The organism is Pseudomonas guariconensis (assembly GCF_024127895.1).
GTDB classification, from domain to species: domain Bacteria; phylum Pseudomonadota; class Gammaproteobacteria; order Pseudomonadales; family Pseudomonadaceae; genus Aquipseudomonas; species Aquipseudomonas guariconensis_B.
The window spans coordinates 1-49,211 of sequence record NZ_JAMYBK010000033.1 but is presented as its reverse complement, the minus strand read 5'-3'; the positions used below and the strand labels follow the sequence as shown (position 1 = coordinate 49,211).

At 65.2% G+C, this 49,211-nt stretch carries 43 protein-coding genes, 1 tRNA gene and 1 pseudogene; 18 read left to right on the top strand and 27 right to left on the bottom strand.

Going from position 1 to position 49,211, the window contains the following annotated elements; all coding sequences use genetic code 11:
* From NJF35_RS22630 to NJF35_RS22615, 4 genes are all read right to left on the bottom strand, one after another.
* Window positions 1-714, bottom strand: a 714-nt coding sequence (locus tag NJF35_RS22630; protein WP_253091500.1) for a PAAR domain-containing protein, incomplete at its 3' end; no start/stop codon positions are given.
* 339 nt (window positions 715-1,053) lie between these two features.
* Window positions 1,054-3,435: a DUF3772 domain-containing protein gene (locus NJF35_RS22625; RefSeq protein WP_225790554.1), complete on the bottom strand. Its 2,382-nt coding sequence runs from the start codon at window positions 3,433-3,435 to the stop codon at window positions 1,054-1,056.
* Between the two features lie 57 nt (window positions 3,436-3,492).
* Entirely contained in the window at window positions 3,493-4,560 is a 1,068-nt protein-coding gene (gene ada / locus NJF35_RS22620) for a bifunctional DNA-binding transcriptional regulator/O6-methylguanine-DNA methyltransferase Ada (protein WP_225790555.1), read from the bottom strand.
* Window positions 4,561-4,875: 315 nt separating this feature from the next.
* Window positions 4,876-5,502, bottom strand: a complete 627-nt coding sequence (locus tag NJF35_RS22615) for a DNA-3-methyladenine glycosylase family protein (protein ID WP_225790556.1) — start codon at window positions 5,500-5,502, stop codon at window positions 4,876-4,878.
* A gap of 176 nt (window positions 5,503-5,678) precedes the next feature.
* Between NJF35_RS22615 and NJF35_RS22610 the strand changes: the two genes are divergently transcribed.
* The 3 genes from NJF35_RS22610 to NJF35_RS22600 all read left to right on the top strand — a co-directional run bounded on the left by NJF35_RS22610 (window position 5,679) and on the right by NJF35_RS22600 (window position 9,723).
* Window positions 5,679-6,194 carry a sigma-70 family RNA polymerase sigma factor gene (locus NJF35_RS22610; RefSeq protein WP_225790557.1) on the top strand — a complete coding sequence of 172 codons (516 nt, stop codon included), beginning with the start codon at window positions 5,679-5,681 and terminating at the stop codon, window positions 6,192-6,194.
* Window positions 6,181-7,137 (top strand): FecR domain-containing protein, encoded by a 957-nt coding sequence (locus tag NJF35_RS22605; protein ID WP_253081606.1) that lies wholly within the window; start codon window positions 6,181-6,183, stop codon window positions 7,135-7,137. The genes NJF35_RS22610 and NJF35_RS22605 overlap by 14 nt, the downstream gene beginning before the upstream one ends.
* Before the next feature lie 96 nt (window positions 7,138-7,233).
* Complete coding sequence (locus tag NJF35_RS22600) at window positions 7,234-9,723, top strand: TonB-dependent siderophore receptor (protein ID WP_253081607.1); 2,490 nt, start codon at window positions 7,234-7,236, stop codon at window positions 9,721-9,723.
* A 101-nt stretch (window positions 9,724-9,824) separates the two neighbouring features.
* Here NJF35_RS22600 and NJF35_RS22595 read toward each other — a convergent pair whose 3' ends face one another.
* Both NJF35_RS22595 and NJF35_RS22590 read right to left on the bottom strand, forming a co-directional pair.
* Window positions 9,825-10,985, bottom strand: coding sequence for an MFS transporter (locus NJF35_RS22595; protein ID WP_253091499.1), 1,161 nt, complete (start codon window positions 10,983-10,985; stop codon window positions 9,825-9,827).
* 410 nt (window positions 10,986-11,395) lie between these two features.
* Window positions 11,396-12,613 carry an MFS transporter gene (locus tag NJF35_RS22590; protein ID WP_225790561.1) on the bottom strand — a complete coding sequence of 406 codons (1,218 nt, stop codon included), beginning with the start codon at window positions 12,611-12,613 and terminating at the stop codon, window positions 11,396-11,398.
* A gap of 183 nt (window positions 12,614-12,796) precedes the next feature.
* Between NJF35_RS22590 and NJF35_RS22585 the strand changes: the two genes are divergently transcribed.
* Both NJF35_RS22585 and NJF35_RS22580 read left to right on the top strand, forming a co-directional pair.
* The gene (locus NJF35_RS22585; RefSeq protein ID WP_225790562.1) at window positions 12,797-13,729 is read left to right on the top strand and encodes a FecR family protein; all 933 of its coding nucleotides are present in this window, start codon (window positions 12,797-12,799) and stop codon (window positions 13,727-13,729) included.
* A 97-nt stretch (window positions 13,730-13,826) separates the two neighbouring features.
* A tRNA-Met gene (locus NJF35_RS22580) sits at window positions 13,827-13,903 on the top strand.
* 130 nt (window positions 13,904-14,033) lie between these two features.
* Here NJF35_RS22580 and NJF35_RS22575 read toward each other — a convergent pair.
* Window positions 14,034-14,648: a LysE family translocator gene (locus tag NJF35_RS22575; protein ID WP_253091498.1), complete on the bottom strand. Its 615-nt coding sequence runs from the start codon at window positions 14,646-14,648 to the stop codon at window positions 14,034-14,036.
* Between the two features lie 141 nt (window positions 14,649-14,789).
* Between NJF35_RS22575 and NJF35_RS22570 the strand changes: the two genes are divergently transcribed.
* Window positions 14,790-15,707, top strand: a complete 918-nt coding sequence (locus NJF35_RS22570; protein ID WP_225790564.1) for a LysR substrate-binding domain-containing protein — start codon at window positions 14,790-14,792, stop codon at window positions 15,705-15,707.
* On the opposite strand, the gene NJF35_RS22565 is transcribed toward NJF35_RS22570, so the two are convergent.
* From NJF35_RS22565 to NJF35_RS22550, 4 genes are all read right to left on the bottom strand, one after another.
* Window positions 15,647-16,150: a D-Ala-D-Ala carboxypeptidase family metallohydrolase gene (locus NJF35_RS22565; RefSeq protein ID WP_253091497.1), complete on the bottom strand. Its 504-nt coding sequence runs from the start codon at window positions 16,148-16,150 to the stop codon at window positions 15,647-15,649. The two genes, NJF35_RS22570 and NJF35_RS22565, sit on opposite strands and share 61 nt — an antisense overlap.
* A 207-nt stretch (window positions 16,151-16,357) precedes the next feature.
* Window positions 16,358-17,002 carry a carbonate dehydratase gene (gene can, locus NJF35_RS22560; RefSeq protein ID WP_225790566.1) on the bottom strand — a complete coding sequence of 215 codons (645 nt, stop codon included), beginning with the start codon at window positions 17,000-17,002 and terminating at the stop codon, window positions 16,358-16,360.
* Window positions 17,003-17,054: 52 nt separating this feature from the next.
* On the bottom strand, window positions 17,055-17,510 hold the full coding sequence (gene rimI / locus NJF35_RS22555) for a ribosomal protein S18-alanine N-acetyltransferase (RefSeq protein WP_225790567.1): 456 nt from the start codon (window positions 17,508-17,510) through the stop codon (window positions 17,055-17,057).
* Window positions 17,507-18,295 (bottom strand): energy transducer TonB, encoded by a 789-nt coding sequence (locus NJF35_RS22550; RefSeq protein WP_225790568.1) that lies wholly within the window; start codon window positions 18,293-18,295, stop codon window positions 17,507-17,509. Before NJF35_RS22550 ends, rimI begins: the two co-directional genes overlap by 4 nt.
* Window positions 18,296-18,499: 204 nt before the next feature.
* Here NJF35_RS22550 and mksB point away from each other — a divergent pair, with 204 nt between their 5' ends.
* Genes mksB through mksF form a run of 3 tightly spaced genes read left to right on the top strand, consistent with a single transcriptional unit; the run spans window position 18,500 to window position 23,314 of the window.
* Entirely contained in the window at window positions 18,500-19,789 is a 1,290-nt protein-coding gene (gene mksB / locus NJF35_RS22545) for an Mks condensin complex protein MksB (RefSeq protein WP_225790569.1), read from the top strand.
* Window positions 19,779-20,486, top strand: a complete 708-nt coding sequence (gene mksE / locus NJF35_RS22540) for an Mks condensin complex protein MksE (protein WP_225790570.1) — start codon at window positions 19,779-19,781, stop codon at window positions 20,484-20,486. Before mksB ends, mksE begins: the two co-directional genes overlap by 11 nt.
* Window positions 20,483-23,314, top strand: a complete 2,832-nt coding sequence (gene mksF, locus NJF35_RS22535) for an Mks condensin complex protein MksF (protein ID WP_225790571.1) — start codon at window positions 20,483-20,485, stop codon at window positions 23,312-23,314. The genes mksE and mksF overlap by 4 nt, the downstream gene beginning before the upstream one ends.
* A gap of 116 nt (window positions 23,315-23,430) precedes the next feature.
* Here the strand turns inward: mksF and NJF35_RS22530 are convergent, their stop codons facing one another.
* From NJF35_RS22530 to rplU, 5 genes are all read right to left on the bottom strand, one after another.
* Window positions 23,431-23,874: a CreA family protein gene (locus NJF35_RS22530; RefSeq protein ID WP_225790592.1), complete on the bottom strand. Its 444-nt coding sequence runs from the start codon at window positions 23,872-23,874 to the stop codon at window positions 23,431-23,433.
* Window positions 23,875-23,896: 22 nt separating this feature from the next.
* Window positions 23,897-25,015 carry a glutamate 5-kinase gene (gene proB / locus NJF35_RS22525; protein ID WP_225790572.1) on the bottom strand — a complete coding sequence of 373 codons (1,119 nt, stop codon included), beginning with the start codon at window positions 25,013-25,015 and terminating at the stop codon, window positions 23,897-23,899.
* 87 nt (window positions 25,016-25,102) lie between these two features.
* Window positions 25,103-26,326 (bottom strand): Obg family GTPase CgtA, encoded by a 1,224-nt coding sequence (gene cgtA / locus NJF35_RS22520; RefSeq protein ID WP_225790573.1) that lies wholly within the window; start codon window positions 26,324-26,326, stop codon window positions 25,103-25,105.
* Window positions 26,327-26,515: 189 nt separating this feature from the next.
* On the bottom strand, window positions 26,516-26,773 hold the full coding sequence (gene rpmA / locus NJF35_RS22515; RefSeq protein WP_225790574.1) for a 50S ribosomal protein L27: 258 nt from the start codon (window positions 26,771-26,773) through the stop codon (window positions 26,516-26,518).
* A gap of 38 nt (window positions 26,774-26,811) precedes the next feature.
* A complete protein-coding gene (gene rplU / locus NJF35_RS22510; RefSeq protein WP_225790593.1) occupies window positions 26,812-27,126 on the bottom strand; it encodes a 50S ribosomal protein L21 in 315 nt (104 codons plus the stop codon).
* Between the two features lie 246 nt (window positions 27,127-27,372).
* On the opposite strand from rplU, the gene NJF35_RS22505 reads away from it, so the two are divergent.
* The 3 genes from NJF35_RS22505 to NJF35_RS22495 all read left to right on the top strand — a co-directional run bounded on the left by NJF35_RS22505 (window position 27,373) and on the right by NJF35_RS22495 (window position 29,247).
* On the top strand, window positions 27,373-28,341 hold the full coding sequence (locus NJF35_RS22505; protein ID WP_225790575.1) for a polyprenyl synthetase family protein: 969 nt from the start codon (window positions 27,373-27,375) through the stop codon (window positions 28,339-28,341).
* 167 nt (window positions 28,342-28,508) lie between these two features.
* Window positions 28,509-28,850, top strand: coding sequence for a zinc ribbon domain-containing protein YjdM (locus NJF35_RS22500; protein ID WP_225790576.1), 342 nt, complete (start codon window positions 28,509-28,511; stop codon window positions 28,848-28,850).
* Between the two features lie 151 nt (window positions 28,851-29,001).
* The gene (locus tag NJF35_RS22495; protein ID WP_225790577.1) at window positions 29,002-29,247 is read left to right on the top strand and encodes a hypothetical protein; all 246 of its coding nucleotides are present in this window, start codon (window positions 29,002-29,004) and stop codon (window positions 29,245-29,247) included.
* A gap of 149 nt (window positions 29,248-29,396) precedes the next feature.
* Here the strand turns inward: NJF35_RS22495 and NJF35_RS22490 are convergent, their stop codons facing one another.
* The 5 genes from NJF35_RS22490 to NJF35_RS22470 form a co-directional block, all read right to left on the bottom strand.
* Window positions 29,397-30,014 (bottom strand): FKBP-type peptidyl-prolyl cis-trans isomerase, encoded by a 618-nt coding sequence (locus NJF35_RS22490; protein ID WP_225790578.1) that lies wholly within the window; start codon window positions 30,012-30,014, stop codon window positions 29,397-29,399.
* An 87-nt stretch (window positions 30,015-30,101) separates the two neighbouring features.
* The gene (locus NJF35_RS22485) at window positions 30,102-30,407 is read right to left on the bottom strand and encodes a DUF6482 family protein (RefSeq protein ID WP_225790579.1); all 306 of its coding nucleotides are present in this window, start codon (window positions 30,405-30,407) and stop codon (window positions 30,102-30,104) included.
* A gap of 138 nt (window positions 30,408-30,545) precedes the next feature.
* A complete protein-coding gene (locus NJF35_RS22480) occupies window positions 30,546-31,034 on the bottom strand; it encodes a TIGR00645 family protein (protein ID WP_225790580.1) in 489 nt (162 codons plus the stop codon).
* 239 nt (window positions 31,035-31,273) lie between these two features.
* Complete coding sequence (locus tag NJF35_RS22475) at window positions 31,274-31,612, bottom strand: hypothetical protein (RefSeq protein ID WP_225790581.1); 339 nt, start codon at window positions 31,610-31,612, stop codon at window positions 31,274-31,276.
* A 160-nt stretch (window positions 31,613-31,772) separates the two neighbouring features.
* Window positions 31,773-34,211 carry a Lon protease family protein gene (locus NJF35_RS22470; protein WP_225790582.1) on the bottom strand — a complete coding sequence of 813 codons (2,439 nt, stop codon included), beginning with the start codon at window positions 34,209-34,211 and terminating at the stop codon, window positions 31,773-31,775.
* A gap of 257 nt (window positions 34,212-34,468) precedes the next feature.
* Here NJF35_RS22470 and NJF35_RS22465 point away from each other — a divergent pair, with 257 nt between their 5' ends.
* The 3 genes from NJF35_RS22465 (at window position 34,469) to NJF35_RS22455 (ending at window position 37,502) form a co-directional block, all read left to right on the top strand.
* Window positions 34,469-34,957 carry a DUF3015 domain-containing protein gene (locus tag NJF35_RS22465; protein WP_225790583.1) on the top strand — a complete coding sequence of 163 codons (489 nt, stop codon included), beginning with the start codon at window positions 34,469-34,471 and terminating at the stop codon, window positions 34,955-34,957.
* A 78-nt stretch (window positions 34,958-35,035) separates the two neighbouring features.
* Complete coding sequence (locus NJF35_RS22460) at window positions 35,036-36,889, top strand: DUF4105 domain-containing protein (protein WP_253091496.1); 1,854 nt, start codon at window positions 35,036-35,038, stop codon at window positions 36,887-36,889.
* A 112-nt stretch (window positions 36,890-37,001) separates the two neighbouring features.
* Window positions 37,002-37,502 carry a GreA/GreB family elongation factor gene (locus tag NJF35_RS22455; protein ID WP_253091495.1) on the top strand — a complete coding sequence of 167 codons (501 nt, stop codon included), beginning with the start codon at window positions 37,002-37,004 and terminating at the stop codon, window positions 37,500-37,502.
* 11 nt (window positions 37,503-37,513) lie between these two features.
* Here NJF35_RS22455 and gdhA read toward each other — a convergent pair whose 3' ends face one another.
* The 3 genes from gdhA to NJF35_RS22440 all read right to left on the bottom strand — a co-directional run bounded on the left by gdhA (window position 37,514) and on the right by NJF35_RS22440 (window position 41,362).
* The gene (gene gdhA / locus NJF35_RS22450; protein WP_225790586.1) at window positions 37,514-38,854 is read right to left on the bottom strand and encodes an NADP-specific glutamate dehydrogenase; all 1,341 of its coding nucleotides are present in this window, start codon (window positions 38,852-38,854) and stop codon (window positions 37,514-37,516) included.
* Between the two features lie 260 nt (window positions 38,855-39,114).
* Window positions 39,115-40,782, bottom strand: coding sequence for an energy-dependent translational throttle protein EttA (gene ettA, locus NJF35_RS22445; protein ID WP_225790587.1), 1,668 nt, complete (start codon window positions 40,780-40,782; stop codon window positions 39,115-39,117).
* A gap of 208 nt (window positions 40,783-40,990) precedes the next feature.
* Window positions 40,991-41,362: a hypothetical protein gene (locus NJF35_RS22440; protein ID WP_225790594.1), complete on the bottom strand. Its 372-nt coding sequence runs from the start codon at window positions 41,360-41,362 to the stop codon at window positions 40,991-40,993.
* 265 nt (window positions 41,363-41,627) lie between these two features.
* Between NJF35_RS22440 and NJF35_RS22435 the strand changes: the two genes are divergently transcribed.
* The 3 genes from NJF35_RS22435 (at window position 41,628) to NJF35_RS22425 (ending at window position 47,659) form a co-directional block, all read left to right on the top strand.
* Window positions 41,628-45,458, top strand: a complete 3,831-nt coding sequence (locus NJF35_RS22435) for a bifunctional diguanylate cyclase/phosphodiesterase (RefSeq protein WP_225790588.1) — start codon at window positions 41,628-41,630, stop codon at window positions 45,456-45,458.
* Window positions 45,459-45,656: 198 nt separating this feature from the next.
* Window positions 45,657-46,910: a serine hydroxymethyltransferase gene (gene glyA / locus NJF35_RS22430; RefSeq protein ID WP_225790589.1), complete on the top strand. Its 1,254-nt coding sequence runs from the start codon at window positions 45,657-45,659 to the stop codon at window positions 46,908-46,910.
* A gap of 194 nt (window positions 46,911-47,104) precedes the next feature.
* Window positions 47,105-47,659 carry a hypothetical protein gene (locus NJF35_RS22425; protein ID WP_225790590.1) on the top strand — a complete coding sequence of 185 codons (555 nt, stop codon included), beginning with the start codon at window positions 47,105-47,107 and terminating at the stop codon, window positions 47,657-47,659.
* 42 nt (window positions 47,660-47,701) lie between these two features.
* On the opposite strand, the gene yjiA is transcribed toward NJF35_RS22425, so the two are convergent.
* The 3 genes and pseudogenes from yjiA to NJF35_RS22410 form a co-directional block, all read right to left on the bottom strand.
* Complete coding sequence (gene yjiA, locus NJF35_RS22420; RefSeq protein ID WP_225790591.1) at window positions 47,702-48,673, bottom strand: GTPase; 972 nt, start codon at window positions 48,671-48,673, stop codon at window positions 47,702-47,704.
* Between the two features lie 79 nt (window positions 48,674-48,752).
* Complete coding sequence (locus tag NJF35_RS22415; protein ID WP_027918412.1) at window positions 48,753-48,950, bottom strand: YbdD/YjiX family protein; 198 nt, start codon at window positions 48,948-48,950, stop codon at window positions 48,753-48,755.
* Window positions 48,951-48,967: 17 nt separating this feature from the next.
* A pseudogene (locus NJF35_RS22410) lies at window positions 48,968-49,211 on the bottom strand (carbon starvation protein A); the annotation flags it as partial.

The window sequence follows — 49,211 nt, the reverse complement described above, 5'->3', positions numbered from 1 at the left end:
CAGCACCCCGGCAATCTCCCCGATATGCGCCATCATGAAATTGGCCTCCTCCTCGCTGAGGATCGCCAACGACTCCCGTGCATGCTCGGCCGCGCGCATCAGGTCGGCTTCCTCGCGGGTACAGGCATGGTGGTTGTCGGGGTCGCCGATGACGAAGATCTCGCCGGCCTTGAAGCCCTGCTCGAAGGTGGGATTAAGCCGTTGGATACGGGCGATGGGCAGCGTCTGGTCCTGCTCCAGCAACCGGCTCAGCAGTTGTGGGCCAGACATGCTGCGGGGGACGATGTAGAAGCCGGGCTCGAGCGCGACCGGCGATGAGGTGATGCCCGCCGGTGCCTGCACGGCGGACACTGCCTGCGTGCTGGCGGCAGCGTGCGCCGAACGGGCAGTGGGCGTGACACCGCCCAGCGAACGGCTGGACGGTACCTCGCCATGCAAGGGCGCCACCACCCTGTTGCGGCCACTGGGGCATCCACACGCGACCAGCGAGCCATCCATCGCCAATGGCTGGCCATTGGAAATCCACCCGAGATAGCCCTCCACGACGATCCCAGGTTCGCCACACAGTGGGCATTCAGTGGTTGCATCCCCAACCCGCAGGACCTTGCGCCCCTCGCAGAGATAGCCCTCGCCACTGGCGATGCAGATCGCCCCCGTCGTGGTGATGTCACCGTCTACTGCCTGGCCTCTGCCCTCGAGACTGACGCGGTACATAGGCAGGTTCCTTTGCCTGGAAAAGCTCCGAAACCTAACAGGTGCAAGCGGGCCTGTTGCCTGGGCGCTGACAAAAGAGACCTTTCCTACGCCACGCAGAAAGTATTCTCGCAGGATCGGCTCCCATGGCGTCTGAGTCGATCACACATGATGTGATTTGCCGAGCCTGGTGGGGCCCTGCCCCACGAATGGGCTCCCTCGCGTCCTGTCTCGGAAATACGTTCGCTTTTGGCGAGTGGCTTGGGTGTTCGGCCAAGGCGCCGCCAAAAGCGAACAACTTATCTCCGAGACAGGGCACTAGGATGACAACCTTGAGCTGACTGGCATTAGCCCCCTACTTCACGCCGACTGCCCAGGCTCCTGCAACAACACCATGCTCTGCGGCGACGACAAGGCGATGCCCTCGTCACGCAAGCGCCCGAGCACGGTGAACAGCAGGTCGCTGCGTGTGCCCGACACCTGCCGTGGGCTGGCCACGTAGCCACTGACGCTGAGCACCATGCCGCTGGCGGTGATGTCCTTGAACGACACCGACGTCGCGGGCGCATCGAGGATCGACTCGTGCTCGTGATAAGCCGCCAGCAGCAGTTCGCGCACCTTGTTGGCGTCGGTATCCAGCGGCAGGGTCAGGGTGATACCGACCACGCCCAGGGCATTGCCCATGGTCACGTTGCGCACGTTCTGCGAGATGAACTGGGAGTTGGGCACGATCACCGTGGAGCGGTCGGACATCTGGATCTCGGTGGCACGCACGTTGATCCGGCGGATATCCCCCTCGACCCCGGCCAGGCTCACCCAGTCGCCCACCTTGACCGGGCGCTCGGTGAGCAGGATCAGGCCAGAGATGAAGTTCTGCACGATCTGCTGCAGGCCGAAACCGATACCCACCGACAGGGCACTGACCACCCAGGTCAGGCTCGTCAGGTTGATGTGCAGGGTCGACATCACCAGCATGGCCAGGAACAAAAAGCCCAGGTAGCCGACCAGCGTCACCAGGGAGGCGCGCATGCCAGCGTCCATGTCGGTCTCCGGCAGCAGGCGCTCGCTCAGCCAGCGCTTGAGCACACGAAGACCGAACATGCCGCCGATGAACATGGCCACGGCCAGGAAGATGTCCTGGGGCACGATGTTCAGGTTGCCGAGGACCTTGCCACCGCTCCCGTCCCATTCCCCCAGGCTCAACAGCAGCTCGCCGGGGCTGGTGCCCGACGGCATGAAGGCGAACAGCGCGGCGACGAACAGCAACAAAGTGCGGCCGATACCCGCCAGGATGGTGCTGGCCTGGGCCTGGTGGCGCTGCTGCAGGCCCAGGGCCGAAGCCAGGGCCAGGCCGCCAGGCTGGCGCGGCGAGAGCAGGTTTTCGCAGAGATCGCCGAACAACGTGATGAGCAGGTAGGCGCAAGTAGCTACCACGCTGATCCACAGGAGCTTGGCAGTGAGGAAGTAGGCCAGGGTCAGGTAGCCGGTGAGCAGCGCCAGCAGGATCAGGCCGACCCACACCAGGCTCACGAACGGGATCAACCCAGCCAGCCCAGGCGGGCGCGCCAGGCCATGCTGGCGCCGGGTGCGGCTGTAGCGCACCAGGGCCGCGACGAAGATCAGCGACACCACCAGGGCGGTCAGGCCGTTGGTGGCCACGGTGAGCGCCAGGCTGGTGCCGATCACACTGTTGATGCGCTCCTGGGTCAGCAGCACCATCAGGGCCAATGCCAGCAGCGGTGGGAACCAGCCCAGGGCACGGGCGATCTCGTCGGGGATCGGCGGCAAGCGCCAGGTGGGGCGTTGCAGCATCAGCATGGCGCGGCCAAGGCCGGAGATGAAGGCGCTGAACACCACCAGGGTGAGGATGTGGTTGGTCAGGCTGGCGATGTCGGCGCCCAGCTCGGCGCTGCTCTCCAGGCCCCAGCGCACCAAGGACACCGCGCCGCCGATGGTGGCCAGGGTGGCCAGGCTGACACCCACGGCCAGGGCGCTGCGGCGCAGTCGGCCCTCGGGTAGCCAGCGGATCGTGGCGTCGGCCAGCAGGCGTTCGACCATCCGCCGGAGCAAGGTCCAGACCAGCACCGCGATCACCAGGCTGGCGACGAACAGCCAGCGCTGCCCGGCACTGAAAGCGCTGGCCACGGCATCCGCCGCCTCGCCGCGCAGGCTGCGCAGGCGCGCCAGGTCCTCGTCGGTGGGGCGGATCAGGCTCGACCAGAACGCCGGGCTCAGGGGGCTGGCGGCACGGCTGGTGACCTGCGAGTTGAACAGGCTGCGGCGCAGGTTGACGATCTGTGTCGACAGGTCGCGGGCCGACTGGGTCAGCTGGGTGGCCTGCGTCTGCTGGGCGAGCAGGGATTTCTTCTCGTCCTCCAGCTGCTTGCGCTGGCGGGTGATGCTCTCGGCCTCGTCCGGCAACACCGGGCCGAGGACCTTGAGCTGGTCGTCCAGGCGCTCCACGTCGGTGGTCCGCAACGTGCCCAGGGCGTCAGCCTGGCGCTGGACCTGCAAGGCGGCCTGGCGCAACTGCGACAGCAGGTCGTCGTTGGCATTGCTGGTAACGCCCTGGCGGATCTGGTCGAGCCGGTCGCCCAGTTGCTCCAGGCTGGCGTTTTCATCCAGCACCGACAGCTCCGCCGGCGCCAAAGGTGCTGCCGACGCCGACCAGGCCGGTGTCGCCACGCACAGGAGCAAGGCCAGCAGGCCGATGCATAAATGGTCAAGGCTCAAGCGCCTCATCCGAATTCCCCTATTGATAAGCTCTGTTGCGCGGGAATTCTACGCTGCTCGTGATGATCAGGTGAGTGCCGTTTCTCGCTCCAGCAACTGCCGTTTGCGCTCCACGCCCCAGCGATAGCCGCTGATGTCGCCATCACGGCGCACCACCCGGTGGCAGGGGATGGCCACGGCGATGTGGTTGGCCGCGCAAGCCTGGGCCACGGCGCGCACTGCCTTGGGCGCACCGATGCGTTCGGCGATCTCGGTGTAGCTGACCCGGCTGCCGGCCGGCACTTCGCGCAGGGCCTGCCAGACCCGCTCCTGGAATGCCGTGCCCTGCACATCCAGCGGCAGGTCCAGGCCCAGGGCGGGCGCCTCGACGAAGCCCACCACTTCGGCGACCAGGCGCTCGAAACCGGTGTCCGCGCCAATCAGCCGTGCCTTGGCGAACTGGTCTTGCAGGTCTTGCAACAACTGTTCAGGGTCATCGCCCAGCAGGATGGCACAGATGCCTCGCTCGCTCTGCGCCACGAGGATCGCGCCCAGCGAGCACTGGCCGATGGCGAAGCGGATGGTCGCGCCTTCGCCACCGGCGCGGTATTGCCGTGGGCGCATGCCCAGACGCTGGTCGGCGTTTTCGTAGAAGCGGCTGTTGGAGTTGTAGCCAGCGTCGTAGATGGCCTCGGTGACCGTGCTGCCTTCAGCGTCGAGCCGCTGGCGCAGGCGCCGGGCGCGGAAGGCCGAGGCATAGGCCTTGGGCGTCAGGCCGGTCTCGGCCTTGAACAGGCGGTGCAGGTGAAAGGGGCTGACGGCGAGCGCGGTGCCGAGCTGGTCGAGGCTTGGGGGCGTCTCGCTGGCCTCGATCAGGCGGCAGGCGCGGGTCACCAGTTCGGTACGGCGTCCATTCGGGTCGGCCATGGCGTTCATGCAACGCTTGCAGGCACGGTAGCCGGCAGCCTCGGCGCTGGCGGCATCGGCGAAGAACTCGACGTTTTCGCGCTTGGCCAGGCGCGAGCTACAGCCGGGGCGGCAGTACACGCCGGTGGTGCGCACGGCGTAGACGAAGTGGCCAACGGCCTCGGTATCACGGGCCTGCACGGCGAGCCAGCGTTCGTGGTCGGAGGCATAGGTGGGGGCAGGCTTCATGGGGAGGTCTCCTTGCGGTTGATGGCACTAGCCTGGCAGGCCTGGCTTGGGCCATCACTCCGATTCTTGCCGGTGAATCTTCGGTGTCTGCATCTGGAAAGCAATGGGGCTGCCGTGCAGCCCATCGCCGGCAAGCCGGCTCCCACCGGATGGAGTCGATCCTCAAAGACCATGTGGGAACCGACTCCATAGCGTCCTCTGCATGGCACATGATGCGTGAACACCGCCGAACCCTGTGGGAGCCGGCTTGCCGGCGATGGGGCGCGAAGCGGCCCCAACTCTCCAGCCTGAAATCCGCCACTCCCCTGGCCCGCACTAGGCCCGCCACAGGTACCAGGCCGCCACTGTCCGGTACGGGCTCCAGCCACCACCCAGCGAGCGCAACTGCGCCGGTGTCGGCGCCTTGTCCAGGCCTTTCATCCGACGATACCCCTCACGCACGCCAAAGTCGTCCACCGGTAGGATGTCGGAGCGCTCCAGGCAATAGATCAACAGCATCTCGACCGTCCAACGCCCGACGCCACGCAGGGGTACCAGGCGCTCGATCAACGCATCGTCATGCAGGGTCAACGCCTCCTCGCGGCTCGGCACGATGCCCTCCAGGCTCGCCTGGGCGATGCCTTGGAGGGTCGCAAGCTTGCTGGCAGAAAAGCCGCAGGCCCGCAGCGTCTCGGGCGCGGTCGCCAGCAGTTGCCCAGGACTGGGGAACGCCACGTCGGGAAACAGCGCCAGCAGCCGCCCGAGGATCGCCTCGGCCGCCCGCGCATGCAGTTGCTGGTAAGCGATGGCCCGCACCAAGGCCTCGTATGGCTCGCGCCCTGGCATCGCCGCATGCTGGCAAGGACCGATCGCGGCGATGTGCCGCGCCCAGTCAGGGTCCAGGGAGGCAAGAAAGTCCGTAGCCTCGCGGTAGGCCTCGGGCGACAGATCGGCCAGGATCATGGCGTGGTACCTGTGGGTGTTGGGGAACAACCAGCTTAGCCCAACCGCTCATCGGGCAAACGCCGGATCTTGCGCGGCAAATTCCCGGCACGCCATTGCTCTGCGACCGATGGCCCGCATAGAATTGAGAACTATTAGCAAACGCACCTCCATCCGGAACCAGGGTTTTCGACACGATGCAGATGAACGACACGCTCAAGCCGTCCGAGGTCGATCTGCTCTATCAAACCCACCACGCCTGGTTGCGCGGCTGGCTGCGGGCACGGGTCGGCTGCCGGGAGAATGCCGCCGACCTGGCCCAGGACACCTTCGTGCGCCTGCTGCGTGCACGCCAGCCTTCACCCCTGAAGGAACCCCGCGCCTACCTGAGTAGCATCGCCCGGGGCCTGATGATCGACCAGTTCCGCCGCCGCGCCCTGGAGCGCGCCTACCAGGAAAGCCTGGCCAGCTTGCCCGAGGGCGAAGCGCCCAGCGAGGAACACCGGCTGGTCATCCTCGACACCCTCGAACGCCTCGACCAAGCCCTGCACCAGCTCAAGCCACGGGCACGCCAGGCGTTCCTGCTCGCCCAGCTCGACGGCCTGAGCCTGGTGCAGGTCGCCCAGCGCCTGGGCGTGTCGCGGGCCACCGTCGAACGCGACCTGGCCAAGGCCCTGGGTGTCTGCTACCGGTTGCGCTATGCCGACGCCTGATCGCCACCCGGCCCAGTCCCACGTCGACCAGGCCATCGACTGGCTGGTGCGACTGCGCTTCGACACGCCCAGTGCGAAGACAGAGCAGCAGTTCCAGCAATGGCTGGCCAGCCATCCGCAGAACGCCGTGGCCTGGCAGCGGGTCAGCCACCTCAGCGACGAGCTGGCGGGCTTGCCCAGCGAGCTGAGCCGACGCACCCTCGAAGGCAGCCGTCGCCAACGCATCGGCCGCCGTGACCACCTCAAGCTACTGGCCGTGCTGGCCGTAGGCGGCAGCCTCGGCTGGACCGCGCGCGAGCCGCTGGGTCTACCAGCGCTGCTGGCCGACTCCAGCACCGGTACCGGCGAGCGACGCAGCCTGCAAGGCAGCGATGGCAGCCGCATCCAGCTCAACACGGCCAGTGCCGTCGACCTGCGCTACAGCGCCGATCAGCGCCTGCTGACACTGGTCAGGGGCGAGGTCAGCCTGGACAGCAACGCCAACGACAACCGGCCGTTCCGCATCGACACCCGCGTCGGCCCCCTGGGAACCCAGGGCGGCCAGTTGCTGCTCCGGGAGAACGACCAGGGCCTGCTGCTGGCGGTGCGCCGCGGCGAAGTCACGCTGTTCCCCTCCTCTGCTTCGCCGCGCCTGGTGCGCAGCGGCGAGGTCCTGCAAGTGTCGCCGTCGGGTACGTACCAGGCCGCCGCCCTGCATGGCGACCCCTGGGGCTGGACCGAGGGAGTGCTCAGCGTGCAACGGATGCCGCTGGGCGAGTTCGTCGCGGAGCTCTCGCGCTACCGGCCCGGGCTGCTACGTTGTGCCCCTGGAGTGGCCGACCTCAGGGTGTCCGGCACCTACCAGTTGGCCGATACCGAGCAGATCCTGTTGCTGCTCGCCCGTAGCCTGCCGGTGCGCGTCGACTACCGCACACGCTATTGGGTGAGCATCGAGGCGGCCTGAAAAAATTTTGAAAATAAATGAGGTGGAATCTCATTCTCGTTCGGCCTGAAGGAACAAAGCCCGAAAAGTGGTCTTCACAACCTTCAGGAGCGCTTCATGAGTCACCCCTGTTCCCCCCACAACGACCGGCTGCGCCATGCCGTGCGCGCCGCCGTGCTCGGCTTCGGCCTGGCCGGCGCCTGCTGCCTGCCGGCCCAGGCCCTGGCGGCCCCGGTCAGCCAAGGCCAGCAGATCGACTGGAACATCCCGGCAGGCCCACTGGCCGTCGCGCTGGACCAGATGGCCCGCCAGGGCGGCCTGAACCTGTCGTTCGATGCGAACAGCCTGCAAGGCAAGACCACCGGCGGCGTCCGGGGGCATTACGACAGTGCCCAGGCCTTGTCGATCCTGCTCCAGGGCAGCGACGTGCAAGTGCAGCAGCAAAATGACAAGAGCTTCCTGCTGATCCCCGCAATGGATGTCGGCAGCGCCCTGGAGCTGGGCGCCACCAGCATTTCCAGCAACCGTCTGGGCGAGACCACCGAGCACAGCGGCTCCTACACCACCGGTGCGGTGACCATCGGCAAGGCCCCCCAGAGCCTGCGCCGCACGCCGCAGTCGGTGACCGTGGTGACCCGCCAGCGGATCGACGACCAGAACATCACCAACCTGACCAACCTGCTCGAACAGACCCCAGGCGTGGTGGTCAACCTCACCGACAGCGAGCGGGTGCAGTACTACTCACGTGGCTATGCGATCGATGCCATCCAGTACGACGGCGCCACCGTGGTGCAGAGCAGCGGTGGCGGCTCGTTCATCCAAAGCGATTCGGCGATCATCGACCGCGCCGAAATCCTGCGGGGGGCCACCGGCATGTTGCGCGGCGCCGGCAACCCGTCGGGCACGGTGAACCTGGTACGCAAGCGGCCAACCTACGAGTTCCAGGGCGAAGGCAGCGTGACCCTCGGCTCCTGGGATGCCCAGCGCTACGTCGCCGACCTCTCCGGCCCGCTGACCGAGACGGGCAACGTGCGTGGCCGGGTGATCGCTGTGCATGACGACAAGGATCACTTCCAGGACTCACGCATGGAGCGCAAGGAAGTGTTCTACGGCGTGCTGGCCTTCGACCTGAACGACAGCACCACCCTCACCACCGGCCTCGAATGGACCAAGCTGGACGCCACCGGCGCCTGGGGCAACCTGCCGGCCGACTATGACGGCTCGCCCCTGCCCCTGGGCCGCAGCACCTACCTAGGCGCCGACTGGAACCGCTGGGACCGCAGCAACCTGCAGACCTTCGCCGAGCTGGAGCACCGCTTCGACAACGACTGGAAGCTCAAGCTGATGGCCCAGCGCACCCACTTCGAGCTCGATGACCACGGCTTCAAGCAGACCTACTTCACCCGCGCCAGCGGTGCCGACAACCCGACCAACAACCCGTACCTGATGAACTACCAGGTCACCGAGGGCGATGGCGGCGAAAGCCTGCAGAACAACCTCAGCGCCACCCTCAACGGCCCGTTCGAGCTGTTCGGGCGAACCCACGAACTGATGCTCGGGGTCGAACGCATCCGCAACGACTCCTATGCCTCGGCCACCCATTTCACCCCCTCGGGCCTCTTCGACATCCGCGACTGGGATCCGAAGACCAGCCTGCCGGAGCCGGACATCGACATCACCGCCCACCCGGTGCGCACCCGTACCACCCAGGAAGGTGCCTACGCCACCTGGCGCATCTCCCTGGCCGACCCGCTCACCGCGATCATTGGTGCACGGAACAACTGGTACGACTACGAGCAGGAGAACAACACCAGCGGCAACGGCACGTTCAGCGTCGACAACAAGCTCGTGCCCTACGCCGCGCTGATCTACGACCTGAACGAAAACTTCAGCGCCTACGCCAGCTATACCGAGATCTTCAACCCGCAGACCGTGACCGACGTCAGCGGCTCGGTACTCAAGCCAGTCGAAGGCGAGGCCTACGAGACGGGGATCAAGGGCGAGTTCTATGATGGGCGCCTGAATGCGTCGCTGGCGTTCTTCCGTATCTACCAGGTCGGCAACGCCATCGATGACATCGCCTCCGGCATGCCATGTGGCGGCAACACCGGCTACTGCAAGATCGCGGCGGGCAAGAACCGCAGCCAGGGCTTCGAGCTGGAGATCTCCGGCGAAGTGCTGCCGGGCTGGAACGTCACCGGTGGCTACACCTACAACACCACCGAGTACCTGAACGACCCCAACAACCAGGGCAACGCGATCCGCACCACCGACCCCAAGCGCATGCTCAAGCTGTTCACCAGCTATCGCCTGCCGGGTGAGCTCGACGCCTGGACCATCGGTGGCGGCGTGCAGGCGCAGAGCGACATCTATTCACGCGCCACGGCCAGCTCGCGCGGCGTCAACCCCGACGCCGTGGCCAGCCAGTCGGGCTATGCGGTGTACAACGCCATGGTCAACTACCGCTTCAACGAGCACTACTCGCTGCAGCTCAACGCCAACAACATCTTCGACAAGAAGTACTACCGCCAGGTGGCACCGACCCCGACCGGTTACTACTGGGGCGATCCACGCAATGTGTCGGTGACCTTGCGCGGGAGCTTCTGAGCCTGGCCCATCCAGGGCCAGTGCTTGCAAGGTCTTCTAGTGATGAGTCAGGGCAAAACTGGGGGCGCGAAGCGGCCCCAGTGGCTGTCTTGGAGGGCACCTCACTCCGCCACCGCCCGCAGCCTCCCCGCCCGCCGATACGACTGCCGGGCAAAGCACACGAACAACCCCGCCATCAGCGCCAGGGCCATGGGCAGCCCGTGGGGCGCCACGTCCATGGCCGCGCCACTGAGCAACGGCCCGACCAGGCTGCCGACACCCCACAGCAAGCCCACGCTGGCATTGGCGGTGACCAGGTCCTGGCCCTTGAAGCGCTGGCCGATCAACACCAGCGCCAGGGTGTAGATGCCCCCGGCCACCGCCCCCAGCAACACCAGCAGCGGCCACAGCAGCCAGGTCATCTGCAGCAGCCACGGCAGGCCGATGCCGATCGCCATGGCCACCAGCCCGCACACCAGGTGCAGCCCGGTACGCTCCACCCGGTCGGCCAGCCAACCCAGGGGCAGTTGGAAGAGCATGTCGCCAGCGAACACCACGGTGACCATCAGCGCCGCCACACCCACCGCGAAACCATGACTGGTGGCGTACACCGGCAGCAGCGACAACACCACCGCATCGAAGAACGAGAAGAACAGCACCGCCACGCACAACGCCGGCGCCACGCGGAAGAATCCTGCCAGGGTGAAACTCTTCTCGCCCTCGTCGCCATGCTCTACATGATCGTCGGGCACGGTCAGCAGGATGCACAGCAGCGCCAGGGCGTAGCAGGCGGTGACCACACCGGTCACCCAGGGGCTGTTGGCACCGAGCACCGCCAGCATCGCCGGGCCGAGCACCTGGAAGCCAGTGAAGCTGGTGGCGTACAGGGCCATGATCTTGCCGCGGTTGTGCTCCGGGCACAGCTCGTTGACCCAGGACTCGCCGAGGATGATCGCGATGCCCATGCCGATCCCCAGGCCCAGGCGCAGCAGCGCCAGCAGCCAGATCGAGGAGAACGCCCACTCCAGCAGTGCGATGCTCAGGGTGCACAGGCTGAAGCACAGCAGGTAGATGGTGCGCCGGGTCAGGTGGCGGCAGCAGGTGTCGACCATGAACGCCGAGAGCATCATTCCCGCGGCGGGAATGGCCGAGAGAATGCCGATCTCCAGGGTCCCCGCACCGGCCTCGTGCAGGCGCAACGACACCAGCGGCAGGCTCGCCCCCAGGCTGAAGCCCACCACCGACACGGCGAACAACAGGCCCGCCAGCAAACGCATGTTCATGTACCACTCCTTGCACGCCGACGCACTGGCCCCCTGGGCACCGGTCGGCGGGAAATCACTGAAAAGATGTTCGAACGCAGGCGCCCGCAGCCACGCCATGGCGGCGGGTCATGCAGGGACGCGGATCAATTCAGGCAAGGTGTGGCGAAAAGGTGAAAGCGAACAGCACGCTACGCCGACGCTTGAGCACCGTGTCGCTCGGCCACGCACGACGTACCACCTGGACGACAGGCTGGCGGACGGGGCGAAGGCTCGGGGTACGGCGCATTGCATCGACTACATGGATTGAAAGGAGGCGGCACTCTAGGCCAAGGGCAGTCGGCTCGTCAATTGCCGGGGCCGCTTCGCGCGGTCTGGCAAGCCCATCACCGGCTTGCCGGCGATGGGCTGCAAAGCAGCCCCAACCGCGCTCAACGCTTGCCGGTAGAAGGCAGGAACACCGCCAGCAACCCGAACAACGGCAGGAACGAGCACAACCCATAGACATACTCGATGCCACGCAGGTCGGCCACGTACCCCAGCAACGCCGCGCCAATGCCGCCGAAGCCGAACATCAGGCCGAAGAAGATCCCGGCGATCATGCCGACGCTCCCCGGTACCAGCTCCTGGGCATAGACCACGATGGCAGAGAACGCCGAGGCCAGAATGAAGCCAATCACCACGCTGAGCACGGTGGTCCAGAACAGGTCGGCATAGGGCAGCGCCAGGGTGAACGGTGCCACGCCCAGGATCGAGAACCAGATCACCGCCTTGCGCCCGATGCGGTCGCCGATCGGCCCGCCGAAGAAGGTGCCGGCCGCCACCGCGCCGAGGAACAGGAACAGGTGCAACTGGGAACTGGCCACCGACACGCCGAACTTCTCGATCAGGTAGAAGGTGAAATAGCTGGTGAAGCTGGCCATGTAGAAGTACTTGGAAAACACCAGCAGCCCCAGGACCACCAGCGCCAGGATCACTCGCTGGCGGGAGATGCCGTGGCTCGCCGGGGCGGCCTTGCGTGCCTTGAACTGGTTGAGGTGGCCCTGGTACCAGCGGCGCAGCAGCAAGGTCACGGCGAAGAAGAACAGCCCGGCCAGACCGAACCAGGCCACGTGAGTCTGGCCGAAGGGGATGACGATGGCGGCCGCCAGCAATGGGCCAAGGGCCGAACCTGCGTTGCCACCGACCTGGAAGGTCGACTGCGCCAGGCCGAAGCGCCCACCCGAGGCCAGGCGGGCGATACGCGAGGTCTCCGGGTGGAAGGTCGAGGAGCCGATGCCCACCAGCGCCGAGGCCAACAGGATCATCGGGAAACTACCGACGAAGGCCAGCATGACGATCCCCACCAGGGTACACAGGGTGCCCAACGGCAGCAGGTTCGGCGTCGGCCGGCGATCGGTGAAGAAACCGACCCAGGGCTGCAGCAACGACGCGGTGATCTGGAAAGTCAGGGTGATCATGCCGATCTGGGCGAAACTCAGGTCGTAGTTGGCCTTGAGCATCGGGTAGATGGCTGGCAGCACTGCCTGGATCAGGTCGTTGATCAGGTGCGCCAGCGCGCAGAAGGCGATGATGCGCATCACCAGTGGGTTGGCTTGCGCTGCCGTCTGCGGGGCGGCGCTGGTGGTCTGGGCACTGCTCATGGCCATGGGCTGGGTATCCGTGCGTGCGCGAGTTGGGATCCGATTATCCGGAAACAAGTAGATACATAGCTAGCTTTTTATGGCGCTCATCAAACACGTACTTGTAAATGGTTCTCAATATATTTAGCATCTTCAATTCTATACCCCTGTAAACATTGAGCGAAACCGCCCTTTCCGCGAGCAGATCCCATGAGCCCGATGCCCGCCTTGCAGATCCAGGCCGATCCCCAACGGGAGGCGCTGGAATGGTTTTCCCGCCTGCGCCAGCCCGGTGGCGACGAACGGCTGCACCAGGCGTTCAGCGCCTGGTGCCAGGAGCCCGACAACGCACGGGCCTATGCCGAGCTGGAAGCCTACTGGCAACGGCTGCAGCCACCTCCGGCACGGCCACGCCCCCGACAAGTCAAGGCGCGTCGCAGTCGGGCCGGCACGTGGCTGGCGGTGCTGTTCCTGCTGGTGCTGGCGGGCCTGACCTACCTCTACTGGCCACTGGCGCAGCGCCTGGGCAGCGAGCTGCACACCGCCAGCGGCGAGCGCCGCAGCCTGCGCCTGGCCGACGGCTCCACCCTGCACCTGGACAGCGCCAGTGCCATGAACGTCGACTTGCGTGGCCGCACGCGCCTGTTGCAGCTGGTACAGGGCCAGGTCTACCTGGAAGTGATGCTCGACGGGCGCGCCATGGAGGTGCAGGTCGACGCAGCACGCATCCAGGTGTTCGGCACGCGCCTGATGATCGCCCGTCATGCCGGCCATGACGAACTGGTGGTGCTCAAGGGCAAGGCCATGGTCATCCAGGGCGGCGAGCAGCGCATGGTCTCGGCCGGCGAGCGGGTCACCTTCACCGATACACGCATCGACCCGGTGCAGAAGATCGACGCCAAGGCAGCCGACGCCTGGCGCAGCGGCCATCTGCTGGCCAAGGACACGCCCCTGGGCGAAGTCCTGGAGCGCCTGACCGGCTACCTGGGCCGACGGGTCTGGCTGATGGACGAGCAGACCGCCTATCGACGCGTCAGCGGCGACTTCAACCTCGACCGCCCCGCCGAAAGCCTCGAGCGCCTGGCCAACGACCAGCGCCTGCAACTGCACGACGTGCTCGGTCATTGGCTGATCGTCCGCTGAAGATCGGGCTTTCTGGCTAAGCGTTTGAAAGCGCGTAAATTTTTTTTGAAAGGGGTGTTGACAGGATCGGGATTCAAGCGAATAATGCGCGCCACTTGGCTACATAGCTCAGTCGGTTAGAGCACGGCATTCATAATGCCGGTGTCCGGGGTTCAAGTCCCTGTGTAGCCACCATCTTCGAAAAGGGTTTACCGCAAGGTAAGCCCTTTTTCTTTTGCCCTGCGAAAACCATTCGCGTAATGCCGGTCGATTAAGGCTTCCATTTAGTAGGGCCGCTTCGCAGCCCAACGTGATGGACAATCTCTCAACGCACACCCGCAACCACCACCGTCACCCCCAACCCGATCAAGGCCACGCCGATCACCCGGTCGACCACCCGCTGCCGTTCGATCATCGCCCTGCGCAGCGCCACACTGGAAAAGAACACCGCCACCAGGCTGAACCACAGCCAGTGAGCGAAGGACATGAATGCGCCGTAGGCGAAGTCCAGTGCCAATGGGCTGCCCGGCTGGACCACCTGGGTAAAGGCACTGACCACGAACAACAGGGTCTTGGGGTTCAGGGCATTGGTCAGGAACCCCGTGCATAACGCCGCCCGAGCGCTCGTGCGGGCTTGCTCGACGCCCTCGTGGCTGATGCGCGTGGTGTTGGTCAGCGACTGGTAGCCCAGGTAGATGAGGTACCCCGCCCCCACCACCTTCATGACCATGAATAGAGCCGGGCTCTGGCTGACGATCACGGCGATGCCGAGCACCGTGTAGCACACATGCACCTGCACCCCCAGAGCGATGCCCACTGCGGCCGCCAGGCCGGCCTTGCGGCCCTGTGCATAACTGCTGCGGGTGACCATGGCGAAGTCAGCCCCCGGGCTGATGACAGCCAGCACGGTGAACAGGGCCACGGCAATCAGTTCGTTCACGCAAAAGCTCCTCGATAGACGATGAAAAGGCACAGAGGCACTGATTATCGAAGGCTTATCCACAAGGAAAAATCGATTTATAGTGCGCTTGATCCACTAGTTTTTCTCACACAAAAATATTGCGCATTCGACGGCAACCCCATGAAACGGCCCCCATTGACCGCCTTGCACTACTTCGACATCGCTGCCGAAACCGAGAGCTTCGTACGGGCCGCCGAGCGCCTGCACGTCACCCATGGCGCAGTCAGCCGCCAGGTACGACTGCTGGAGGAAAGCCTCGGCGTGGAACTGTTCGAACGGCGCAATCGGGCGATCTTCCTCACCCCCGCCGGCCGCGCGCTGCACGGCACCACCCAGGCGATCTTCGAGCAACTGGACGGTACGGTGCAGCGCCTGCAGGCCCAGGCGCGCGACAATGTGCTGGTACTGTCGTGCGAACCCACCATCGCCATGCGCTGGCTGATCCCACGGCTGCCCCGTTTCCATGCCGCCCATCCAAGCTTGCAACTGCACCTGGTGGCTGCCGGTGGCCCGCTGGACTTCACCCGCACCGGCGTCGACCTGGCGCTACGGCGCGATGACTTCCATTGGGACCGCCAGTTGTACAGCCTGAAGATCTGCGACGAGTGGATCGGCCCAGTCGGCCGCCCAGGCATGGGCGATGGCCTCGACGGGCAACGCCTGTTGCACAGCACCACCCGCCCCGACGCGTGGAACACCTGGCTGCGCCTGAGCGCTCGTCAGGCCCGCCCTGACGCGCACAGTGACTATGAACATTTCTACCTGTCGGTCCAGGCCGCCAGCGCCGGGCTGGGCCTGGCCATCGCCTCGGCACTGATGGTCCGCGACGAACTCGACAGCGGGCAGCTACAGGCGCCGTTCGGCTTCCTGCGCGACGGTTCGGCCTATCATCTGCTCAGCCCTCGCCCACTGGATGATGGTGGCAAGCGCCAGTGCTTTGTCGAATGGGTGATGGCCGAGTGCCAGGCCTGTCTCGCTCACCTGGGCTTGGCGCAGAACGACGAACCCGAGCGGCCGTCTCCACCCCAGGTCCGATAGCCCGCCGTATCGAGGTGGATACGCCCGGACGGGTAGCGCCCCAGGCCCATGTTCCAGGCTCGGCCGTGTTGCTGCCAGAAGCGGCACAACGGGTTCGGGTCGGCCCAGGCCGGCAGCAGCAGGTCGACGGCGAAGGCGCGGGTATGGGCGCTGCCCACCGCACCACCGGCGCAGGCGTTCAGGCGGGGATCGCGGTAGGCCGAGACCACTTCGAACTGGCGCAGGATGCCCTGGTCGCCGAGGGTCTTGAGCAGCATCAGGGTGGAACGCACCTGGGGCCAGTGGGTAGCCGGTGGCACGGCGAAAGGCGAGGCACGGCACAGGCGCCAGTCCGAGGCCGAGCGCAGCAGTTGATGGATCGGCACCACGCCATACAGCCGGGCATCCACCAGCATCTGGCGGAAGGGGCGGGTCTGGTGATCCCCCGCCCACTGGGCGAACATCCACAGGTCGCGCTCGTCGGCCTAGGCGATACCTGCCATTAGCAAGCACCCAGCCAACGCCAGCAGCCTCGTGCTTTTCATTCCTTTCCCCCTTGCTCCAACTATGGCAGCCCCTGGCAAGGAGTTAAGCATGGCGTGTCGCGCACGGAGGTTTCGGGCTGGCCTCACGAGGGGCCGCTACGCGCCCCAATGCCGCATGCCTGGCCCTCAGCCCTGCTCCACCGGCCGCAACCGATACTGCGCCGGCAACTGGGCGAAGCCGCTGATGGTGGTGTCCAGGCTCTTCCAGCGACCATCCTTGATGCCATAGATGCACCCGTGGATCGACAGTTCCTGCCCGCGATGCCAGGCGTTCTGCACGATGCTGGTATGGGCCACGTTGGCCACCTGCTGGATCACGTTCAATTCGCACAGGCGGTCGACCTTGGCCTCCTCGCCGTCCAGCTTGGCCAGCTCGGCGCGCTTCTCGTAGTACAGGTCGCGGATCGAGCGCAGCCAACCGTCGATCAAACCCAGCTGGCGGTCCTGCATGGCCGCACGCACACCGCCGCAGCCGTAGTGACCGGTGACCAGGATATGCTTGACCTTGAGCACCTCCACCGCGTACTGGATCACCGACAGGCAGTTCAGGTCGGTGTGCAGCACCACGTTGGCGACGTTGCGGTGGACGAACAGGTCGCCCGGCAGCATGCCGACGATCTCGTTGGCCGGCACCCGGGCATCGGAGCAGCCGATCCAGAGGAATTCAGGCGCCTGCTGGCGGGCCAGCTTGGCGAAGAAGTCCGGGTCGCGCTGCTTGATCGCATCGGCCCAACGCTCATTGTTGTCGATCAGTTCCTGCAGGTCATGCATGGTCGTTGCCTCATCAGGGTATGCCTGTGTGACTTGGCCAGCCCCCGCCAGGTCACTCTTCGAGCAGGGTGCAGGCCATCACCAGGGCGTCTTCGCGCCCACCGGCAACCGGGTAGTAGTCCCGGCGCCGGCCGATTTCGTTGAATCCGTAGCGTTCGTAGAGACGATAGGCCGACTGGTTGCTGGCCCGTACCTCCAGGAAGCATTCGCGGCCATTGAGCTGGTAGGCCCGTGCCATCAGGTGCTGGAGCAGGCGCAGGCCGAGGCCACGGCCCTGGCTTTCCGGTTTGACGGTGATGTTGAGCAAGTGCGCCTCGTCGATGATCACGTTGATCACGCCATGACCGACCTGCTGCTGCCCCTCGAACATCAGCCAGACTTCATAAGACTTGAGCGCATCCTGGAAGATGCCACGGGTCCAGGGATGACTGAACGCGGCATATTCGATCTTAAGCACGGCATCCAGATCCGCCTCGGTCATCGGGCGGAAACTGATCGAGTCACTCATTCAACGCTCTTCCAGCGCGCCATCAGCCGGCGCATCGCTTGCCAGACGTCCGCCTTGCGCCGCGGCTCGTCCATCAACAGTTCAAGGCCTGGCAGGGCCCAGGCATCGCCCAGGCCCTCGACCTTGAGTTCTTGGTAGTAGGCCTCGGCGTCGGCCTGGCCGGCGAAGCGCACCGCAGGCAGGCCGACCAGCCACAGGCAGGTGCACGGGGCTTCTTCCAGGCGGGCCTGGATGAAGGCCTGGACGAAGTCCCGTGCCGCCTCCGGGCCCTGGTCCATGTTGCCGCGTACCAGCAGGGGCCAACGCACCGGTTCGCCGACGATCTGCGGGGCATCCGGCAGGCCGGCGGCGCGCAGCATGTCCTTGAGCAGCAGGTACGACGGGTCGCGGCTCTGGAACGGCTGGCCGGTGGCCAATTCCACCAACAGCAGGCAGTGACCGGCGCGCAGCAGCTGCAGGGCGAAGCGCGGCGGCGGCACCGGGGTCGGACGAGGCGCTGGCGCCTGCTCCTCGGCTTCGACCGGCTTGCTGGTTGGCTTGGGCGCGCTGCCTGGGCGGGGAATTTCGATCTTCGGCCGCTCGCTGGGGCGGGCCTGGGGCGCGACAGGCGCCTCGCGGGCCGCCGGCGCCGAGGGCTTGACCTCGAACTCGAGCACCTCGACCGGCGCCTGCGGCAACAGCAGCTCGGGCCGTGACGGCGCGGCGAACGGCAGTTCGGCACGCGGCAGCCAATGCACCACTTGCATGGCGGAAAGGTAGGCGCGGCGGCGAGGCTCGGTCAGCAAGGCACGGTCATCCGGGGGGAGAAGTCAGTCGGCCATTCTACCGCTGTTGTCCATCGAGCGCCGCAACTGGGCGACGGAAATTTGTTGTCCGCGAAAGGGCCGGCACTGGCAACGGATACCCACCATTACAGACCAAGGGGTGAAATCCTCCCCCCGGGATGCAGTACAATCGCCCCTTTTATTTGGCAACGAGTCGACCCGCCAATGATCGAACCCAAGCGCGTCCTGCGCGCCCTAGCCGAACACTGGGCCCTGATCGAGCCGCTGTGCGAGCGCTTCGACCAGGGCACCCTGAGCCTGGTCGAACTACGCCAGCAACTGGCCCGCCAGCAGGTGGAGAGTACCCCGCAGGACATCACCCAGCTGCTCGATGTGTGGATCCGCCTGGATATCCTGGTGCCGGTGGCCAAGAGCCCGAACCGCTTCGAGCTCAACGCCCAGATCCACGACTTCCTCGCTTACCTGCGCCGCGAACACCGCCTGGGCCTGTGCCTGGAGATCGAGGCCTACCTGCGTCACCTGGAGCGCCTGGCCGGGCATATCCAGGACGCCTTCGACAACCGCGACAGCGACGACCTGGCGCGCCAGTTGCGCCTGCTCGACATGCGCGTGCGCGACGTGCTCAAGAAGCTCGACAACGACGAGCAGGCGCTGGTCGCCGTGGCCGAACGGGCCAAGACCAGCAACCGCCAGATCCCCCTGCGCCAACGCTACGCCGAGGTCCTGGCGACCTGGGACGAGTATGTCGAGCCGATGATCCAACTGGTCAACGCCGACGGTGCCTTCGAGCAGGGCGTGCGCAAGGTCGAGACCGTGCTGCTGCGCCTGCTCGGCGAGCAGGCGCGCCTGGGCCACCTGGTCGACGACGACATGCTGCTGCGCACCCACGCGCGCATCCTCGAGATGCAGACCAGCGCCCAGTTGACCCTGCGCCATGCCCGCGAGCTCTTGCTGCCGCTGCGCGAAGAAGCGCGCCGGCACAATGCCGTGACCCGCGGCGCCGCCCTGGCCCTGTCGGTGATCCGCCGCAAGGGCATCGACGCCGTGCCCCACGCGGCCATGCCACTGTTCACCCGGCCGCAGAGCACCTTCCTCGGCAGTGCCAGCCAGGTCGAGGCCTACGTCTATGCCCTGGCCCGCTTCGAACCGAAACCGGCGCGCTTCCCCAAGGCGCACAAGACCCAGAAGGGCCCGTTGCCGCGCGCACCGCGCACGGTCAAGGAAATGCTCGAGCGCTGCGAGGACGCCCTGCCCCTGCCGGACCTGATGGTCTGGTTGCTGGAGCAGGAACCCGAAGGCGCCACCGACGAGCTGCTGTACTGGTTCTCACGCCTGTCGCGGGAGAAGCGCTTCAACCGCGAGCGCCTCGACCGGCGCGAGTACACCACCCGCGAACACCTGGTCAGCCTGCGCTCCTTCGCCCTGACCTCCAGCCGCGAAACCACGCCCGCGGCCACGCCCGAATCCAACGCGAGCCCAGCCCATGCATCTTGATCTTTCCGAACTGTCCCAGCTCGCGCCGATCTTCCGCGAGCTGTTCAAGGGCTTCCATATCAGCCGCCGCGACCCTGAGCTGTACGCCCAGCTGTCGAACTTCCAGGACCAGTACCGCACCCTGTTCAAGGCCCTGGGCTTCGAGCTGGTGTGCGACACCCGCGGTTTCTACTACTTCGTCCCCGAACAGGCTGCCGCCCAGGTCAACAAGACCGCCCAGCGGCTGTCGCTGTTCACCTTCATCCTGGTCGAGCACCTGGCCGACCAGGGCCGCGACCCGATGGCCGTGCTCGATGGCGGCAGCATTGGCCGCGACGAGCTGCCATCGCTGCTGGAAAAATACCGCGACCTGTTCATCCAGGCCGAGGTGCAGACGGTCGACGAGCTGGAGGAGAAGATCCTGCGGCGCATGACCCAGCTGGGCTTCGCCCACGAGGAAGGCGGCATCTACCGTTTCCTGCCACCGATGCACCGCTTCCTCGACGTCTGCCTGTCGGTCCAGCAGGACCGCGACCTGGCCGCCAGCCTGCACAGCGACCTGCCGCTGCCGACGCCGGTACTGGTCGAGGAAGAAAGCCCGGAAGAACTCAACCGCACCGACGACCCGCTCGACCTGACCCCCTTCGAGGCCGAGGAAAGCGAGGAAGAAGCCCTGGCCCGGGCCATCCGCGAAGAGCAACAGGAGATTGACGCATGAGCCAGGAACGCTACGGCATCCGCCGCTTCGCACTGCTCAACACCGCCGGCTACAGCCTGGGCCTGTTCCCCCTGGAACACCCGCTGTCGGTCTACGGCGCCAACAACCTGGGCAAGTCCGCCTCGATCAACGCCCTGCAGTTCCCGATCCTGGCGCGCATGTCCGACATGAGCTTCGGCAAGTACAGCCTGGAGCAGTCGCGCCGCTTCTACTTCGCCAGCGACACCAGCTACATCCTCTGCGAACTGAACCTGCCCCACGGTCCGCACGTGATCGGTGTGGTCGGTCGTGGCCCGGGCGGCGGCTTCGGCCACCAGTTCTTCGCCTACCAGGGCCAACTGGACCTGGCGCACTACCAGAAAGACGACACCTGCCTGCGCCAGAAAGAACTGTTCACCAACCTCGAGCGCCACGGCCTGAAGGCCTACGAGCTCAAGCCGGACGAACTGCGCCGGTTGCTGGTCGGCGGCCACACCTCGGTGCCGCTGGACCTGACCCTGATCCCGCTGCGCTCGACCAGCGAGCAGAGCCTGAAGACCTTCCGTGCCCTGTTCATCAACCTGCTGCACATGCGCGAGATCACCGCAGCCAAGCTCAAGCAGCTGTTCCTCGATGCCTTCGAGCACAGCCTGCGCTCGGGCAGCGTCGACTACATCGCCGCCTGCGAGGAAGCCTTCCGCGACGTGCGCCGCATGGAGCAGGACTACAACGCCCTGGTCGCCGCAGGCCCGCTGGTCGAGGCACTGGCCGGCGGCGTGGCCCAGCGCGACATCCTGCGCGGCAAGCTGCACCGCCTCTCGCCGCTGCTCGACAACCTGCTGGGCACCTGGCAGGACTACGCCATGGCGCGCAAGGAAGAGCTGGTCATCCAGGCCGAGCACTACCGCAACGAGCAGGACAGCCTGCAGAACGACCAGCGCAGCGGCACCCAGGAGCTGATGCGCCTGGAGCGCGAGATCACCGGCATCCAGCGCTGGCTCGGCGAACTGTCGGTACTCAAGCACCGCTTCGCCCTGGTCGACGACGTCAAGGTCCTGGAGCAGCAGTTGCTGGCGGCCAAGGACGCCCATGACGAACTGGCCGGCGCCCTGGCCCAGTCGCGGCAGTTCTCCGCCGAGGACCTGGACGAGCGCGTGCGCGACCTGGAAAAACGCCTCAAGCAGGTCAGGCAGCAGCTCGACCACGCCGACAACAACAGCTACGCCCGCCTGCGCGAGGAGTTCTCCCAGCAGGATGTGGACCGCCTGATGCGCCTGTTCAACGGCGCGCTGTTCAGCCTGCCGCTGGGCGAGCGCGGCATCGAGCTGGACGACAGCGACCTGTGGGTGAAAACCCTGGAGGCCGTGCTCGACGGCTTCAAGGGCGAGCGTTTCGAGGCCCCGGGCCTGGCCATCGACCTGTCGCACATCGATCCGCCGGCCCTGCAGGCCCTGGCCGACCGCGCCGCCCTGCGCGACCAGAAAGAACGCCTGGAAAAAGAGCTCAAGCAGCTCAAGACCCAACAGGCCGTGGCCCTCGACCGTGCCGCCAGCAAGGCGCAGACCGAGGCCCTGTACCAGCAGGTGCTGGATGCGCAGAAGGCCCTGGAGGACTTCCGCCGCACCGAGACCCTGAGCGCCGAAGAGCCGGAAAAGCTCGAGCAACTGGCGCAACTGGAAGCTGCCCAGGACGAGCTCAAGCGCTCCAGCGACGCCTTCACCGAGCGCGTCCAGCAGCTGTCGGCCAAGCTGCAACTGGTGGGCCGGCAGATCGCCGACCTGGAAGCCAAGCAGCGCACCCTCGACGACGCCCTGCGCCGTCGCCAGTTGCTGCCGGCCGACCTGCCCTTCGGCACGCCCTTCATGGAGGCGGTCGACGACTCCATGGACAACCTGCTGCCACTGCTCAACGACTACCAGGACAGTTGGCAGGCCCTGCAGCGGGTGGACAACCAGATCGAGGCGCTGTACGCCCAGGTACGCCTCAAGGGCGTGGCCAAGTTCGACAGCGAAGACGACATGGAGCGCCGCCTGCAACTGCTGATCAACGCCTACTCGCACCGCACCGAAGAGGCCCTGACCCTGGCCAAGGCACGCCGCGCCGCAGTCACCGACATCGCCCGGACACTGCGCAACATCCGCAGCGACTACGACAGCCTGGAGCACCAGCTGGCCCTGTTCAACCGCGAGATCAACAAGCGCCAGGTGTCCAACCTAGAGAGCTTCCGCGTGGTCCTGGCGCCGAACAAGGAAGCGCTCAAGCACATCGACCAGATCATCCACAGCGCCGGCCAGTACGAGGAAGGCGAGACCCTGTCAGTGTTCGACCTGACCCAGAGCGCCGAGCAGGATCACAAGAACGAAGAGGCCAAGGAGTACCTGGCGCGGCTGGTGGCGGCCAACCACAACCAGCTGGGCCTGAAGGACTTGTTCGAGCTGGCCTTCGAGATCACCAAGATCAACAGCCAGCCGGTGATCCACGCCGACATCGATGGCGCGGCGTCCAACGGCACCACCATGACCATCAAGGCGCTGACCAACATGTACCTGTTGCTGCACCTGATGGACCGCGACCTGGCCGGCCGCATCCGCCTGCCCTACTACCTCGACGAGGCGGCGGACATCGACGAGCGCAACCAGGCCGCGCTGCTGGAGACCAGCCAGCAACTAGGCTTCGTGCCGATCCTGGCGAGCGTGAAGCCGCAGGTGTCGGCGCGGGTGGCGATCGACCTGGAAGGCGGCAGCGGGCCGAACGGTATCTACATCGACGAGGCGGACTGGAAGTTCATCAGCCGCCGGGATGAGGTGAAGGCGATCGTTCGTGAGGATCAGGCCGAGGAACTGGCCTGAGATGGGGGTAACCGGGGCCGCTTCGCGGCCCCACTACCAGATGGCCAACGCCGAACTTGTGGGAGCGGGCTTGCCCGCGAATGGAGGCCGAAGGCCTCCCCGCCCTCGACCCGGTATCACTGGGCCCACGGCACGATCGGAATCGCCGTCACCGCATTCTGCGGGCTGCCTTCGATCAGCCGGTCGCTGTACACCAGGTACACCAGCGTATTGCGCTTCTTGTCGAGAAAGCGCACCACCTGCATGGTCTTGAACACCAGCGAGGTGCGTTCCTTGAACACCTCCTCGCCCTCCTTGAGCTCACCCTTGAAGTTGATCGGCCCCACCTGGCGGCAGGCGATCGACGCCTCCGCACGGTCCTCGGCCAACCCCAGGCCACCCTTCAGGCCGCCGGTCTTGGCCCGCGACAGGTAGCAGGTCACGCCCTCGACCTTGGGATCGTCGAACGCCTCGACCACGATACGGTCGTTGGGCCCGACGAACTTGAACACCGTGGAGACCTGGCCGATCTCCTCGGCCCCAGCCAGCATCGGCAGCGCCAGGGCGGCCACGGCAAACATCCTTTTCAGCACGGTGCGCTCCTCAGACCAGAACCAGGTTGTCGCGGTGCACCAGCTCCGGCTCGGCGATGTAGCCGAGCAACCCTTCGATGGCGTCAGAAGGCTGGCCGATGATCTTCTGTGCCTCCAGGGCACTGTAGTTGGCCAGGCCACGGGCCACTTCCTGGCCGTCCGGGCCGACGCAGACCACCATCTCGCCACGGCGGAAGCTGCCCTGCACGGTCTTCACGCCGACCGGCAACAGGCTCTTGTTATCCTCGCGCAGGGCCCGCACGGCACCGGCATCGAGCACCAGGGTGCCGCGTGTCTGCAGGTGACCGGCCAGCCATTGCTTGCGCGCGGCGAGCATGCCGCGCTCGGGCGACAGCAGGGTACCCAGGCGCTCGCCGGCCTTGAGCCGGTCCAGCACACGCTCGATACGCCCACCGACGATGATGGTGTGGGCGCCGGAACGCGCAGCCAGGCGTGCGGCGCGCAGCTTGGTCTGCATGCCGCCACGGCCCAGCGCGCCGCCGGAGCTGCCTGCCACGGCATCGAGGCTCGGGTCGTCGGCGCGGGCCTCGAAGATCAGCTGGGCGTCGGGGTTGTTGCGTGGGTCGGCGTCGAACATGCCGTCGCGGTCGGTGAGGATCACCAGCAGGTCGGCCTCTACCAGGTTGGCCACCAGGGCCGCCAGGGTGTCGTTGTCGCCGAAGCGAATCTCGTCGGTGACCACGGTGTCGTTCTCGTTGATCACCGGCACCACGCCCAGGTCCACCAGGGTGCGCAGGGTGCTGCGGGCGTTGAGGTAGCGCTTGCGGTCGGACAGGTCGTCATGGGTCAGGAGAATCTGCGCGGTGTGCTTGCCATGCTGGCCGAAGCTCGACTCCCAGGCCTGCACCAGGCGCATCTGGCCGAGCGAGGCAGCAGCCTGCAACTCGTTCATCGCACTCGGTCGCTTGGCCCAGCCCAGCTGGCTCATGCCAGCGGCCACGGCCCCGGAGGAAACCAGCACCAACTCCACGCCTGCCTCCCGCAGCGCGACCATCTGCTCGACCCAGACGGCCATGGCGCCGCTGTCCAGCCCCTTGCCATCCGCCGTCAGCAGGGCGCTGCCGATCTTCACGACCCAGCGCTTGGCGCCTGTCACCTTGCTTCGCATCTTCTCTTCCAACCTATGTCGAATCTGTAGATACCGTAGATACCAAAACGCCGCTCCAGAGAGCGGCGTTTAGTGTACTGCAACCGGTCAGTCGCGCACGTAAATGATTTCCGGGCCGTCCCCGTCGTCCTCGTCATCATCCCAGTCGTCATCGTCGCCGATGTCGTGCACGCTCTTGACGCCGCTGCGGCGCAGGGCGCGGGCGTCGTCCAGGGCTTGCAACTGGGCGCGGGCCTCGTCCTCGATGCGCTGGTCGAGCTCGGCCAGTTCCTCGGCATAGGCCGGGTCGTTGGCCAGGCGGTCGGCGCGGTCTTCGAGGTAGCGCATGATGTCGTGGCTGAGCTGCTCGGTGCCCTGCTTGGAGATGGCCGAGATCACGTAGACCGGGCCTTCCCACTGCAGGCGCTCGACCACTTCCTTGACTCGCTCGTCGCGCTCGTCGTCCATGACCATGTCCGACTTGTTCAGCACCAGCCAGCGTTCACGCTCGGTCAGCGAGGGGCTGAAGCGGGTGAGCTCGTTGACGATCACCTCGGCGGCATCGGCCGGGCTGCTGCCGTCCAGTGGCGCCAGGTCGACCAGGTGCAGGAGGATGCGGGTACGCGCCAGGTGCTTGAGGAAGCGGATCCCCAGGCCGGCACCGTCGGAGGCACCTTCGATCAGGCCAGGGATGTCGGCGATGACGAAGCTCTTCCAGCGGTCGACACTGACCACGCCCAGGTTCGGTACCAGGGTGGTGAAGGGATAGTCGGCGACCTTCGGCTTGGCCGCCGAGACCGAGCGAATGAAAGTGCTCTTGCCCGCGTTGGGCAGGCCCAGCAGGCCAACGTCGGCCAGGACCTTGAGCTCGAGCTTCAGGTCGCGCTGATCGCCCGGCTTGCCTGGCGTGGTCTGGCGCGGCGCACGGTTGGTACTGGACTTGAAGCGGGTGTTGCCCAGGCCATGCCAGCCACCCTGGGCGACCAGCAGCTTCTGGCCGGGGGTGACCAGGTCGCCGATGATCTCCTGGGTACCAGCGTCGATCACCGTGGTGCCGACCGGCACGCGCAGGACCAGGTCATCGCCCTTCTTGCCAGTGCAGTCGGTGCTGCCGCCGTTGGCGCCACGCTGGGCCTCGAAGTGGCGGGTGTAGCGGTAATCGACCAGGGTGTTGAGGTTCTCGTCGGCGACCATGAACACCGAACCGCCATCGCCACCGTCACCACCGTTGGGGCCACCGTTCTCGATGAACTTCTCGCGGCGGAAGCTCATGCAACCATTGCCGCCGTCACCGGCCTTGACCCGGATCGATACTTCGTCAACAAACTTCATAGAAACCGCCTCTCGTCGGCAGACGAGCTGAATGACTCAAAAACATGAGGCTCTTGCAAAAATGAGCGCGGCGGCCCCGTAACGACCGTAAACACCAGCGCCAGCAGCCCATACAAACAGCTTTGCAAGAGGCTCACCACAAACGAAAAAGCCCCGTCGCATGACGGGGCTTCTCCAGCGACTTCGCGATCAGGCCGCGACGACGCTTACATAGCGACGGCCGAACTCGCCCTTCTTCTCGAACTTGATCACGCCTTCGATCTTGGCGAACAGGGTGTGATCCTTGCCCATGCCAACGCCGTAGCCGGCGTGGAACTGGGTGCCGCGCTGGCGGACGATGATGTTGCCGGCCTTGATGACCTGGCCGCCATACATCTTCACGCCAAGGCGTTTCGATTCTGAGTCGCGACCGTTACGAGTACTACCACCAGCCTTCTTGTGAGCCATGGTTCAATTCTCCAAATAAATTCAGGGGATCTAGGGGATTAAGCCTGGATACCGGTGATTTTGATCTCGGTGAACCACTGGCGGTGGCCCATACGCTTCATGTGGTGCTTACGACGACGGAACTTGATGATGCGGACCTTGTCGTGACGGCCTTGCGAAACGACTTCAGCCACAACCTTGGCACCTTCGACGACTGGCGCGCCGATGGTGACGTCGTCGCCATTGGCGACCAGCAGAACGCGATCGAAAGTCACGGATTCGCCGGTGGCGACTTCCAGCTTCTCGACCTTCAGGAATTCACCTTCAGCGACTTTGTACTGCTTGCCGCCGGTAACGATTACTGCGTAAGACATGGTATTTCTCCGATAATCCTGCTCACCCAGCGCTTTATAGGAAAGAGTATTGGCTGGCATGGCTGCACTGGGCTGGAACGGCCCGGTGCAATTGCGTAAGGCAGGTGCTGCCCAGGAAAGTTAGGGTGCGCGATTGTACGCAACCGCTGATTACCTTGCAAGTCCCGCCCCCGGCCCGCGGGCAGCGCGCCTTGACACACCGGGACCCGCGACCTAGCATGCCGCGCAACCTCAATGGAGCAGCCGATGCAACCCCAATCCTTCTACCGCGCGGTGGCTGACGATTTCAGCGCCGTCGACGAGATCATCAAGAAGCAGCTGACCTCGCGCGTGCCGCTGGTATCGAAGATCGGCGACTATATCACCTCCGCCGGCGGCAAGCGCCTGCGCCCACTGCTGGTGCTGCTGTGCGGCAAGGCCCTGGGCCGCGAAGGCGACGACCTGCGCCTGCTGGCGGCGACCATCGAGTTCCTGCACACCGCCACCCTGCTGCACGACGACGTGGTCGACATGTCCGGCATGCGCCGCGGCCGCTCCACCGCCAACGCCCTGTGGGGCAACGCGCCGAGCGTGCTGGTGGGCGACTTCCTCTATTCGCGCTCGTTCGAGATGATGGTCGAGCTCGGCTCGATGCCGGTCATGCAGATCCTCTCCAAGGCCACCCGGGTCATCGCCGAGGGCGAAGTGCTGCAACTGTCGCGGGTACGCGATGCCAGCACCAGCGAAGCGGTATACATGGAGGTCATCCGCGGCAAGACCGCGATGCTGTTCGAGGCCTCGACCCACAGCGCCGCCGCGCTGGCAGAAGGCACCGACGAACAGCGCGAGGCGCTGCGCACCTTCGGCGACCACCTTGGGGTCGCCTTCCAGCTGGTCGACGACCTGCTGGACTACAAGGGCGACTCGCAGACCCTGGGCAAGAACGTCGGCGACGACCTGGCCGAGGGCAAGCCGACCCTGCCGCTGATCTACACCATGCGCGAAGGCACGCCCGAACAGGCTGCGCTGGTACGCCAGGCGATCCAGAAGGGCGGCCTGGAAGACCTGGAGCAGATCCGCATTGCGGTCGAAACCTCCGGCGCCCTGGACTACACCGCGCAGCTGGCACGTGACTACGTCGCCCGCGCCATCGCCTGCCTGGAAGTGCTGCCGGCCAGCGAGTATCGCGATGCCCTGGTCGAGCTGAGCGAGTTCGCGGTCGCCCGTACCCACTGACCACACCGAAAAACTCCATTCGCGGGCAAGCCCGCTTCTACAAGGCCAATGCGGCCCCTGTGGAAGCGGGCTTGCCCGCGAATGCATTTGCACAGGCGGCACACACCTGGCAGACAAAACCTTATACAATATGCGTCTTTAACCGCCCGTCTGTTTAAGGAACCCCCGTGAGCACTCTGCCACCCTGCCCCAAATGCAACTCCGAATACACCTATGAGGATGGCACCCAACTGATCTGTCCCGAATGCGCCCACGAATGGTCGGCCAGCGGCGAAGCCGAAGCCGTCAGCGACGAGGTGGTGAAGAAGGACTCGGTAGGCAACATCCTCCAGGACGGCGATACCGTTACCGTGATCAAGGACCTCAAGGTCAAGGGCTCGTCCCTGGTGGTCAAGGTCGGTACCAAGGTCAAGAACATCCGCCTGTGCGATGGCGACCACGACATCGACTGCAAGATCGACGGCATCGGCGCCATGAAGCTGAAGTCGGAGTTCGTGCGCAAGGTCTGATGCACTGCCACTCGGGGCTGCCGGCGCGGCGGCCCTGACAGGTCCTGCAACAGGGCCCCTGCCCCATTCGGAAGAATTCCGCCAATAGGGGCTTGCTATTCTGATAATAAGAATTATTCTCATTGGAGTCGCTATCCAATGGAGAATAGCCATGACCTATCTGATCGACGCCTGGCTGGACCGGCCACACCCCTACCTACGTATCCTGCACCGCGAGACCGGCGAGGTCTGTGCCGTGCTCGAGGAAGACGCGCTCGACGAACTGCGCGACCAGGGCGACCTGGACCTCAATGGGCTGAATTCAAGCGAGCCGGTGGTGCTCAAGGAACTGGTGCGCAACCTGTTCCTGTTCTGCTATGCGCGGGCATTGCGCCCTGGAGGGACGGATTGGAACTGAGGGTGTGTCGGCCGATGGGGCTTTGCAGCCCATTATTCGCGGACAAGCCCGCTCCCACAGGGGCCGCGTCGATCGCACATGATGCGATTTGCAGGGCCTTGTGGGAGCGAGCTTGCCCACGATAAGGCCGCGAAGCGGCCCCAGAGGTATTACAGAACGTCGAGCAGCTCGACGTCGAACACCAGCACGCTGTGCGGCGGGATGCTGCCAACGCCCTGGGCGCCATAGGCCAGCTCGCTCGGCACGTACAGGCGCCACTTGCTACCGGCGTTCATCAGTTGCAGGGCTTCGGTCCAGCCCGCGATCACGCCGCCGACCGGGAACTCGGCCGGCTGGCCGCGCTCGTAGGAGCTGTCGAACACGGTGCCATCGATCAGGGTGCCGTGGTAGTGGGTGCGCACGTTGTCCTCGCGGGACGGCTTGGCGCCCTCGCCGGTGTTCAGCACTTCGTACTGCAGGCCCGACGCCAGGGTAGTGATGCCTTCGCGCTTGGCATTCTCGGCCAGGAAGGCCTTGCCGGCGGCAGCAGCGGCTTCGGCCTTGGCTGCGGCCTCGGCCTGCATCAGGTCACGGATGACCTTGAAGCTGGCCGACAGGTCGGCTTCGCTGACACGGCTGTCGGCACCGTTGAAGGCATCGCTCAGACCGGCCAGGATGGCCTCCAGGCTGACGCCCGGCGGCGGGTTGTCACGCAGCTGGCCGCCCAGCTGACGGCCGATGCCGTAGCTGACGCGGGTTTCGTCGGTGGACAGGTTGAGTTCGGACATTGGCTTGCTCCGCTGCAGGGCGCAATGAAGCCGCGCCCTTGATGAAAAGGGCGAGCAGCCTAGCACACTGGGGCTGCGCCAGGCAGCTTACCAAGCCGAACGCTGGGAAATCGGCACCTTGAGGTCGTCGTCCGACTGCACGCTCATGCCACACATTTCGTCCTGCACCGACCAGTGCACCAGGTTCATCGACAGCATCGGCAGCGATTGCAGGAGGTTGCGCGCATCTTCCACGCAGTGCACCCGCAGTCGCTGTCCACGGTTGTCGGCCAGGGGATGGGCACGGCCCTTGACCCGCGCCTCGAGGAGGTAGTCGCCACCTTCGATGGCGATAAGGTTGAGTTCATCGACATGGCCGGCCCTGGCCTCGACGTTGAGCTGATGCAGGTTCATGGGCGCACCTCGCTACGGGAACCACGCATGTCCGATCATTTTTCGTACAGCTGCCGGGAAAGCACAAGCCATGAACGCGACCGCCCGTCCGTTTCGCAACGGACGGGCGGTGGAGGGCTCGCCGGGGTCGGCCAGCGGTCAGTGCTTGGTGACCTTGTCCAGGTAACCCATGACGAACGCCGAGATGACGAAAGTCATGTGGATGATCACGTACCACATCAGGTAGTCGGTGGAGATGTTCTGGGCATCCATGAACACCCGCAGCAGGTGGATCGAGGAAATCGCCACGATGGAGGCGGCGACCTTCATCTTCAGCGAGGAGGAGTCCATCTTGCCCAGCCAGTTGAGCTTCTCCTTGTTGTCGTCGATGTCCAGCTGCGAGACGAAGTTCTCGTAGCCGGAGATCATCACCATCACCAGCAGGCCGCCGACCAGCGACATGTCGATCAGCGACAGGATGACCAGGATCAGGTCGGCCTCGCTCAGGGAAAAGACATTGGGCAGGACGTGGATGACTTCCTGGAAGAATTTCAGTGCCAGCGCCAGCAGGCCCAGGGACAGGCCGAAATAGATCGGGGCGAGCAGCCAGCGCGAGGCATACATCGCATTTTCGAGGATACGTTCCATGGAGGATAGGGACTCGTCAGAAGGCTAGAAAAGCGAGCGCGAGTATAAGCAAAAGACCGACATCTTGCATTGCGCGGACTTGCCCCGATGCCGGTCGGTCAAGCGGTAACGGGGCTGCCTTGCAGCCCATCGCCGGCAAGCCGGCTCCCACAGGGGCCCGCGCCGTTCACGAATCTGTGCATGCCGGCTTGCCGGCGATGGGGCATGAAGCGGCCCCCTTGGCAGCGGACAGCGCCTGCTCAGGTCTCCGGATGAAACTGGTAATCCCCCAGGTTGCGACAGCGCTCGCCATTGATCCGGCGCAACTGCGCCTGCAGGTGCAGGCACCAGATCTGCGGATCATCGGCGACCTGGTAGCCATGCAAGGTGAGGCTGTCGACGATGGCATTGAGCACCGACTCGGCCACCAGCGGGCCATGGAACGGGCCCTGGGCCTTGATCGCAGAGGGTTGTTCACCGGCCATGCCGGCGGCGAAGAGCAGCGTCCACATGCCGTTGTCACCGGCCAATGGACGAATGCTGCATTCGATGCGGGTCACCAGGCCCAGGCACTGGCGGGTGAGGCTGAGGTTGCGCATGGCGGCGTCCCCTCTGTGAAGCCTTGTTCAGCCTGAACCTCAGGCTGTCTCCATCCTGAACGCTGATACCGTCCTTAAAAACCAGCATAGAAGACCCGCGCCCAGGCTGGAAAACCGGCGCTGAACGGTAGCACATGGCCGCCAGCGCCGTTTTATTGACTCAGGCAGGCTTGGCCTGGGCCAGCGCCTCCTCCAGCCGCTCTTTCTCCGCCTCCTTGATGTCTTCCTCGCTGACCATCTCGGCGATCTCGCGCAGGCGCTCCACCACCCGCGCATTGACGCTGCCCTCGGGGAACTGGCCCTGCGCGTCCGGCGCGCCGGCCTCCTCGCCCACCAGCAGGCTCAAGGCCTCGTCGGCCTGGCTGACGGCATAGACATGGAAACGCCCGGCCTCGACCGCCCGCAGCACCCGCTCGTCGAGCATCAAGGTGGCGACGTTGGCGCGCGGAATGATCACGCCCTGCTCGCCGGTCAGCCCGCGTGCCTCGCACAGCCGGAAGAAGCCTTCGATCTTCTCGTTGACGCCCCCCACTGCCTGCACCTCGCCGAACTGGTTGATCGAGCCGGTGATAGCGAAACACTGCTTGAGCGGCGTGCGGGACAACGCCGAGATCAAGGTGCAGACCTCGCCGAGCGAGGCGCTGTCGCCGTCGACGTAACCATAGGATTGCTCCAGGGCGATGCTCGCCGAGATCGCCAGGGGGAACTCCTGGGCGTAGCGGCTGCCCAGGTAGCCGGTGAGGATCATCACCCCCTTGGAGTGGATCGGCTGGCCGAGGTTGACCTCACGCTCGATGTCGACGATCCCGCTGCCGCCCGGGTAGACCGTGGCGGAGATTCGCGCCGGCATACCGAACGCCGAGTCGCCGACCTCGAGCACGGTCAGGCCGTTGCACTTGCCGATGGCCGCCCCTTCGGTGTCGATCAGGATGATCCCGGCGAGCATGTCGTCGAGCACCCGCTGGGACACCCGCCCGGTGCGCGTGGCCTTGGCCTTGAGCGCCCGCTCGATGTGCCCGGCATCGGTCATTTCGTCGCTGGCCAGTTGGCGGATGAAGTCGGCTTCGCTGACCAACTGGAACAGGTCGCCGATGCGTGCCGACAGGCGCGACTGGTTTTCCGCCAGGCGAGCGCTGTAGGTGGCCAGCCGCGCCACCGCGTCGCTGGTCAGTGGGGCCATGCCCTCTTCGTTGGTGCGTGTGCGAAGCAACTGGGCGAACTGCTCCAGGTTCTCTTCGACCAGGGGCATGTCCTCGTCGAAGTCCACCAGGACCCGGAACATCTCCTGGAAGTCCGAGTCGTGGTCCTGCAGGGCGTAGTACAGCTGGCGCGAACCGATGATCACCAGCTTGACGTTGAGCGGGATCATCTGCGGCGTCAGGGTCACGGTGGCGACCCGGCCCAGTTCGCCCAGCGGCGACTCCATCTTCAGCTTGCGCGACTGCAAGGCGCGCTTGAGGGCGTCCCAGACGAAGGGCTCGCCGAGCATCTTCTCCGCCTCGAGAATCAGGAAGCCACCATTGGCCCGGTGCAACGCGCCTGGGCGCAGCTGGCGGTAGGAGGTGTACAGCGCGCCCTGGTCGGTGCTGTATTCGATACGGCCGAACAGGTTGTCGTAGGTCGGGTGCGGCTCGAACACCACCGGCGCGCCGCCGTTGGCGTGGTGGCCGACCACCAGGCTCGGCGCGTACTGCTCCTCGAGCATCTTGCGCGCCACGGCGTCAGGCTTGCTGTCGTCGACCAGTTGCTCGACCACGGTGCGCAGCAGGTTCAGTTGCACCGATTGCAGGTAGGCGCAGACCGCCGCGTTTTCCGCGTACTTCTCCGACAACGGCGCCAGCAGCGGCTGCAGAGACAGGGTGATGGTCTCTTCGTTGAGCTGGCGCAATTGGTTGTTCGACTCGCGTTTCCACTGGGGCAAGCTGGCCAGTTCCTCGTTGAGGCGCTCCTCCAGCGCGGCGATGTCTTCGTGGAAGCGCTCGCGGACTTCCTCGGGCAACTGGGCGAACTCGGCCTCGTCCAGGGCCTTGCCGTCGCTCATGGGGGTGAAGGCGACATTGCTGGCATCGCGGTACAGGGCCACGTCCTTTTCCAGCGAGGCCCGCTCGATCACGTCCAGGGCACGGTCATAGCGCTGGTTGAAGGCGCGATCGATGGCCCCTTTCTTCTGCTGGTAGGTGGGGTGCTCGAACACCGCCGGGAAGGTGGCCAGCAGGTTGTCGATCAAACCGTTCATGTCGGCGATGAATTCGCTGGCGCTGCCGGCCGGCAGCTCCAGGGCGCGGGGCTCGCGGGTCTCGTCGAAGTTGTTGACGTAGACCCAGTCGGCCGGGGTCTGCTGGCGCTTGCCCTCGGCCTTGAGGTAGCGCTTGACGAACGAGAAGCGCCCGGTGCCGGGCTCGCCCATGACATACACGTTGTATCCGGGGCGCGGCATGGCCACGCCGAACTGCAGGGCCTCGACGGCACGCTCCTGGCCCAGGACCCCTCGGAACGGCTCCAGATCGTCGGTGGTGGAAAAAGCGAACTGCTCGGCGGAGAAACGCCGGGTCAGGGCTTCGGGCGCAAGACGCAGGCGCGAGGCGACAGGATCGGGCATTGGGTTTCCTTACTTCGGCGGGGCGGATGAAAGGCATTCTGGCGCCGCCAACGCGCTGCTTGCAAGGCTTGCCGGGACTTTATGTCGCAGTCCAACCCCAACGATTTCGCAAGCAATTTTTCGCAATAAACAACGCAACCTTTGGATCGTGCCTAAACTCCAACCTGCGCGGGTGGGCGTATTTGCTTTCCCGACCTGGCAACCGGCTTGCCAGAACCCTGACCATTGGTACGTCTACTGAGAAAGAGAACAACGCTATGAAACGGATTCTTCTGGGTACTCTGTTCACCGCAGTTTCGATCAATGCCATGGCAGAAGCGCCTGGCGGACCCAACTGCGGCTGGGGCAACCTGCTGTTCGAGGGCCAGCGCGGCACACCGGCCCACTTCCTGGCATCCACCACCAACGGCACGTCCGGCAATGCGACCTTCGGCATGACCTCGGGCACCAACGGCTGCTCGACCAAGGCGGCCCTGACCTACGGCGGCAAATCCTGGTTCGCCATGAACGGCATGATGAACGAACTCTCCGAAGACATGGCCAAGGGCCAGGGCGAAGCCCTGACCACCTATGCCGTGGTCCTGGGCGTGGCGCCCGAAGACCGCGCGCACTTCGCCACGGTCACCCACCAGCACTTCAGCGAGATCTTCAGCAGTGCCGACGTGACGGCCGAAACCGTCCACAGCAACACCCTCGCGGTCCTCAAGAGCGACCCGCGCCTGGCCAAGTACGCCACCGAGGCCTGAGTCCCGCCTGTCCCGCCCCGATACCGGGGCGGGTACGGCTCATCCACCTTCGGCATCATCCAGACGTAGTTGCCCGACATGCTCAAACGCCTCGCCTCCCTGGCGCTCATCGCCAGTGCCCCGCTTCATGCCGCACCGCAGCTCGACCCGGCACGCCTGCAACAGCTGGCTTCGACCCCCTACTGGATCGCCCTCGGCCACTACGAGACCGGCACGCTCGGCGGCTGGCGCAGCTATGTGGACGATGACGCCTTCTTCCTCGCCGAGGACGGCGCCCATCACCCGGACCGCGAACTGCAAGCCACGGTGCAGGCGCTGTACGCCCCGGCCAGCCTGGGCGACAAGCATGCCCAGTGCGTCTTTCCGGCGCGCACCCGCTGGCTGCGCGAGCAGCTCGCGCTGAACGACCTGCCGCAGCCGGACTGCCAGGAATACACCACCTGGTACCGCGCCATCGACCCGCACAGCACTGTGCTGGTGTTTCCGGCGGCCTACCTGAACAGCCCCTCGTCGATGTTCGGCCATACCTTGCTGCGCATCGACCAGGCCAATACCCGCAGCGACGACACCACGCTGCTGAGCTACGCGATCAACTTCGGTGCCTACATCGAGGGCAGCGACAACAGCATCCTCTATGCCTGGAAAGGCTTGATGGGCGGCTATCCGGGCCTGTTCGCGCTGATGCCCTACCAGGAAAAGCTCTCCGAATACCGCAGCCTGGAGAACCGCGACCTGTGGGAATACCAGCTGGACCTGACACCGGAGGAGACGGGGCGCATGGTCGAGCACGTCTGGGAGCTCAAGCAGATCCAGTTCGACTATTTCTTCTTCGACGAGAACTGCTCCTACCGCCTGCTGGAACTCCTGCAGGTGGCGCGCCCTGGCCTGGACCTGACTTCACAGTTCCCGTTGACCGCCATTCCCACCGACACGGTCAAGGCCGTCAAGCAGTCCGGCCTGGTCGCCAGCGTACGCTATCGGCCGTCCCGCGAACGCGAACTGCTGGCCCGCGCCGAGCCGCTGGAGCATGACGAGAAACGCCAGGTGCTGGCCATCAGCGCCGACACCGACCAGTTGCAAAGCCCCGAGTTCACGGCCCTGCCCCGCGAGCGCCAGGCGCTGGTACAGGACGCGGCCTACCGCCTGGAGCGTTACCGTGCCAACGGCCGGGAACGCGACCCGGCCCAGGCCAGGCGCAGCTTCGAGCTGCTGCGGGCGATCAATCGCAACCCACCGCCGCCCCTGGAGATCGAGCGCCCGGGCCTGCCCGAGAACGGCCACCAGTCGCGCACCTGGCAGTTGGGTGTGGGCACCCGCGACGACCGCGCCTATGCCGAATACGGCCTGCGCATGGCCTACCACGACCTCAACGACAACGCCTACGGCTTCCCCCTCGGCGCGCAGATCGAGATCCTCCAGCTCAAGCTGCGCCAGTACGAGGGCAACGACTGGCAGGTACAACGCCTGGACCTGGCGACCATCCGCTCCCTGACCCCGCGCAACGAACTGCTCAAGCCCTGGTCGTGGCAGGTTGCCGGTGGCCTGGAGCGGGTGCCGGGCAAGCACGACGACGAGGTGCTGGTCAGCCACGTCAATGGCGGTGCCGGCGGAACCTGGCAGTTGGCCGATGGCCTGCTGGGCTTTGCCCTGGGCACGGTGCGGGTCGAACACCACAACGACTTCGCCCAGTTCGTCGCACCGGCGGCGGGTTTCAATGGCGGGCTGTTGTGGCGCAATGGCCTGGGCAACATGACCCTGGAGGCCAAGGGCGACTATTTCGCCAATGGCGAAGTGCGGCGCAGCCTGAGCCTCAACCAGCAGTGGGAGATCAACCGCGACCTGGGGCTGAGGCTGAGCGCCCGGCGCACCTTCAGCCAGTTGGCCACGGCGCAGAACGAGGTGATGCTGGAGTTGAAGTGGTATCACTACTGATGGGGCTGCCTCATGGCTGACGGGCCATCGCTGGATGGCAAGGAAGTCGCAATCGGACACCCCTTGAAACTCGCAACCTGCCATCATGGTCTGCTGCACAAGGAGGCCTTCCATGAGCCGAGCATTCGTCAAAGAGGATCAGGCCGCCGCCCAGGCCAACCAGCCGGTGGAGCGCCGGGTCAGCGACCAGCCCAACTACGTCACGGCCAAGGGCCTGGCCCAATTGCAGCAGCGCCTGGCCGAGCTCAATGCGCTACGCAGCGAGCTGCAGGCCCAGGGTGAGCACGCCGACAAGCAGCGCCTGGCCGATGCCGAACGTGACCTGCGCTACTTCGGCGCGCGCGTGCAGAGCGCCCAGGTGGTGCCCGCCGCGACCTCGCGGGACAAGGTGCAGATCGGCAGCCGGGTGACCTTCGTCGATGAACAGGACCAGGAACACAGGGTTCAACTGGTGGGAGAGGACCAGGCCGATGCCGCGCAGGGCCTGGTCAACTGGGGATCGCCCCTGGGCCGCGCGCTACTGGGCGCCGGCCCCGGCGACGAGGTGCTGTGGCGACGACCTGCCGGCGATCAGCTGATCGAGGTCATCGCCATCGAGGCGCAGGACGAGTAGCCCGCAGGCTACTAGACCACTCCCTGGGCCAGCATGGCATCGGCGACCTTGACGAAACCGGCGATGTTGGCGCCCTTGACGTAGTTGATGGAGCCGTCGGCTTCCTCGCCGTAGTGCACGCAGGCGTGGTGGATCGACTGCATGATGTTGTGCAGCTTGCTGTCCACTTCGCCAGCGGTCCACAGCAGGCGCATGGCGTTCTGCGACATCTCCAGGCCCGAAACGGCCACGCCACCGGCGTTGGAGGCCTTGCCCGGGGCATAGAGGATGCCGGCTTCCAGGAAGATATCCACAGCCTCGAGGGTCGTCGGCATGTTGGCGCCTTCCGCCACGCAGATGCAGCCGTTGCGCAGCAAGGTGCGGGCATCCTCGGCGTCCAGCTCGTTCTGGGTGGCGCACGGCAGGGCGATGTCGCACGGCAGGCTCCACGGGGTCTGGCCCTTGCGGAACTCCAGGCCATACAGGCTGGCCAGCTCGCTGATGCGGCCGCGCTTGACGTTCTTGAGTTCCATCAGCGCTTGCCACTGCTCGTCGGTCAGGCCGGCTTCGCAGAACAGGGTGCCTTCGGAGTCGGACAGCGAGATCACCTTGCCGCCCAGGTCCATGACCTTGCGTGCCGCATACTGCGCGACGTTGCCGGAGCCGGAGATGGCCACGCGGCGGCCGTCGATGCGCAGGTCGCGGCGTTTGAGCATTTCCTCGGCGAAGTACACGCAGCCGTAGCCGGTGGCCTCCGGGCGGATCAGGCTGCCGCCGTAGGTCATGCCCTTGCCGGTCAGCACCGACGTGAACTGGTTGGCCAGGCGCTTGTACTGGCCGAACATGTAGCCGATCTCGCGGGCGCCGACGCCGATGTCACCGGCAGGCACGTCCAGGTCGGCGCCGATGTGGCGATACAGCTCGCTCATGAAGGCCTGGCAGAAGCGCATGACCTCGGCATCGCTCTTGCCCTTCGGATCGAAGTCCGAGCCGCCCTTGCCGCCGCCCATGGGCAGCGAGGTCAGCGAGTTCTTGAAGACTTGCTCGAAGGCCAGGAACTTGAGCACGCCCAGGTTGACCGACGGATGGAAGCGCAGGCCGCCCTTGTATGGGCCGATGGCGCTGCTCATCTGGATGCGGTAGCCGCGGTTGACCTGGACCTTGCCCTGGTCATCGACCCAGGACACGCGGAACAGTACCGCACGCTCCGGCTCAACCATGCGTTCGAGGATGCCGGCCTGCAGGTAATGGGGGTTGGCTTCGAGGAAGGGCCAGAGGCTGCGCAGCACTTCTTCGACGGCCTGGTGGAACTCGGGCTGGGCCGGGTCGCGCTGCTTGAGGCGGGCCAGGAAATGGTCGACGGATTCGATCATGGTAGACATCTCACCAAGAGGGATTTGGACTTATTTGGTTTTTTCTGGAATGTACCAAGAAGCAATCGCACTGGAATAGGGCGCAATGTCGTTTTTTTGAATTTTTTTGGTGCGTTTTATATAAATGTATACAAAACGGGCGTTTCCTGCTGGCGGCTCCGCCCTCTTCGCGTCGGCGCGGCGCCAAGATGCCAGCCCCGTTTCGAGCCGGCACAAAAATGGGGCCATGAAGGCCCCACTATCGTGCAACCCGTTGCGGGTTACTGCGCCAGCTTCTTGTGCCGTACCCGGTGCGGCTGGGCGGCAGCATCGCCCAGGCGCTTCTTGCGATCGGCTTCGTACTCGGTGTAGTTGCCCTCGAAGAACACCACGTTCGAGTCGTCCTCGTAGGCCAGGATGTGCGTGGCCACGCGGTCCAGGAACCAACGGTCGTGGGAGATCACGATGGCCGCGCCCGGGAAGTCCAGCAGGGCTTCTTCCAGCGAACGCAGGGTCTCGACGTCGAGATCGTTGGACGGTTCGTCGAGCAGCAGGACGTTGCCACCCTCCTTCAGCGTCAGGGCCAGGTGCAGACGGCCACGCTCACCACCGGAGAGGTCCTTGACGAACTTCTGCTGGTCACCGCCCTTGAAGTTGAAGCGGCCGACGTAGGTGCGCGACGGGATCTCGTAGCTGCCGATGCGGATCATGTCGGAGCCATCGGAAATCTGCTGGAACACGGTCTTGCCGCCGTCCAGGTCGTCGCGGCTCTGGTCGACGCAGGCCAGTTGCACGGTTTCGCCGATCTCGATGCTGCCCGAATCCGGCTGTTCCTTGCCCATGATCATGCGGAACAGGGTCGACTTACCGGCACCGTTGCCGCCGATCACGCCAACGATGGCGCCCTTGGGCATGGAGAACGACAGATTGTCGATCAGTACACGGTCGCCATAGCCCTTGGTGACGTTCTTGAACTCGATGACCTTGTCGCCCAGGCGCGGGCCTGCCGGGATATAGATCTCGTTGGTCTCGCTGCGCTTCTGGAACTCTTGCGACTGCATCTCCTCGAAGCGCGCCAGACGGGCCTTGGACTTGGACTGGCGGGCCTTGGCGCCTTTGCGCACCCACTCCAGTTCTTCCTTCATGGCCTTCTCATGGGCGGTCTGCTGCTTGGATTCCTGCTCCAGGCGCGCCGACTTGGCTTCCAGCCAGCCCGAGTAGTTGCCTTCGTACGGGATGCCGGCGCCGCGGTCCAGCTCGAGGATCCAGCCGGCGACGTTGTCGAGGAAGTAACGGTCGTGGGTGATCGCCACCACGGTGCCGGGGAAGTCGTGCAGGAAGTGCTCCAGCCAGGCCACCGAGTCGGCGTCCAGGTGGTTGGTCGGCTCGTCCAGCAGCAGCATGTCGGGAGCCGACAGCAGCAGGCGGCACAGGGCCACACGGCGCTTCTCACCGCCAGACAGGTGCTCGACCTTGGCGTCCCACGGCGGCAGGCGCAGGGCGTCGGCGGCGACTTCCAGCTGACGCTCCAGGTTGTGGCCATCGGCGGCCTGCAGGATGGCTTCCAGCTTGGCCTGCTCGGCGGCCAGCTTGTCGAAGTCGGCATCCGGCTCTGCATAGGCGGCGTAGACCTCGTCCAGGCGAGCCTGAGCGTCCTTGATCACGCTCACCGCTTCCTCGACCACCTCGCGGACGGTCTTGTTCGGGTCCAGTTGCGGCTCCTGGGGCAGGTAGCCGACGTTGATATCGGGCATCGGACGGGCTTCGCCGTCGAACTCCTTGTCGACGCCCGCCATGATCCGCAGCAGGGTCGACTTGCCCGCGCCGTTGAGGCCGAGCACACCGATCTTCGCGCCTGGGAAGAACGACAGGGAGATGTTCTTCAGGATTTCCCGCTTCGGCGGCACGACCTTGCTCAGCCGATGCATGGTGTAGACGTATTGAGCCAAAACCAAGCCCTCTATAGATAGGTAAAGACATCGACGCTCGCCTGGCGGGCGCCAGGGGGATGCGTTTACGGGGTGTCATTGAACAAAGTGGGCCATTCTACGCCAAGTGGTGGCGTTGACCAGATGGGGCGCCGAAGCGCCGCTTCCACACCAGGACACTGTGGAAGCGGGCAAAGCCTGCGGTCGGGGACGAAGCCCTCGCCAGGCCTCAGACGTGGGCCTGTTTCACCTTGCCCCGTGGCAGGCGGCAGCGCTCGGATTGCCCGGCCAGGCGAGCGGCCCAGGCGGCCTTGACGCTGAAACCGCCGGAGCGGGCAGGTTTGCCGGTAGCCGCTGCGGCCGGCTTGGGCGCAGGCTTGGCGGCAGACGCCACGACCGGCTCGGCAACGGCCTTGGCGGACTTGCGCAGTTCAGCCAGCGACGGGCTCTTGCGCACATTGGCGGCGGCCGGGTCGGGCTTGGCCAGCGAACGCTGGCAGGACTTGCAGGATACGTCATCGGCCACGGCAGTGCTGACCAGGGTCTGACTGCTGCGCCCGCAGGCGGAATCGAGGCCATTGGTGGAATAATGGGTAACCAAACCGTACATCTCCGATGCGTTGACTATGAAGCGGCGGCATTCTCGCACAGGTCGCAGGGACTTGCCGAACGAGGATCAGCGGTAGCGACCACTGGCAGCAGACACAGCCGCTGGCACTTTGCCATAATTGGGGGCATGCTAGTCGGTGACTAGCTGCAAGCTGCAAGAAAAAGCAGATTGGCGTCGAGGCTGCTTTTGCTTTTGGCTTGCAGCTTGCCGCTTTGTTTCACCCCTGCCATCGCCAGCCCAATCGCAGGACCATCGCTTGACCGATCTTACCCACCCGTCATCCCTGCGCCCTGCCCTGCCTGCGTCGAGCAGCGCCCTGCGCGGCTCGCTCAAGGGCACGCTGGCCCTGCTGGCCTTGGTCCTGCTGGGGTTGCTGCTATGGCAATTGTTCGCCCAGTTCCGTCACACCCAGGCCGACCTTCGCCAACGGAGCCTGGCGACGAATGCGGAACTGGCCGACCACCTGACCCTGAACATGGCGCTTCAGGCCCAACAGGCGGTGAACCTGCTGCAACCCTACATCGAAGCGCCGACACCGGCGGCGCTGCCCTCGCTGCTGCAGACCCTGCAGCAGCGCCTGCCCGGCCTGCACCACGTGGCCTGGCTGGGCAGCGCCGGGCAGGTCAGGCGCGACAGTCTCGCGAACACCCCCGACCGTCAACTGATCGCCGAGCTCCTGCAACTCAGCCAGGGACGTGCATATTTCTTCAGCGACGCCGCAGACAGCCGCCAGGTCTACCTGCTGCTGCGCCAGCCGGCCGAACAGGATCGCGGCTACTGGCTGTTGCGCCTGTCCAACGACTACTACAAGACGCTGACCCACCGTCTGGAAGGTGCGGGCCATCCCCTGTGGCTGCTGGAAAGCAGCCGCAGCGGCGAGGTGCTTGCGCGCAACAGGCCTACCCTGCTCAGCGACGAGCCCCTGCAAAGCGTGATGCTGGCCTTGCTCGACAACAGCACCTGGCAACTGCGTGGGCTGTTCGATGCCGGCCTTGCCCGAGAGACGCTGCTGCCGGCGCTGATCGGCAAGTGCCTGTTGGTGCTGGTCTGTGCCTTGCTGCCGGTGCTCGCCCTGATCAACATGCGCCGCCGCCAGCGCGCCTTGCAGGAAGATCACCGGCGCTACCAGGAGATCTTCGAGGGCACCGGCGTGGCGTTGTGCGTGCTCGACCTCTCCAGCCTGCCCGGCCAGCTCGACCGCTACCACCTGCGCAACCGCGCCGCCCTCAAGCAGAGCCTGGCCCTGGACGGCAGCCTGCGCCGCTCGCTACTGCAGGAACTGAAGATCACCGAGATCAACCAGGTCGCCCGGCAACTGCTCAACGTCGAATGCAACGAAGGCGCCTGGCAGCGCCTGATCGCAGGCAGCGGCGAGGGTCGCGACAGCATCGGCATGCAGCTGATCGACGCCCTGATCGAGCAACGCCCCCTGCTGGAACTGGAAGTCTGCCTGCCCGCGCCCCTGGGCGGCGAACTGCACCTGTGGCTGATGGCCCGCCTGCCCCAGCAGCGCCGGGACTACCAGGCGGTGATCCTGAGCATCAGCGATATCACCAGCCGCAAGCAGGTCGAGCTGTCGCTGCTTGAGCGCGAGAGTTTCTGGTCCGATGTGGTGCGCACCGTCCCCGACCAGTTGTACGTGCAGGACGTGCAGAGCCAGCGGATGATCTTCAGCAACCGCCACCTCGGCCAAACCCTCGGCTACGACCGCACCGAGCTGACACAGATGGGCGACCGCTTCTGGGAACTGTTGCTGCACCCGGAGGACAGCGAGCACTACCACGCGCTGCGCCGCCAACAGCGCGACACCGGCCACGGCGACTCCTTGCACTGCCAGTTGCGCTTTCGCCACCGCGATGGCAACTGGCGCTGCTACGACATCCGCGAACAGGTGCTGACCCGCGATGCCGACGGCCTGGTCACCCGTATCATCGGCGTGGGCAAGGACGTCACGGTGCAGATCGAGGCCAGCGAGTCCCTGCGCGACAGCGAACAGCGCTATCGCATGCTGGCCGAAAGCATCAGCGACGTGATCTTCTCGACCAACAGCCAGTTGCAACTCGATTACGTCAGCCCTTCCGCGCAAGCCGTGCTGGGCTACCCGGCCGAGTGGTTCTTCCAGCACGGCTGGCAGTCGGTCATCGCCAACCCGGCCCAGCTCACCGGCCTCTACAGCCTGATGGAGCGGGTCAGCAAGGCCCTGGGCGACAGCGAACAGCTGGTCCAGCTGCGCAGCCAGCTGCCGACCCAGATGTTCCTGTTCGACTGCCTGCGCGCCGATGGCCGCAAGATCCCCATCGAACTGCGCCTGGTGCTGGTGTGGGACGAGCACGAGTGCTTCGAGGGCCTGCTCGGCGTCGGCCGCGACATCAGCCAGCAGCGCCGCGCCGAGAAGGACCTGCGCATGGCGGCGACGGTATTCGAACACTCGACCTCGGCCATTCTCATCACCGACCCGGCCGGCTACATCGTCCAGGCCAACGAGGCCTTCAGCCGCGTCAGCGGCTACGCGGTCAGCGAGGTGCTCGACCAGTTGCCGGGCATGCTCACGGTCGATGAACAGCAGGACGCGCACCTGCGCTATGTGCTCAAGCAACTGCACCAGCGTGGCAGCTGGGAAGGCGAGGTATGGCTCAAGCGGCGCAACGGCGAGCCGTATCCAGCGTGGGTCGGCATCACCGCGGTGCTCGACGAGGAAGGCGACCTGGCCAGCTATGTGTGCTTCTTCACCGACATCAGCGAACGCAAGGCCAGCGAGCAGCGTATCCACCGCCTGGCGTACTACGACGCATTGACCCACCTGCCCAACCGTACTCTGTTCCAGGACCGGCTCCATACCGCCCTGCAGCAGGCCGAGCGGCACAAGGCGTGGGTGGTACTGATGTTCCTCGACCTGGACCGTTTCAAGCCGATCAACGACTCCCTGGGCCACGCGGCGGGCGACCGCATGCTCAAGGACATGGCCCAGCGCCTGTTGGCCTGTGTCGACGACGACGATACCGTGGCACGCATGGGTGGCGACGAGTTCACCCTGCTGCTGCAACCCAGGGCGAGCCGCGAGATGGCCTTGAACCGCGCCATCCACGTGGCCGAGAACATCCTCGGCAGCCTGGTACGGCCGTTCGTCCTGGAGGGCCGCGAGTTCTTCGTCACTGCCAGCATCGGCATCGCCCTCAGCCCGCAGGATGGCAGCGAGCTCAGCCAGTTGATGAAGAACGCCGACACGGCCATGTACCACGCCAAGGAGCGCGGCAAGAACAATTTCCAGTTCTACCAGGCCGACATGAACGCCAGCGCCCTGGAGCGCCTGGAGCTGGAAAGCGACCTGCGCCATGCCTTGGAGCAGAACGAGTTCATGCTCTACTACCAACCGCAGTTCAGCGGCGACGGCAAGCGCCTGACCGGTGCCGAGGCGCTGCTGCGCTGGCGCCACCCACGCCGCGGCCTGGTACCGCCGGGCGACTTCATCCCGGTGATCGAGGAGCTGGGCCTGGTGGTGGATGTCGGCGACTGGGTACTGCGCGAGGCCAGCCGCCAGCTCAAGGCCTGGCACAAGGCCAGGGTGCGGGTGCCGAAGGTGTCGGTGAACATTTCGGCGCGGCAGTTCTCCGATGGCCAGTTGGGCACCCGCATCGCCACCATCCTGGAGGAAACCGGCCTGCCGCCGGCCTGCCTGGAGCTGGAGCTGACCGAAAGCATTCTGATGCGCGAGGTCAACGAGGCCATGCAGATCCTCGACAGCCTGAAGAAGCTGGGCCTGAGCATTGCGGTCGACGACTTCGGCACGGGTTATTCATCGCTCAACTACCTCAAGCAGTTCCCCATCGACGTGCTGAAGATCGACCGCACCTTCGTCGACGGCCTGCCCGCGGGCGAGCAGGACGCGCAGATCGCCCGGGCGATCATCGCCATGGCCCACAGCCTGAACCTGGCGGTGATCGCCGAGGGCGTGGAAACCCATGAGCAACTGGAGTTCCTGCGCGAGCACGACTGCGACGAAGTACAGGGCTACCTGTTCGGCCGGCCGATGCCGGCCCACCAGTTCGAAGCGCAATTCAGCAACGAGACGCTGTTCGTGTTTCAGTGAGCTGCAAGAAAAAGCCGTGCACGCCGCCGATGAGGCAGATGTCCCACAGGTTCAGCAGCGACCCCTCTTGTAGCTTGCAGCTCGCCGCTTGGTCGTCGTGAATTCCATTGGTCCGCGACATGACGCCTCTTCATATGCCAGGCCAGGGCCAATGGGTTAGAATGCCCCCCCAATTCAGCCCGATCCTTGAGGACCGCCATGTTCAGCCGTGATTTGACCATTGCCAAGTACGACGCCGAGCTCTTCGAAGCCATGCAGCAGGAAGCTCAGCGCCAGGAAGAGCATATCGAGCTGATCGCTTCGGAAAACTACACCAGCCCGGCCGTCATGGAGGCCCAGGGTTCGGTACTGACCAACAAGTACGCCGAAGGCTACCCGGGCAAGCGCTACTACGGCGGTTGCGAGCACGTCGACGTGATCGAGCAACTGGCCATCGACCGCGCCAAGCAACTGTTCGGCGCCGACTACGCCAACGTCCAGCCGCACGCCGGCTCCCAGGCCAACGCCGCCGTCTACCTGGCCCTGCTGCAGGCCGGCGACACCCTCCTGGGCATGAGCCTGGCCCACGGCGGCCACCTGACCCACGGCGCCAGCGTCAGCTCCTCCGGCAAGCTGTACAACGCCGTGCAGTACGGCATCGACGCCAACGGCCTGATCGACTACGACGAAGTCGAGCGCCTGGCCCTGGAGCACAAGCCGAAGATGATCGTCGCCGGCTTCTCCGCCTACTCCCAGGTCCTGGACTTCCCGCGCTTCCGTGAGATCGCCGACAAGGTCGGTGCCTACCTGTTCGTCGACATGGCCCACGTGGCCGGCCTGGTCGCTGCTGGCATCTACCCGAACCCGGTCCCGTTCGCCGACGTGGTCACCACCACCACCCACAAGACCCTGCGCGGTCCGCGTGGCGGCCTGATCCTGGCGCGCAAGAACGAAGAGATCGAGAAGAAGCTCAACTCCGCGGTCTTCCCGGGCGCCCAGGGCGGTCCGCTGGAGCACGTCATCGCCGGCAAGGCGATCTGCTTCAAGGAAGCGCTGCAGCCTGAGTTCAAGGCCTACCAGCAGCAAGTGGTGAAGAACGCCCAGGCCATGGCCGGCGTGTTCATCGAGCGTGGTTTCGACGTCGTCTCCGGCGGCACCCAGAACCACCTGTTCCTGCTGTCGCTGATCAAGCAGGACATCACCGGCAAGGACGCAGACGCTGCCCTGGGCCGAGCCTACATCACCGTGAACAAGAACTCGGTACCGAACGACCCACGTTCGCCGTTCGTCACCTCGGGCCTGCGCATCGGCACCCCGGCCGTCACCACCCGTGGTTTCAAGGAAGCCGAGTGCCGCGAGCTGGCCGGCTGGATCTGCGACATCCTCGCCGACCTGAACAACGAAGCGGTGATCGACGCCGTGCGTGAGAAGGTCAAGGCCATCTGCAAGAAGCTGCCGGTGTACGGCAACTAAATTGGCGATTGCCTGATGTGAGAAGCCCGGTCTAGTACCGGGCTTTTTGATTGTGGACACAACCCCATCGCTGACGGCTGAACGCTCTCGCTCACGAGACTGGCCGAGCAAGGCCAGGAATGAACGGATTCCCGCTGCGCCCAGTACTCATGACCACCTTAAGGTAGGCATCCATCACCCCGAGGAGATGCGTCATGCCAACCCACCGCCAGCTATCGTTCATTGCCGAAATCAGCAGCCAGGGTGCTGATCTCAACCTGCTTGAAACCTTGCTGGGCAAGCCTGCCAAAGTCATCCTTCCCGGCACGGGAGGCGGCGTCTTCAGTGGACGCTTCAACGAACGGGACGACTCGCACCTGCTCTGTCACCAAGCAGCCTCTGTGCCCCAGCGCCCCATGAAGGTCTATTTCCGTCATACGGACAAAGGCTACACCTTGTCCGTCCACTCGCCAGGCAATCACTTCGGCAAGTGTCTCTGTCGAGACGACAACGGGGCCATTGCCGTATACAGGCCCGAAGATGTCACGCCTTCCTACTTCGAGATGGTAGGTCCCCAGGGGGAGATCACCCTGACGGATAAGCCCATCAACCCACTCATCTGCCTGCTGCGTGAACGAAGCTCCGGCAAATGCTTGCATCGCCAGCGGCGGCATGACTCCAAGCACATGTACCTGTTCGCCAAGCACGACCAGTTTCTGCCGATCAGGATCAATATCCTCGAATATAAAAATGAGCCGGACGAAGGCTGACTAACCGCCCTGGTGCAGAGGCGACCCAAGCCCACGAGGCCATTAGCTCAACGCAGCGAATCCTTCCCGGATCGTCTCCTCCGGTAGTTCATCGCCAATGAACACCATCACGCTTTCCCGCACCTCTCCTTCAGCCCACTCGGTATCCCAGTCGAAGCCATACAGCTTGAGCACGCCCTGGAATACCAGGCGACGCTCTTCGCCGGCGATGTTCAGCACGCCCTTGTAGCGCAGCAGCTGCTTGCCGTGGTTTTCCAGCAACTCGTTCATGAAGTCACTGAGACGGTCGATGTCCAACGGCGTCTCGCTACGCAGCACCAGGGTGGAGATACGGTCCGGCGTGGCAGGCTTGAGGACTGGGCGCAGGGCTGGCTTGAGGCTGCCACCCAGGTCGGTGTTGAGGTTGAACCCGCGCACGTCGAGCAACTCGGCCAGGTCGATGCGGCCGTGTTCGACCACACGGATCGCGGCGCGACCGTTGATGCGGGCCAGGCGCTCCTGCAGGGCCTCGACGGCGCCAGGCTCGACCAGGTCGGTCTTGCTCAGCAGCAGGCGGTCGGCGAAGCCCACCTGGGCCTGGGCGATGGCCTGGGTCAGGTGCAGCTCGGCATGGGCAGCATCGACCAGGGTGATGATGCCGTCGAGGATATAGCGCTCGCGCAGCTCCTCATCGATGAAGAAGGTCTGCGCCACAGGTGCCGGGTCGGCAAGGCCGGTGCACTCGATCACCAGGCGGTCGAAGGCGATCTCGCCGGCGTCCAGGCGTTCGAGCAGCAGGTACAGGGCACGGGTCAGGTCGCCGTGGATGCTGCAGCATACGCAGCCGTTGGCCAGGGTCATGACCTGCACCGGCTCGTCGCCCAGCAATTGGCTGTCGATGCCGGCCTCGCTGAACTCGTTCTCGATCACAGCGATCTTCAGGCCGTGCTCGGCCTTGAGCATGTGCTTGAGCAAGGTGGTCTTGCCGGCACCGAGAAAGCCGGTCAGGACAGTAACGGGAATGGGCGTTTGCACGCAGTTGCCTCCATGAAGCCGAAAATGACTGTGGGAGCCAGGTTACCCGGGCTCCCACAGGTTCATGCATGTCGCGGGGTCAACAACACTTGGGCCCGGACTTGCCACCGTAACGGGCTTCCTGGCGCTCCCTGAAGAACGCCTCGTAGCTCATCACCGGCTTGTCCGGATGCTTGGCCTGCATGTGCTCGACATAGTTGTCGTAGTCGGGCATGCCGACCATCAGGCGGGCTGCCTGCCCCAGGTACTTACCCAGTCGCCCCAGGTCGTTGAACATCGCGGTATTCCTCTTCGTTACGCGTCAGGCAGCGCCTGGAACGGGGTTTCCTTGTCGGTGCGCTCCTTGCGGCCCAGGGCGGCGAAGCCGACCTTGATGGCGAAGAACAGCACGCTGAACACCACCACCAGGAACAGCACGGTCAGGCCCGCGTTGGTGTAGGCATTGAACACCACGTGCTGCATCTGCGCCAGGTCCTTGGCCGGCGCCAGTACCTGGCCGGCGTCCAGCGCAGTGCTGTACTTGTTGGCCAGGGCCAGG

Coding starts and splice junctions, on each gene's coding strand:
- rplU (WP_225790593.1), bottom strand. CDS start 27,126: ATGTCTTACGCAGTAATCGTTACCGGCGGCAAGCAGTACAAAGTCGCT.
- NJF35_RS22625 (WP_225790554.1), bottom strand. CDS start 3,435: ATGAGGCGCTTGAGCCTTGACCATTTATGCATCGGCCTGCTGGCCTTG.
- NJF35_RS22610 (WP_225790557.1), top strand. CDS start 5,679: ATGCAGATGAACGACACGCTCAAGCCGTCCGAGGTCGATCTGCTCTAT.
- gdhA (WP_225790586.1), bottom strand. CDS start 38,854: ATGATCGAATCCGTCGACCATTTCCTGGCCCGCCTCAAGCAGCGCGAC.
- glyA (WP_225790589.1), top strand. CDS start 45,657: ATGTTCAGCCGTGATTTGACCATTGCCAAGTACGACGCCGAGCTCTTC.
- NJF35_RS22490 (WP_225790578.1), bottom strand. CDS start 30,014: ATGTCCGAACTCAACCTGTCCACCGACGAAACCCGCGTCAGCTACGGC.
- NJF35_RS22455 (WP_253091495.1), top strand. CDS start 37,002: ATGAGCCGAGCATTCGTCAAAGAGGATCAGGCCGCCGCCCAGGCCAAC.
- proB (WP_225790572.1), bottom strand. CDS start 25,015: ATGCGAAGCAAGGTGACAGGCGCCAAGCGCTGGGTCGTGAAGATCGGC.
- NJF35_RS22600 (WP_253081607.1), top strand. CDS start 7,234: ATGAGTCACCCCTGTTCCCCCCACAACGACCGGCTGCGCCATGCCGTG.
- NJF35_RS22565 (WP_253091497.1), bottom strand. CDS start 16,150: ATGTTCGCCCAGTGGGCGGGGGATCACCAGACCCGCCCCTTCCGCCAG.
- mksF (WP_225790571.1), top strand. CDS start 20,483: ATGAGCCAGGAACGCTACGGCATCCGCCGCTTCGCACTGCTCAACACC.
- NJF35_RS22460 (WP_253091496.1), top strand. CDS start 35,036: ATGCTCAAACGCCTCGCCTCCCTGGCGCTCATCGCCAGTGCCCCGCTT.
- NJF35_RS22595 (WP_253091499.1), bottom strand. CDS start 10,985: ATGAACATGCGTTTGCTGGCGGGCCTGTTGTTCGCCGTGTCGGTGGTG.
- ada (WP_225790555.1), bottom strand. CDS start 4,560: ATGAAGCCTGCCCCCACCTATGCCTCCGACCACGAACGCTGGCTCGCC.
- NJF35_RS22485 (WP_225790579.1), bottom strand. CDS start 30,407: ATGAACCTGCATCAGCTCAACGTCGAGGCCAGGGCCGGCCATGTCGAT.
- NJF35_RS22605 (WP_253081606.1), top strand. CDS start 6,181: ATGCCGACGCCTGATCGCCACCCGGCCCAGTCCCACGTCGACCAGGCC.
- NJF35_RS22465 (WP_225790583.1), top strand. CDS start 34,469: ATGAAACGGATTCTTCTGGGTACTCTGTTCACCGCAGTTTCGATCAAT.
- NJF35_RS22415 (WP_027918412.1), bottom strand. CDS start 48,950: ATGTTCAACGACCTGGGGCGACTGGGTAAGTACCTGGGGCAGGCAGCC.
- NJF35_RS22470 (WP_225790582.1), bottom strand. CDS start 34,211: ATGCCCGATCCTGTCGCCTCGCGCCTGCGTCTTGCGCCCGAAGCCCTG.
- NJF35_RS22530 (WP_225790592.1), bottom strand. CDS start 23,874: ATGTTTGCCGTGGCCGCCCTGGCGCTGCCGATGCTGGCTGGGGCCGAG.
- NJF35_RS22425 (WP_225790590.1), top strand. CDS start 47,105: ATGCCAACCCACCGCCAGCTATCGTTCATTGCCGAAATCAGCAGCCAG.
- NJF35_RS22615 (WP_225790556.1), bottom strand. CDS start 5,502: ATGATCCTGGCCGATCTGTCGCCCGAGGCCTACCGCGAGGCTACGGAC.
- can (WP_225790566.1), bottom strand. CDS start 17,002: ATGCATGACCTGCAGGAACTGATCGACAACAATGAGCGTTGGGCCGAT.
- NJF35_RS22570 (WP_225790564.1), top strand. CDS start 14,790: ATGAAACGGCCCCCATTGACCGCCTTGCACTACTTCGACATCGCTGCC.
- NJF35_RS22475 (WP_225790581.1), bottom strand. CDS start 31,612: ATGCGCAACCTCAGCCTCACCCGCCAGTGCCTGGGCCTGGTGACCCGC.
- cgtA (WP_225790573.1), bottom strand. CDS start 26,326: ATGAAGTTTGTTGACGAAGTATCGATCCGGGTCAAGGCCGGTGACGGC.
- rimI (WP_225790567.1), bottom strand. CDS start 17,510: ATGAGTGACTCGATCAGTTTCCGCCCGATGACCGAGGCGGATCTGGAT.
- mksE (WP_225790570.1), top strand. CDS start 19,779: ATGCATCTTGATCTTTCCGAACTGTCCCAGCTCGCGCCGATCTTCCGC.
- NJF35_RS22590 (WP_225790561.1), bottom strand. CDS start 12,613: ATGGCCATGAGCAGTGCCCAGACCACCAGCGCCGCCCCGCAGACGGCA.
- NJF35_RS22480 (WP_225790580.1), bottom strand. CDS start 31,034: ATGGAACGTATCCTCGAAAATGCGATGTATGCCTCGCGCTGGCTGCTC.
- NJF35_RS22585 (WP_225790562.1), top strand. CDS start 12,797: ATGAGCCCGATGCCCGCCTTGCAGATCCAGGCCGATCCCCAACGGGAG.
- rpmA (WP_225790574.1), bottom strand. CDS start 26,773: ATGGCTCACAAGAAGGCTGGTGGTAGTACTCGTAACGGTCGCGACTCA.
- NJF35_RS22495 (WP_225790577.1), top strand. CDS start 29,002: ATGACCTATCTGATCGACGCCTGGCTGGACCGGCCACACCCCTACCTA.
- NJF35_RS22505 (WP_225790575.1), top strand. CDS start 27,373: ATGCAACCCCAATCCTTCTACCGCGCGGTGGCTGACGATTTCAGCGCC.
- mksB (WP_225790569.1), top strand. CDS start 18,500: ATGATCGAACCCAAGCGCGTCCTGCGCGCCCTAGCCGAACACTGGGCC.